General features: G+C 65.8%; 59 protein-coding genes (2 of these 59 only partly in view). 38 read left to right on the top strand and 21 right to left on the bottom strand.

Going from position 1 to position 55,186, the window contains the following annotated elements:
* Nucleotides 1-586: the 5' portion of an HpcH/HpaI aldolase/citrate lyase family protein gene (locus XI02_RS28540; RefSeq protein WP_172647687.1), read on the bottom strand. Its footprint begins 191 nt before the window's first position; 586 of the gene's 777 nt are visible here — the first part of the coding sequence; the start codon lies at nt 584-586; its stop codon lies off the left edge, out of view.
* 59 nt (nt 587-645) lie between these two features.
* Nucleotides 646-1,443: a glutamate racemase gene (gene murI / locus XI02_RS28535; protein WP_172647688.1), complete on the bottom strand. Its 798-nt coding sequence runs from the start codon at nt 1,441-1,443 to the stop codon at nt 646-648.
* Nucleotides 1,444-1,627: 184 nt separating this feature from the next.
* Between murI and XI02_RS28530 the strand changes: the two genes are divergently transcribed.
* Both XI02_RS28530 and XI02_RS28525 read left to right on the top strand, forming a co-directional pair.
* Entirely contained in the window at nt 1,628-2,191 is a 564-nt protein-coding gene (locus XI02_RS28530) for a cytochrome b (protein ID WP_172647689.1), read from the top strand.
* Nucleotides 2,192-2,292: 101 nt separating this feature from the next.
* On the top strand, nt 2,293-3,345 hold the full coding sequence (locus XI02_RS28525) for an agmatine/peptidylarginine deiminase (protein ID WP_172647690.1): 1,053 nt from the start codon (nt 2,293-2,295) through the stop codon (nt 3,343-3,345).
* Between the two features lie 54 nt (nt 3,346-3,399).
* On the opposite strand, the gene XI02_RS28520 is transcribed toward XI02_RS28525, so the two are convergent.
* The 3 genes from XI02_RS28520 to XI02_RS28510 form a co-directional block, all read right to left on the bottom strand.
* Entirely contained in the window at nt 3,400-4,572 is a 1,173-nt protein-coding gene (locus XI02_RS28520) for a M20 aminoacylase family protein (RefSeq protein WP_018272414.1), read from the bottom strand.
* 105 nt (nt 4,573-4,677) lie between these two features.
* The gene (locus XI02_RS28515) at nt 4,678-5,334 is read right to left on the bottom strand and encodes a response regulator transcription factor (RefSeq protein WP_141713610.1); all 657 of its coding nucleotides are present in this window, start codon (nt 5,332-5,334) and stop codon (nt 4,678-4,680) included.
* 13 nt (nt 5,335-5,347) lie between these two features.
* A complete protein-coding gene (locus XI02_RS28510) occupies nt 5,348-6,718 on the bottom strand; it encodes a histidine kinase (protein WP_069279690.1) in 1,371 nt (456 codons plus the stop codon).
* A gap of 244 nt (nt 6,719-6,962) precedes the next feature.
* Here XI02_RS28510 and XI02_RS28505 point away from each other — a divergent pair, with 244 nt between their 5' ends.
* From XI02_RS28505 to XI02_RS28480, 7 genes are all read left to right on the top strand, one after another.
* Nucleotides 6,963-7,745, top strand: coding sequence for a MotA/TolQ/ExbB proton channel family protein (locus tag XI02_RS28505; protein ID WP_172647691.1), 783 nt, complete (start codon nt 6,963-6,965; stop codon nt 7,743-7,745).
* Nucleotides 7,742-8,416: a hypothetical protein gene (locus tag XI02_RS28500; RefSeq protein WP_026192978.1), complete on the top strand. Its 675-nt coding sequence runs from the start codon at nt 7,742-7,744 to the stop codon at nt 8,414-8,416. The genes XI02_RS28505 and XI02_RS28500 overlap by 4 nt, the downstream gene beginning before the upstream one ends.
* Entirely contained in the window at nt 8,409-9,017 is a 609-nt protein-coding gene (locus XI02_RS28495) for a hypothetical protein (protein ID WP_016843143.1), read from the top strand. Before XI02_RS28500 ends, XI02_RS28495 begins: the two co-directional genes overlap by 8 nt.
* 627 nt (nt 9,018-9,644) lie before the next feature.
* A complete protein-coding gene (locus XI02_RS46065) occupies nt 9,645-9,779 on the top strand; it encodes a hypothetical protein (RefSeq protein ID WP_016843141.1) in 135 nt (44 codons plus the stop codon).
* Nucleotides 9,776-10,369 (top strand): TetR family transcriptional regulator, encoded by a 594-nt coding sequence (locus XI02_RS28490; protein WP_016843140.1) that lies wholly within the window; start codon nt 9,776-9,778, stop codon nt 10,367-10,369. Before XI02_RS46065 ends, XI02_RS28490 begins: the two co-directional genes overlap by 4 nt.
* Before the next feature lie 345 nt (nt 10,370-10,714).
* The gene (locus XI02_RS28485; protein ID WP_172647692.1) at nt 10,715-11,455 is read left to right on the top strand and encodes a metallophosphoesterase; all 741 of its coding nucleotides are present in this window, start codon (nt 10,715-10,717) and stop codon (nt 11,453-11,455) included.
* 5 nt (nt 11,456-11,460) lie between these two features.
* Complete coding sequence (locus XI02_RS28480) at nt 11,461-12,939, top strand: bifunctional serine/threonine-protein kinase/universal stress protein (RefSeq protein WP_194483236.1); 1,479 nt, start codon at nt 11,461-11,463, stop codon at nt 12,937-12,939.
* 13 nt (nt 12,940-12,952) lie between these two features.
* On the opposite strand, the gene rpe is transcribed toward XI02_RS28480, so the two are convergent.
* Nucleotides 12,953-13,654: a ribulose-phosphate 3-epimerase gene (gene rpe, locus XI02_RS28475; RefSeq protein WP_194483235.1), complete on the bottom strand. Its 702-nt coding sequence runs from the start codon at nt 13,652-13,654 to the stop codon at nt 12,953-12,955.
* A 252-nt stretch (nt 13,655-13,906) separates the two neighbouring features.
* Here rpe and XI02_RS28470 point away from each other — a divergent pair, with 252 nt between their 5' ends.
* A complete protein-coding gene (locus tag XI02_RS28470; protein WP_172647694.1) occupies nt 13,907-14,704 on the top strand; it encodes an EF-hand domain-containing protein in 798 nt (265 codons plus the stop codon).
* A gap of 126 nt (nt 14,705-14,830) precedes the next feature.
* On the opposite strand, the gene XI02_RS28465 is transcribed toward XI02_RS28470, so the two are convergent.
* From XI02_RS28465 to XI02_RS28435, 7 genes are all read right to left on the bottom strand, one after another.
* The gene (locus tag XI02_RS28465) at nt 14,831-15,826 is read right to left on the bottom strand and encodes a P1 family peptidase (RefSeq protein ID WP_172647695.1); all 996 of its coding nucleotides are present in this window, start codon (nt 15,824-15,826) and stop codon (nt 14,831-14,833) included.
* A gap of 178 nt (nt 15,827-16,004) precedes the next feature.
* Nucleotides 16,005-17,123 carry a branched-chain amino acid ABC transporter substrate-binding protein gene (locus XI02_RS28460; RefSeq protein ID WP_018272407.1) on the bottom strand — a complete coding sequence of 373 codons (1,119 nt, stop codon included), beginning with the start codon at nt 17,121-17,123 and terminating at the stop codon, nt 16,005-16,007.
* A gap of 166 nt (nt 17,124-17,289) precedes the next feature.
* Complete coding sequence (locus XI02_RS28455) at nt 17,290-18,024, bottom strand: ABC transporter ATP-binding protein (protein WP_028336790.1); 735 nt, start codon at nt 18,022-18,024, stop codon at nt 17,290-17,292.
* Nucleotides 18,021-18,413, bottom strand: a complete 393-nt coding sequence (locus XI02_RS28450; RefSeq protein WP_244981092.1) for an endonuclease domain-containing protein — start codon at nt 18,411-18,413, stop codon at nt 18,021-18,023. The genes XI02_RS28455 and XI02_RS28450 overlap by 4 nt, the downstream gene beginning before the upstream one ends.
* Nucleotides 18,414-18,541: 128 nt before the next feature.
* Complete coding sequence (locus XI02_RS28445; RefSeq protein WP_172647696.1) at nt 18,542-19,375, bottom strand: ABC transporter ATP-binding protein; 834 nt, start codon at nt 19,373-19,375, stop codon at nt 18,542-18,544.
* Complete coding sequence (livM, locus tag XI02_RS28440) at nt 19,372-20,697, bottom strand: high-affinity branched-chain amino acid ABC transporter permease LivM (RefSeq protein ID WP_026192977.1); 1,326 nt, start codon at nt 20,695-20,697, stop codon at nt 19,372-19,374. The genes XI02_RS28445 and livM overlap by 4 nt, the downstream gene beginning before the upstream one ends.
* Before the next feature lie 10 nt (nt 20,698-20,707).
* Nucleotides 20,708-21,625 carry a branched-chain amino acid ABC transporter permease gene (locus tag XI02_RS28435; protein ID WP_018272404.1) on the bottom strand — a complete coding sequence of 306 codons (918 nt, stop codon included), beginning with the start codon at nt 21,623-21,625 and terminating at the stop codon, nt 20,708-20,710.
* 369 nt (nt 21,626-21,994) lie between these two features.
* On the opposite strand from XI02_RS28435, the gene XI02_RS28430 reads away from it, so the two are divergent.
* Nucleotides 21,995-22,141 carry a hypothetical protein gene (locus XI02_RS28430; RefSeq protein WP_016840407.1) on the top strand — a complete coding sequence of 49 codons (147 nt, stop codon included), beginning with the start codon at nt 21,995-21,997 and terminating at the stop codon, nt 22,139-22,141.
* A 94-nt stretch (nt 22,142-22,235) separates the two neighbouring features.
* On the opposite strand, the gene XI02_RS28425 is transcribed toward XI02_RS28430, so the two are convergent.
* Nucleotides 22,236-22,994: a hypothetical protein gene (locus XI02_RS28425; RefSeq protein WP_016840408.1), complete on the bottom strand. Its 759-nt coding sequence runs from the start codon at nt 22,992-22,994 to the stop codon at nt 22,236-22,238.
* A gap of 170 nt (nt 22,995-23,164) precedes the next feature.
* Between XI02_RS28425 and XI02_RS28420 the strand changes: the two genes are divergently transcribed.
* Nucleotides 23,165-23,692 (top strand): hypothetical protein, encoded by a 528-nt coding sequence (locus tag XI02_RS28420; RefSeq protein ID WP_069279666.1) that lies wholly within the window; start codon nt 23,165-23,167, stop codon nt 23,690-23,692.
* Here the strand turns inward: XI02_RS28420 and XI02_RS28415 are convergent.
* The 3 genes from XI02_RS28415 to XI02_RS28405 all read right to left on the bottom strand — a co-directional run bounded on the left by XI02_RS28415 (nt 23,672) and on the right by XI02_RS28405 (nt 26,426).
* Nucleotides 23,672-24,064: a carboxymuconolactone decarboxylase family protein gene (locus XI02_RS28415; protein WP_069279667.1), complete on the bottom strand. Its 393-nt coding sequence runs from the start codon at nt 24,062-24,064 to the stop codon at nt 23,672-23,674. The genes XI02_RS28420 and XI02_RS28415 overlap by 21 nt on opposite strands.
* 140 nt (nt 24,065-24,204) lie before the next feature.
* The gene (pcaD, locus tag XI02_RS28410; protein ID WP_172649149.1) at nt 24,205-24,987 is read right to left on the bottom strand and encodes a 3-oxoadipate enol-lactonase; all 783 of its coding nucleotides are present in this window, start codon (nt 24,985-24,987) and stop codon (nt 24,205-24,207) included.
* An 83-nt stretch (nt 24,988-25,070) separates the two neighbouring features.
* On the bottom strand, nt 25,071-26,426 hold the full coding sequence (locus tag XI02_RS28405; protein WP_172647697.1) for a 3-carboxy-cis,cis-muconate cycloisomerase: 1,356 nt from the start codon (nt 26,424-26,426) through the stop codon (nt 25,071-25,073).
* 210 nt (nt 26,427-26,636) lie between these two features.
* Between XI02_RS28405 and XI02_RS28400 the strand changes: the two genes are divergently transcribed.
* The 9 genes from XI02_RS28400 (at nt 26,637) to XI02_RS28360 (ending at nt 34,175) form a co-directional block, all read left to right on the top strand.
* Entirely contained in the window at nt 26,637-27,083 is a 447-nt protein-coding gene (locus XI02_RS28400; protein WP_016840413.1) for a carbon monoxide dehydrogenase subunit G, read from the top strand.
* A gap of 168 nt (nt 27,084-27,251) precedes the next feature.
* Nucleotides 27,252-27,737 (top strand): (2Fe-2S)-binding protein, encoded by a 486-nt coding sequence (locus XI02_RS28395; RefSeq protein ID WP_016840414.1) that lies wholly within the window; start codon nt 27,252-27,254, stop codon nt 27,735-27,737.
* A gap of 55 nt (nt 27,738-27,792) precedes the next feature.
* On the top strand, nt 27,793-28,599 hold the full coding sequence (locus tag XI02_RS28390) for a xanthine dehydrogenase family protein subunit M (RefSeq protein ID WP_016840415.1): 807 nt from the start codon (nt 27,793-27,795) through the stop codon (nt 28,597-28,599).
* 48 nt (nt 28,600-28,647) lie between these two features.
* Complete coding sequence (locus XI02_RS28385; protein ID WP_016840416.1) at nt 28,648-29,556, top strand: MoxR family ATPase; 909 nt, start codon at nt 28,648-28,650, stop codon at nt 29,554-29,556.
* A gap of 118 nt (nt 29,557-29,674) precedes the next feature.
* Entirely contained in the window at nt 29,675-30,877 is a 1,203-nt protein-coding gene (locus tag XI02_RS28380; RefSeq protein ID WP_026192974.1) for a VWA domain-containing protein, read from the top strand.
* Nucleotides 30,878-30,905: 28 nt separating this feature from the next.
* Nucleotides 30,906-31,229, top strand: a complete 324-nt coding sequence (locus XI02_RS28375; RefSeq protein WP_018272401.1) for an XdhC family protein — start codon at nt 30,906-30,908, stop codon at nt 31,227-31,229.
* A 2-nt stretch (nt 31,230-31,231) separates the two neighbouring features.
* Nucleotides 31,232-31,945, top strand: coding sequence for an XdhC family protein (locus XI02_RS28370; protein ID WP_038380597.1), 714 nt, complete (start codon nt 31,232-31,234; stop codon nt 31,943-31,945).
* Nucleotides 31,942-33,546 carry an NTP transferase domain-containing protein gene (locus tag XI02_RS28365; protein WP_172647698.1) on the top strand — a complete coding sequence of 535 codons (1,605 nt, stop codon included), beginning with the start codon at nt 31,942-31,944 and terminating at the stop codon, nt 33,544-33,546. Before XI02_RS28370 ends, XI02_RS28365 begins: the two co-directional genes overlap by 4 nt.
* Before the next feature lie 272 nt (nt 33,547-33,818).
* Nucleotides 33,819-34,175, top strand: coding sequence for a DUF4189 domain-containing protein (locus tag XI02_RS28360; RefSeq protein WP_050999583.1), 357 nt, complete (start codon nt 33,819-33,821; stop codon nt 34,173-34,175).
* Nucleotides 34,176-34,220: 45 nt separating this feature from the next.
* On the opposite strand, the gene XI02_RS28355 is transcribed toward XI02_RS28360, so the two are convergent.
* Entirely contained in the window at nt 34,221-35,438 is a 1,218-nt protein-coding gene (locus XI02_RS28355) for an FAD-binding oxidoreductase (RefSeq protein WP_172647699.1), read from the bottom strand.
* Nucleotides 35,439-35,748: 310 nt separating this feature from the next.
* Between XI02_RS28355 and XI02_RS28350 the strand changes: the two genes are divergently transcribed.
* Complete coding sequence (locus tag XI02_RS28350) at nt 35,749-36,159, top strand: DUF2000 family protein (RefSeq protein ID WP_172647700.1); 411 nt, start codon at nt 35,749-35,751, stop codon at nt 36,157-36,159.
* A 29-nt stretch (nt 36,160-36,188) separates the two neighbouring features.
* Here the strand turns inward: XI02_RS28350 and XI02_RS28345 are convergent, their stop codons facing one another.
* Complete coding sequence (locus tag XI02_RS28345) at nt 36,189-37,199, bottom strand: DUF4239 domain-containing protein (RefSeq protein ID WP_244981093.1); 1,011 nt, start codon at nt 37,197-37,199, stop codon at nt 36,189-36,191.
* Nucleotides 37,200-37,331: 132 nt separating this feature from the next.
* On the opposite strand from XI02_RS28345, the gene XI02_RS28340 reads away from it, so the two are divergent.
* The 6 genes from XI02_RS28340 (at nt 37,332) to XI02_RS28315 (ending at nt 43,490) form a co-directional block, all read left to right on the top strand.
* Nucleotides 37,332-38,066: a TetR/AcrR family transcriptional regulator gene (locus XI02_RS28340; RefSeq protein WP_172647701.1), complete on the top strand. Its 735-nt coding sequence runs from the start codon at nt 37,332-37,334 to the stop codon at nt 38,064-38,066.
* On the top strand, nt 38,063-38,848 hold the full coding sequence (locus XI02_RS28335; protein ID WP_172647702.1) for an HlyD family secretion protein: 786 nt from the start codon (nt 38,063-38,065) through the stop codon (nt 38,846-38,848). Before XI02_RS28340 ends, XI02_RS28335 begins: the two co-directional genes overlap by 4 nt.
* Nucleotides 38,845-39,804, top strand: a complete 960-nt coding sequence (locus XI02_RS28330) for an ABC transporter ATP-binding protein (protein ID WP_018272395.1) — start codon at nt 38,845-38,847, stop codon at nt 39,802-39,804. Before XI02_RS28335 ends, XI02_RS28330 begins: the two co-directional genes overlap by 4 nt.
* A gap of 19 nt (nt 39,805-39,823) precedes the next feature.
* Nucleotides 39,824-40,987, top strand: coding sequence for an ABC transporter permease (locus XI02_RS28325; protein ID WP_172647703.1), 1,164 nt, complete (start codon nt 39,824-39,826; stop codon nt 40,985-40,987).
* Between the two features lie 211 nt (nt 40,988-41,198).
* Entirely contained in the window at nt 41,199-42,440 is a 1,242-nt protein-coding gene (locus XI02_RS28320) for an adenylate/guanylate cyclase domain-containing protein (RefSeq protein WP_244981144.1), read from the top strand.
* 132 nt (nt 42,441-42,572) lie between these two features.
* Nucleotides 42,573-43,490, top strand: a complete 918-nt coding sequence (locus XI02_RS28315; RefSeq protein ID WP_172647705.1) for a PhzF family phenazine biosynthesis protein — start codon at nt 42,573-42,575, stop codon at nt 43,488-43,490.
* On the opposite strand, the gene XI02_RS28310 is transcribed toward XI02_RS28315, so the two are convergent.
* Nucleotides 43,487-43,948, bottom strand: coding sequence for a DUF488 family protein (locus XI02_RS28310; protein ID WP_016840434.1), 462 nt, complete (start codon nt 43,946-43,948; stop codon nt 43,487-43,489). The genes XI02_RS28315 and XI02_RS28310 overlap by 4 nt on opposite strands.
* Nucleotides 43,949-43,958: 10 nt before the next feature.
* A complete protein-coding gene (locus XI02_RS28305) occupies nt 43,959-44,792 on the bottom strand; it encodes a DUF72 domain-containing protein (RefSeq protein WP_038373064.1) in 834 nt (277 codons plus the stop codon).
* Nucleotides 44,793-44,932: 140 nt separating this feature from the next.
* On the opposite strand from XI02_RS28305, the gene XI02_RS28300 reads away from it, so the two are divergent.
* The 10 genes from XI02_RS28300 to XI02_RS28255 all read left to right on the top strand — a co-directional run.
* The gene (locus XI02_RS28300; RefSeq protein WP_016840436.1) at nt 44,933-45,304 is read left to right on the top strand and encodes a hypothetical protein; all 372 of its coding nucleotides are present in this window, start codon (nt 44,933-44,935) and stop codon (nt 45,302-45,304) included.
* A 67-nt stretch (nt 45,305-45,371) separates the two neighbouring features.
* Complete coding sequence (locus tag XI02_RS28295; RefSeq protein ID WP_038373066.1) at nt 45,372-45,578, top strand: hypothetical protein; 207 nt, start codon at nt 45,372-45,374, stop codon at nt 45,576-45,578.
* Nucleotides 45,579-45,824: 246 nt separating this feature from the next.
* A complete protein-coding gene (locus tag XI02_RS28290) occupies nt 45,825-46,958 on the top strand; it encodes a glycosyltransferase family 2 protein (RefSeq protein ID WP_172647706.1) in 1,134 nt (377 codons plus the stop codon).
* 7 nt (nt 46,959-46,965) lie between these two features.
* Nucleotides 46,966-48,465, top strand: coding sequence for a glycosyltransferase family 39 protein (locus XI02_RS28285; protein ID WP_172647707.1), 1,500 nt, complete (start codon nt 46,966-46,968; stop codon nt 48,463-48,465).
* A gap of 78 nt (nt 48,466-48,543) precedes the next feature.
* Entirely contained in the window at nt 48,544-49,239 is a 696-nt protein-coding gene (locus XI02_RS28280; protein WP_172647708.1) for a DUF899 family protein, read from the top strand.
* A 426-nt stretch (nt 49,240-49,665) separates the two neighbouring features.
* Nucleotides 49,666-50,808, top strand: coding sequence for a DUF2778 domain-containing protein (locus XI02_RS28275; protein WP_244981094.1), 1,143 nt, complete (start codon nt 49,666-49,668; stop codon nt 50,806-50,808).
* A 216-nt stretch (nt 50,809-51,024) separates the two neighbouring features.
* A complete protein-coding gene (locus XI02_RS28270) occupies nt 51,025-51,981 on the top strand; it encodes a helix-turn-helix domain-containing protein (RefSeq protein WP_172647709.1) in 957 nt (318 codons plus the stop codon).
* 379 nt (nt 51,982-52,360) lie between these two features.
* Nucleotides 52,361-53,878, top strand: a complete 1,518-nt coding sequence (gene adh, locus XI02_RS28265) for an aldehyde dehydrogenase (RefSeq protein WP_172647710.1) — start codon at nt 52,361-52,363, stop codon at nt 53,876-53,878.
* Between the two features lie 80 nt (nt 53,879-53,958).
* A complete protein-coding gene (locus XI02_RS28260; protein ID WP_172647711.1) occupies nt 53,959-54,309 on the top strand; it encodes a DUF779 domain-containing protein in 351 nt (116 codons plus the stop codon).
* A 108-nt stretch (nt 54,310-54,417) separates the two neighbouring features.
* Nucleotides 54,418-55,186: the 5' portion of an AMP nucleosidase gene (locus XI02_RS28255; protein ID WP_018272381.1), read on the top strand. It continues 728 nt past the right edge of the window; only the first 769 of its 1,497 coding nucleotides appear in the window; it begins with the start codon at nt 54,418-54,420; its stop codon lies off the right edge, out of view.

Here is a 55,186-nt window from a genome sequence, read left to right as displayed (position 1 = left end):
CGGGATCGTCGGGCAGACCGCGCTTGTTGATCGAGGTGGCGAGATCGCCGGGGCCGATCACCGCGAGGTCAATGCCCGGTGTCGCCATGATCTCGTCGATGCGGTTCACCGCATCGACATGCTCGATCGTGATCATGCAGATCATGTCGTCGTCAGCGGTCGCCATGTAGTCGTTCATCGAGACGCCCCAGCGGAACGGCGCATGGAACGGTCCCCAGAGCCGGTCGCCTTGCGGCGGATAGCGCACGCTGCGCACCGCCTTCACCGCATCGCTTGCGTTGCAGATCATCGGAAAATTGATGCCGAGCGCGCCGATGTCCATCGGTGCCTTGGCGAGATGCGGCTCGTTGGCGGCGATCCGCACCATCGGCACGCAGGGCGTGCCCGAGGTCGCCACGATCATCGCATGGGCGGTGCCGAGATCGATCGGGCCGTGCTCGAGATCGACGATGATCCAGTCCAGCGACTGCGCCATGATCTGCACGGTCTGGATGCTCGGAATGGTCGCGATCGCGCCGAAGGTCGGGCGCTTGTCGCGCCACGCCTTGCGCAGGCGATTGAGCGGCGTCAGCGGGGCTGCGGTCAAATTCGGTCCTCCCTCGAAGGAGAGCAGAGGCTAGCAGCGCGTTGTGACGGCGAAAAGCATCAAGCCGGGACGCGGCCGCCGAAGAATGGCGTCAGCGCTTCCGTCAGCGCGTGCGGGCGCTTCGAGGTGAAGATCATCTCGGCGCCGGCCTGGTCGCTCTCGTGGCCGGCCGGTCCGAGCAGGTCGGCGACACGGCGTGCGATCGCCGGCGCCGGATCGATCCAGTCGACCGGCCAGGGCGCGAGCCTGGTGAGGCGTTCCAGCAGCAGCGGGTAATGCGTGCAGGCGAGCACGACGGTGTCGGTGCGGGCAGGGTCGTGGGCGCCATCGCCGACGAAGCAGGGCGCGAGCTCGGCCGCGATGTCCTCGTCGCGCACCCTCTCGCCGCTGAGGGCGGCCTCCGCCAGCGAGGCGAGCTCGCCGGAGCCGACCAGCGTCACCTCGCAGCCCTGCGCAAAGTCCGAGATCAGCTTGCGGGTATATTCGCGCTTCACGGTGCCCCTTGTGCCGAGCACCGACACCCGCTTCGTTTTCGACGAGGCGCAGGCCGGCTTGATCGCCGGCACGGTGCCGACGAAGGGCAAAGGATAGGCGTCGCGCAAATGCGACATGACCAACGTGGACGCTGTGTTGCAGGCGATCACGACCAGGTCGGGCGCGTGGGCCGTGATCAGCTCACCGATCAGCGGCACCACGCGGGCGATAATCTCGTCCTCGCCGTGGTGGCCATAGGGGAAGAAGGCGTCGTCGGCGACATAGACGTAATGCGCGTCGGGCCGGGCGCGGACGATCTCGCGCAGCACGGTGAGGCCGCCGAGGCCGGAATCGAACACAAGGATGGTCGGGGGAATGGACACGCGAAAATTCTATCCGAAGCAGGGTTACCATTCAGTTGTCTTTGGCCATCCGGCGGCTTCGGCCGACAAAAGGCGGTGAAGCCGGGAATTTCACATGGCCTTGACCGATAGCTGCAAGTATCACGGCAAACTATTGCTGCGACGTGTGAAATCCAAAAATGCGGCCGCAAGGGGGCAACGCGACATGATCCGCAATACCGCAGCGAGCTGGGGCTCGCTCGCCCGCGCGTTCCACTGGGGGCTCGGCATCGCCATCATCGGCACGCTGGCCTATGGCTGGTGGATGAACCACGTCCCGGCGCGGGCGGACAAGTTCTTCTACCGCTCGATCCACGCCGATATCGGCTACCTGGTGCTGCTGCTTACCGTGCTGCGGCTGGTCTGGCGCGGCCTTAATCCGACGCCTGCGCTGCCGGCCGACATGCCCTCCTGGCAGCGGATTGCCGCCCGCGTCAGCCACGGCGCGCTCTATGCCGTCACCATCCTGGTGGCGATGCTGGGCTGGGCGCATTCCGGCGCCCGCGCCCAGGATTATTCTGATTTCTTCGGCCTGTTTCACGTTCCCCAGATCACCTCGCCCGACAAGGCGGCGGCGGATGCCTTTGAGCATCGCCACATCTTCTTCGCCTATGTGCTGTTGGCGCTGATCGTGCTGCACCTCGCCGCGGTCGCCTTCCACCACTTCGTCAAGCGCGACCGTGTCGCCGCGCGCATGATGGGGACAAGCGAGGTCGACCCCGCCCGCTAGGCGTGGGCGGCCGGCTCGGTGCGTTCCAAAATGGTCGCCCGCTCGGGGACACCTGCGTTATCCTGTGACGAACGGGGGCGGCCATCGCGGCTCGAATGCTCATGAACGATTCTGCACGACATCAAACGAACTGGCGCATGCCGGACGAGGGCGCCCCGCATGCCGCCACCTGGATGGCCTTTGGCGCCGACGTGGAGCTCTGGGGCACGAAGCTCCTTCCCGTCATCAGAAATAATCTCGCCAGCGTTGCCAAGGCAATCGCGGTCCATGAGCCCGTGAAGATGCTCGTTCGCGAGGAGGACTACGACATCGCCGCGCGGCTGTGCGGTCCCTCGGTCAGCCTCGTCGTTCAACCGCTCGATGATGTGTGGCTGCGTGACACGGGACCGGTCTTTGTGACCAATCCTGCCGGGCAGCTCGGCGCCGTCGGTTTCAATTTCAACGGCTGGGGCAACAAGCCGCAACCGTACGCACGCAAGCAGCATCTATATGCACGCGATGCCGAGGTTGCAGAGCATCTGGCCGGAGCCGCGCAGGCAATCTTCTTGAAGGCCGATCTGGTGCTGGAAGGCGGCGGGATCGAGGTCGACGGTGAGGGGACGGCCATCATCACCGAGAGCTGCGTCCTCAACCCAAATCGCAATCCGGGCGTGTCGAAGGACAAATGCGAGGCCGAATTGTCTCGCCTGCTCGGGCTGGACAAGATCATCTGGCTGCCCGGCATCGCCGGCAAGGACATCACCGACGGACATACCGACTTCTACGCGCGATTTGCCAGTCCCGGCCTTGTCGTAGCCGGCTTGGAACCAGACCCGTCGTCGTTCGATCATGCGGTGACCAAACGACACCTGGATTTCCTGCGCGTCGCTGTTGATGCGAAGGGCCGGCGCCTGGATGTCGTGGAGTTGCAGGGCCCATCGACGGTGCGTCCGAAGCACAGCAGCAAGGACTTCGCCGCCGGCTACATCAATTTCTATGTCTGCAACGGTGCCGTGATCGCGCCGGAATTCGGTGACCCGGCGGCGGATCGCAACGCGCGCGACAAGCTGCGCGAACTTTACCCGGACCGGGAAATCATCCAGCTCAACATCGACGGCATCGCCGCCGGTGGCGGCGGCATCCACTGCACCACGCAACAGCAGCCGCGCTTGTGAAAGCTGGCGGCCCGGTCGCGAAGCGAGCGACCGGGCCGTGGCCGCATGAGCGCGCTAACCCGCCGGCATCTGCTTCTCGACGAGGCGCACCCAGTAGGAGGCGCCGTGGCCGAGGATGTTGTCGTTGAACTTGTAGGCGGGGTGGTGGCACATCGGGCCGTCGCCCATGCCGAGGAAGACGAACGCGCCGGGGCGCGCCTCCAGCATGAACGCAAAATCCTCGGCGCCCATCACCGGCACCAGGTTCTCGTTGACGCGGTCGGCGCCGACCACGTCACGGGCGACCTCGGCGGCGATGCCGGCCTCGCGCGTATGGTTCAGCGTCACCGGATACATGCGTCCATAATCCGTCTCGGCCGAGCCGCCATAGGCCTTGGCGATGCTGGAGGCGACCTCGCCGATCCGGCGCTCGACCAGATCGCGTACAGCGGGATCGAGCGTGCGCACGGTGCCGCCCAGCGTGACCGTCTCCGGGATCACATTGAACGCGGTGCCGGCCTCGAACATGGTGATCGAGATGACGGCCGATTTCAGCGGATCGAGATTGCGCGACACGATCGACTGCAGTGCATTGATGATCTGGGCGCCGATCAGGACGCTGTCGACCGCCTCGTGCGGAGCGGCGCCGGCGTGGCCGCCCTTGCCGTGGACGATGATCTTCAACGTGTCCGACGAAGCGAGCATCGCGCCCGGCGTGGTCGCAAAATAGCCCTCGGGCAGGCCGGGCATGTTGTGCAGGCCGTAGACCTCCTGGATGCCCCAGCGGGTCATCAGCCCGTCGTCGACCATCGCCTTGCCGCCGGCGCCGCCTTCCTCGGCGGGCTGGAAGATCACAACCGCGGTGCCGTCGAAATTGCGGGTCTCGGTGAGGTATTTGGCGGCGCCCAGCAGCATCGCGGTGTGGCCGTCATGGCCGCAGGCGTGCATCTTGCCGGGAATCTTCGAGGCGTAGGCGACGCCCGAAGCCTCCGCGATCGGCAGCGCGTCCATGTCGGCGCGCAGGCCGATGGTCTTTCCCGAAGTGGATTTGCGGCCGCGGATCACGCCGACCACGCCGGTGCGCCCGATCCCCGTCACCACCTCGTCGCAGCCGAACTCGCGCAGTCTGTCGGCGACGATGCCGGCGGTGCGGTGGACTTCATAAAGCAGTTCAGGATTCTCATGGAAGTCATGGCGCCAGGCGGCCATTTCATCCGAGAGGGCGGCAACGCGATTGACGATGGGCATGGGGGAGCGTCCGTTTCTTGTGAGCTTTGGTGGGGGGCGCAGCGTAGCGTAACCCGCCGACTTGTCACGCGGAATGGCGTCAGCCCGTAGCCCGGATGGAGCGGCCTACAAATTCGCCAGCCCGCATTCGACGGCGAGGCGGACCAGCTGGGCGTCGGTCCGCATGCCGGTCTTGGCCTTGATGAGGTAGTGATAGTTCTGCACGGTCTTGGTGCTGAGGTTGAGGTTGGCGGCGATCTGCTCCTTGGTGCTGCCGGCCGCCAGCTGCCGGAGGATTTCGATCTCCCGCTCGCCGAGCTGGTCGAGCGCCGATCGGGTCGGCACCAGGCTTTCCAGCGCCAGCACGCGCGCGACGTCGTCGCTCATCGCATGCTCGCCGCGCGCCACCGAGCGGATCGCCGCGATCAGCTCGGCCGGTTCGCTGCCCTTGGTGACGAAGCCGCTGGCGCCGGCGCCGAACGCCGCCTTCACCTGGGCCGCCTCGCTGTGCATGCTGAAGACGAGGATGCGCGCGTCGGCGTCGCGCGCGCGGATGTTGCGGATCGCTTCCAGTCCGCTCGCACCCGGCATCGAAATGTCCATCACCACCACATCGGGCCGGTGCGACTTGAACGCGCGATAGGCATTGGCGGCGTTGTCGGCTTCGGCGACCACGCGGAAATCGTCCTGGTGCTCGAGCACGCGCCGATAGCCCTGGCGGACGACGGGATGATCGTCCACCAGCAGGATCGAGATGCCGCGGATCTTCGCCGTCGTCGACATCACGATTGTCATCTCACGCGGCGAGCGGGATCGTGGCGGCGACCGACAGGCCGCGGCTGGCGCGCGCGATCGACAGCGAGCCGCCGAGGGCCGTGACGCGCTCGCTGACGCCGGTGAGGCCGAAGCCCGCGGATTGCGCCACCTTGGCCGCATCGCCGCCGCCATCGTCCTCGACCCGCACCAGCAGGGCGTTCTCGCTTCCGGTCCGCCGCTCGATCCGCAGCACGATCTCGCGCGCCGAGCTGTGGCGCAGCGCATTGGTCAGGCACTCCTGCGCGACACGATAGGCGGTGGCGGCGACCGTGCCGCTGATGTCGGCAAGGTCGCCCTGCAGATCGAGCTGGATCATCGGCTGCACCGTGCGCGACCGCCAGCTGTCGACGAGATCGACCAGGCTTGCCTCCAGCCCGAGCTCTTCGGCCGGCGGATGACGCAGCCGGTTCAGTGTATCGCGCAGGCACGCCATGATGCGGCGCGTCGCCTGCGAGATCATCCGTGCATCCTGCGCAATTTCGGTGCCGGCGGCGTACTTGTCCCCGGCGCTTGCCTCGATCGTGTTGGCGAAGGCGAGGATCGCGGTGAGGTTCTGGCCGAACTCATCGTGCAGCTCGCGCGCCAGCGTGCGGCGTTCGTCGTTGCGGATTTCGAGCAGCCGCCGGGTCAGCACCGTGCGTTCCTCCTCGGCAAGCGCGAGGCGGTCGCCGAGATCGCTGACGGCGCGCCCGATCATCGCGAGCTCCATCGAGCGGACGCGCGGCAGCGGCGTACGGTACTCGCCGTCGGCCATGCGCCGCAGCGCCGACACGATCGAGTGGGCGGGCGCCAGCGTGTGCGCGATCGCAAGCGAAGCGAGCAGCGCGATGGCGAGCGCCATCAACAGCGCGACGTGGATGTTGTCGAGAATGTGCTGCCAGGCGAGCGCGATCGCGGCGTCCGGATCGGCGATGACGCGGACGGTTCCCGCGGTCGCGGCGCGGGCGCTGATCGGCCGCTCCACGGTGGCGTGATCGCCGAGTATCATCTGCACGGTGGCCGCGAACCAGCGCGGCGGCGCCTTGCCGATCCCCTTGCTCTGGCCGCAGAGGGGCTTCTCGAAGGCGCCGGCCGGTTCGAACTGCACGCAGATCCCGGGCGCGATCAGGCCCATGGTTTCGATGGTGCGCCAGTCCGGTGCCGGCAGCAATTGCTCGCGCATCCGGTTGCTGCGCAGCAGCAATTCGCGCCAGTACAGCGCCTCGAGCGATTGCGAAACCCGCTCGGCGGACGCCTGCGTGGCGCGATCGACGCTGCGATAGGCGTCGATCGTGGCCCAGACGGTGGCTGCGCCGAGGCATAGCGCGACGATCACGAGCAGGCGGGCGACCAGTTGAAGCACGAGGCGCATGCGATCACTCCACGGCCAGAGCATGATCCGCAACGGAGAGAAGCGGGTGGTCATGCTCAAACGAGAGATGCGATGCTAACAGCAGCGCTGTTCCCCGCCAATCGCAAGCATGCGAAGCTGTGCAGGTCGGGAAATTTGCCCGACGAAATCTGGGCAGATGTCTTTGGACAGCGCAGGCCGGCTCTGCTCTAACGGAAAGTGAGGCCCGCGCGGAGCCTCATGGAACAGAGGGAGCTCACGCAGCATGGATGCCAAGGTCGACGTCGCGGCCGCATCGGCCGGCACGGACGCGGCGGAGCGCAGCGCCCTGCTGCTCTGGATGATCTTCACCGGCCTTTCGGTGTTCGCCGCCTTCCTGCTGTGGCGCTACGGGCTGATCGGCCTCATGATCAATTCCGACCGCACCTACATTTCCAGCGTCATCGCCGTCCTCTACATCGTCACCTGCATCCATTGCTTCTGGCGGACGCGGGCGATCGCGCGGGAGGGGGAGGTCGCGCGCTCCTGCCGCACCATCCTCGCCGCGCCCGATGGCGCCAGGATCCTTGCATCAGGGGCGCTTGCATCAGATGCGCGCGGCCTGCCCGGCGGGCTCGTCACCGATCACATCAAAAGCCTGGTGCAGAAGGCCGAGGCGCAGGCCAAGGGACGCATCGACCAGACCCTGCTGCTGCGGACGCTGGCGGACCGGCTGCGCGGGTCCAACGGCTTCGGCGCCTTCGTCTCCGATACGCTGATGAAGCTCGGCCTGCTCGGCACCATCATCGGCTTCATCATCATGCTGGCGCCGATCGCTTCGCTGGATGCCGCCGACAAGGTCGCGATGAAATCGTCGATGGGCCTGATGAGCGACGGCATGGCGGTCGCGATGTACACGACGCTGGCCGGACTGATCGGATCGATCCTGGTCCGGATCCAGTACTACATGCTCGATTCCGCGACCCAGCGGGTGTTTTCCGACGCCGTCGTGCTGACCGAGACGCACGTCACGCCGGTCCTGGAACGTCGCCTTGGTACGCCGTCATGATGGATGAGTTCGGGCTCTATCCACGCGAGGAGCCGTTCGATCCGCTCGGCGTCATGCTGTTCAAGGCGTTGCAGGTCATCGCCTTCCTGTTCTTCCTGGCGCTGCTTGCGGTGTCGCCGGATTCCAAGGAAGGCAAGATCGAATCCAAGGCGGAGTTCATCATCACGATGGACTGGCCGGACAACCATCCTGACGATCTCGACCTGTTCGTGCAGGATCCGGCCGGCAACATCGCCTGGTACCGGCATCGCGAGGCCGGCTTCCTGACGCTCGATCGCGACGACCGCGGCGGCGCCAACGACTTCATCATCGTCAACGGCAAGAAGATCGCCTCGCCAATCCGCGAGGAGATCGTCACCTTGCGCGGCATCGTCGCCGGCGAATACACCGTCAACGTCTCGCATTTCCAGGCGACGACCGGCGAGCCGGTGCAGGCCAATGTGAAGGTGCAGAAGCTCAATCCGACGGCGCAGGTGATCTTCGACGACAAGCTGACCGTCGATCACACCGGCGACGAGAAGACCGCGGTCAGGTTTCGTCTCGACGCCGAGGGCAAGGTGATCAACGTGGACCGGCGGCCGAAATCGCTGCTCGAGACCTTCCGCAGCAGCTGGCGCAACGGCGCCGACATGGATCCGAAAACCGGCGTCAGGGTGCTCCGCCGTGATTAGTCTGCAGTCGGTCATTCTCACGCTTGCGGTCGCATACGCGGTGGTCGGTGCGCTGCTCTTGATCGTGCTGGTCTATGCGCGGCTGCACTGGTCGCTGAAGGCCGTCGTCATCGTCGTGACCAGCGCCTTTTACTTCGTCAGCTTCGGCGGCATGCGCGGTCTGCTCGGCTGGGCGTCCGCGGAAAAACTGCCGGCGAATTTCAAGCTGCTGTCGACGCGGATCGTGGAGCCGCATTCGCTGGAGGGCGATCCGGGCTCGATCTATCTCTGGGTCGAGGAGCTTGACGAGGACAACCGGCCGAGCGCGATCCCGCGCGCTTTCCGCATTCCCTATAGCGAGGCGTTGGCGGAGCAGACCCACACCGCCGAGAACGAGATCAAGGCCGGGCATCCGCAAGGCGGGCGGGCGGCGGATTTCGGCGGTGGCGACGGCACCATCATGGACTTCGTCAGGGAGTACATCACGCCGAAGACGATCGTGGAGACGACCGGCGGCGATTCCACCACGGGGACGTTCGTGGCTCCGCCGGCCGGCGCGCAAGGGTCGGTGTTCACGCCGCTGCCGCCGCCCCGGATGCCGCCCAAGGACGAGCAGCAATAGCAGGATGCCTATCCAGGAGGGTGGCACAAAAATAGGGATCGGCAATAATCAGTCAGCGGGATGGACAGTAATCATCCGGAATTCCTCAATTCCCTGAAGTGTGTAGTCTTGGGATTAACCGGGGCTAGATTTTATCCCCAAGCCATTTTTCCCGGCAAAGGGGCCGCTGCGTGAAGCGGCCCCTTTCGATTCCGGCGGCAAGGCCCGGTGAGAGGCCGGCGCGGCGGGGCGGGCTTACAGCACCGTCAGAAATGCGATCGCGAGAACCATCAGCCACCCGACAATGACGAGCGAGACCACCGCGCCCGCGGTGATCTTGGCGATCTCCTTCAAGGTCATTGGCCGGTCCATGCAAACCTCTCCTGGGTAGCCCTGAGCGAGACATAGGCGCGGACTGGCAGATCGCCCTGGCTGCTCACGGAACGTTGTAGCGCCCATAAGCCAGGGGTGGGCCCTTCCCGGGGGCCACGGCTGTCATTTCACAAAATATTGTCTGACAGATATTGAAATCTGTCAGCGAGATGGTGTATATACTGATCAGCCCCAAGGGAGGAGGGCGCCCAGTGGCTGTTCCGGCGTTTGGCCGGGGAGCCGGACTTAATTTGACTACCTCGAAGGACTACCTCCATGACCATAGAAATCTTTCAATTGACCGCCCAGATTCAACAGTGGCTCAATCTTCGCGTCGCCCGCCACCTGGCCGCCCAGGCCGCCAAGTTCACCCGCGGGCAGGACAGCGATAACCAGACGGTAAACGCATGAACGAGGCGGTGGTTTTGACACCCGAGCGGATCCTCGAGGCAACTGAGGATGTCTTGAGGCGCTTTGGGCTGAGCAAGGCCACCGTTGTCGACGTTGCCCGTGCGCTGGATGTCAGCCACGGCAGCGTCTACCGTCACTTCCCCAGCAAGGCCTCGTTGCGCGATGCTGTCGCCAAGCGCTGGCTCGACCGCGCCAACGAGCCGCTGTGCAAGATCGCAGCCGGCTCAGGCCCGGCGCCGGAACGGCTGGAGACATGGCTGCGCACTGCCTTTTCGATCAAGCAGAAGAAAGTCTGCGACGATCCCGAGATGTTCGCGACCTACCTTGCGCTGGCGCAGGACGCGCGCGAAGTGGTGGAAGCCTACAAGGACAAGCAGGTCGATCTGATCGCGAAAATCCTGGCCGACGGTGTCGCGCAGGGCGTGTTCGAGATCGACAATGTGAAGGCGACCGCGCGTGCCGTGTTCGACGCCACCGTCCGCTACCATCACCCGGCGCATGCCGAGGAATGGGCCAAGCCCGAATGCCCGTCGCGGATCGACGCGCTGCTGGCCCTGCTGCTGAAGGGCCTGCGGGTCTGCAAGCAGTAGCTCGGCGCTCGCGCTTCTTCACACAACGGAGCAAGCGGCACCCCTCTCCCTAACCCTCCCCGCAAGGGGGGAGGGAACCCATCCGCTAATGCTCCCCTCACATCCGTTACCGACGTTTTGAATCCGCGACGCCGTGCCCAGACTGTAACTCAGTCAGGTGAGCACGCCGGTCGGGCTCCCTCCCCCCTTGCGGGGGAGGGTTGGGGAGAGGGGTAAGCCGCGGGCTGTGACCGTGGAGATTGCGCGGTCGCGTGCCAACTGGCTTTCGCTGCCACCCTCGGCCCGATTGCGAGCCCGGGGCCGCGTGTGCTTGATATCGGACAGGGATCAGCAACGCGGACCACGATGCGGCTTGCACTGTTCGCCGATATTCACGCCAACCGGCAGGCCTTCGCCGCCTGCCTCGACGCTGCGCATGCGCGCGGCGCCGAGCGTCTGATCTGTCTCGGCGATATCGTCGGCTATGGCGCCGATCCCGAATGGGCCGTCGATACGGTGATCGACCTCGTCGCCAAGGGTGCGATCGCGGTGCGCGGCAATCATGACAATGCGATCGGCGTGCCGAGCGACAGCATGAATGCCGAGGCGAAGGCCGCGATCGACTGGACCCGCGGCCGGCTCAGCGGCGAGCAGAAGGAGTTCCTCGCCGGGCTTCCGATGTCGCGAGAGGAGGACAACAGGCTCTACGTGCACTCCGAAGCTTCGGAGCCCACGAAATGGCGCTATGTTCGCGACACCGCCGACGCCGCGCGCAGCATGATGGCAACCGAGCTGCAGATCACGTTCTGCGGCCACATCCATCGTCCCGGCCTCTATTCGATGTCCTCGACCGCCAAGATGACGAGCTTCGTTCCAACTTCGGGCATCGCTGTTCAGTTGCTGCCGGGGCGGCGCTGGCTTGCGGTGCTCGGCTCGGTCGGCCAGCCGCGCGACGGCGATCCCGCAGCGTCGTTTGCGATGTTCGACACCATAAGCCGCGAGATCACCTATCATCGCGTGCCCTACGACGTCGCGACCGCGGCGGCGCTGATCAAGGCGAACGGCCTGCCGCACTGGCTCGCCGACCGTCTGCCGCTCGGCCGGTGATGCCGATGGCGGCGCTGGCGATGCAGGCGGGTGCCGACATCGATGGCTTCACCGTCGGCGAACGCGTGCACCGCGGCGGCATGGCAACGCTGTGGACCGTCACCCATCCCGGCATCACCGTGCCGCTGCTGATGAAGGTGCCGCTGACCTCGGAGGGTGAGGATCCGGCCGCGATCGTCAGCTTCGAGATGGAGCAGATGATCCTGCCGCGGCTGTCGGGGCCGCATGTGCCGGCCTGTTTTGGCACCGGCGACTTCGAGCGCCAGGCCTACGTGGTGATGGAGCGCATCCCCGGGCAGACGCTCTACAAGCGGCTCGGCGAGCTGCCGATGCCGTATGAGGAAGTGAGGGTGATCGGCGGCAAGGTCGCGACTGCGCTCGCCAGCCTGCATCGGCAGAACGTCATCCATCACGACATCAAGCCGAGCAGCATCATGTTCCGCGAGCGCGGCGAGGCGGTGCTGATCGATTTCGGCCTCTCGCATCACCGGCATCTGCCCGACCTGCTGCAGGAGGAGTTTCGCCTGCCCTACGGCACCGCGCCCTACATGGCGCCGGAGCGCCTGCTCGGCGTACGCGACGATCCGCGCAGCGATCTGTTTTCGCTCGGCGTGCTGCTCTATTTCTTCACCACCGGCGTCCGCCCGTTCGGCGAGACCGAAAGCCTGCGTGGCATGCGCCGGCGGCTGTGGCGTGACCCCTATCCGCCGCGCCAGCTGAAGCCCGACTATCCGCCATGGCTGCAGGAGATCGTGCTGCGCTGCCTGGAGATCGATCCCGTGGCGCGCTATCCGACCGCGGCGCAGCTTGCCTTCGATCTCGGCCATCCCGATCAGGTGAAGCTGACGGCGCGGGCGCAGCGGCTGAGCCGCGATCCGCTCGGCACGGTCTGGCGCCGCCGTTTCAATCTCGGTGCGGTGCCGCCGCGGCCGAAGTCTGATGTCGCGGCCCAGCTCGCCGCGAGCCCGATCGTTGCCGTCGCGCTCGATGTCGGCGAGGGGGCCGAGGCGCTGAACGACACCATCCGTGTCACCGCCGAGCGGGTGCTGTCGACCTCGCCGTCGGCGCGGCTCGCTTGCGTCAACGTGCTGAAGCTCAATCGCCTGGCGATCGACCGCAGCCATGACGAGCAGGGCCAGAACAAGCATGTCGACCGCCTGGTGACGCTGCAGCACTGGGCGCGGCCGTTCGGGCTCGAGGAAGGGCGGCTGACCGTGCATGTGCTGGAGGCGATCGATCCCGCCGCCGCGATCCTGGAATTCGCCGCGGTCAATCTGGTCGACCACATCATCATCGGCGCGCGGCAGAACTCGCTGCGGCGTGCGCTGCTCGGCAGCGTGTCCGCCAGGGTCGCGGGGGAAGCGTCGTGCACGGTGACCGTGGTGCGGCCGTCGCGGCTGGCCTCGCAAGCGGACGACGGCGAGGGCGGCGAAGCGGCGGACCAGGCGGCCAATGCCGCGGTCACGCCGCCCGCGTTGTTCTAGTTTCTCCGGATCATCAGATTGCTTCGCCGCGCGCCTCGGCCGCCGCATGGCGGATCGCGGCGATGTTGGCCTTGTAGGCCTCGACGGTGCCGCCCTTGAACACGGCGGACCCCGCGACGAAGGCGTTGGCGCCGGCGGCCGCAAGCTGGCCCGCGACGTCGGGCGCAACGCCGCCGTCGACCTCGATGTCGATCGGGCGGCCCGCGACCATCGCCCTGACGTCGCTGATCTTGCCGATCGCCGAGCGGATGAAGGCCTGGCCGCCGAAGCCGGGATTGACCGACATGACCAGCACGAGGTCGATCAGGTCGAGCACATATTCGATCGCGCTCGTCGGCGTTGCCGGATTGAGCGAGACGCCGGCCTTCTTGCCGAGCGCGCGGATCGCCTGCAACGAGCGGTGCAAATGCGGGCCGGCCTCGGCATGCACCGTGATGTGGTCGCAGCCCGCCTTGGCGAACCCCTCCAGGTAGGGATCGCAGGGTGAGATCATCAGATGGGCGTCGAAGATCTTCTTGGTGTGCGGCCGCATCGCCTTGATGACGTCGGGGCCGTAGGAGATGTTCGGCACAAAATGTCCGTCCATCACGTCGAGATGGATCCAGTCGGCGCCGGCCTGGTCGACGGCGCGGACCTCCTCGCCGAGCTTTGAGAAATCCGACGCCAGGATCGACGGAGCGATAATGAGGGGACGCGGGGTGAATGACTGAGTCATGTCAGCTGTTCCGGAAGACTTCAGGGGGCGACGGGTGAGTCCGCCTAACATGCGGACGCGTGGCGGGCAATGCGAGCGGACGGCGCTCCGCGACCGGAAAATTCTTCCGCCGGCGGCAGCTCTTGCCGGGTGCGCGGAACCCGCTTCGACGCGGGAAGCCTGGTTTTACTGGGTTTTTGCCATGGCACGCCCCTTGCTCAGCCACTGACCAGCGTTTGAGCCGCCAAGGCGCGGCCCGGTTGGAGTATTGCCATGCTGTTCGCCCTTGGCGCTGCGTCGTCGGCCATTGACCTCTTGAGCTCGCTGATGTCGTCGAAGTCGACGACCCAGACCGGCAGCTCCAGTAAGGGAGGGCAGACCGCCGGCCTGTTCGCCCCTTCGACCGGTACCTCGACGTCGACCGGCAGCAGCACCGGCACCGGCTCGGGCAGCGGCTCCGCGCAGATTTCGCCGCTGACCATGGGCGCGCTGATTTCCGCGCAAAGCCAGTCGCAGACCGCGGTTTCAAACAGCGCGACGGCAGCCAGCCGCTCGGATGCGCTCAAGGACCTGTTCTCGCAGATCGATGCCGACGGCAACGGCAAGATCACCCAGTCCGAATTCGAGAACGCGCTCGGCGCCGGCGGCACCAACACCGCGCAGGCCGACGACGTGTTCTCCAAGCTCGACAGCAATGGCGACGGCAGCGTCAGCCTCGACGAGATGTCCCAGGCATTGCAGGGCCACAAGAGCGGCGGCCATCATCGCCATCACATGACCAGTGGCTCGACCGATGGATCCGGCTCCGGCAGCGGCGCGGGCGGATCGAGCTCCGATCCCTTGATGCAGGCGCTGGACGGCGCGACCGCGACGTCGGTGACCAACAGCGACGGCTCGACCACCACGACGACGACCTACGCCGACGGCTCGAAGGTGTCGATGACGACGCCGGCCGCGTCCTCCGTGACCCTCAACGCGGCCTCGTCCTACAATATCGTCGAACAGCTGATCCAGCGCCAGGCGAAGGCGATCTCCGCGCAGGACTTCGCCGCGATTTCCGTCAGCGCCTAAGACGAGACTGGTAATTTCCGTCATTGCGAGGAGCGGAGCGACGAAGCAATCCATCTGTCCACGTGTGCGGACAGATGGATTGCTTCGCTTCGCTCGCAATGACGGCAGAGCCAGAAGCGCGATGATCTAGCCGAATTTGTCCCGCCAGCTCGGCAGCGCGCCGGCGAATGGCAGCGCGGTCGCTGAATGGACGCCGCGGGCGATGGCGCGCGCCACCGTGTTGGCGGCGAGCGCACCGAGCCTCGTGAGGCCGAACAGCGGATCGATCGGCTTGGCGCCGGTCGCGGCGGCAAACACCACGTCGCCGTCGAGCGGGGCGTGCACGGGATAGATCGCGCGCGCCATGCCGGTCTGCGCGATCATCGCTAGCCGCCGCGCCTGCGGCTTCGTCAACTGCGCATCAGTCACCACGACGACGAGGGTGGTGTTCTCGGCGGCGCTGGCGTCGGCGCCGCCCTTCAGCCGCGCCTTCAGCATGTCCGGCGTGAACGCGGGCGGCAGGCCGCGCCCGCCGAACTCGCCGCCGACCTCGAACGGCGCCGCCCAGAACCAGGGGCCGCTGCCGACCGTGACGCTGCCGACCGCGTTGACCACCGCGAGCGCCGCGACCGTCACGCCGTCGTCGGTCACGTCGGACGCCGAGCCGAGGCCGCCCTTCAGATTGGCCGTGGTCGCGCCCAGGCCGGCACCGACGCTGCCGAGTTCGAAGGCATCAGAGCCGGCATTGGCCGCCGCGTAGCCGAGATCGCGATAGGGCGGAAAGCGTCCCCACGCCTTGTTGCCGCCGTTGAGCAGGTCGAAGCAGATCGCGCCCGGCACGATCGGGATCACCGCGTCGCGGATGCGGAAGCCGCGGCCGCGTTCGGCGAGCCAGGCCTGCACGCCGCCGGCGGCATCGAGCCCGTGCGCCGAGCCGCCGGACAGCGCGATGGCGTCGATTGCCTCGACGACGTTGTGCGGCGAAAGCAGCGCTTCCTCGCGGGTGCCGGGACCGCCGCCGCGGACATCGATCGAGGCGACCGCCGGCCGCTCGAACAGGATGGCGGTGACACCGGAGGCGACCGTTGGATCGTCGGCATGGCCGACGGCAACGCCGGCAATATCGGTGAGAAGGTTTTTCACGATAGGTCCATCCGCCTGCTGTCCGATCGATCCGGTATAGCAGCCGCGACGGAAGCATCAACCGTCGGGCGCGGGCGGACGGAGACGTGCGGTAAGACTTGCAGGCATCCGGTCGAAAAAACGCCCCGGCGGACCGGGGCGTTCTCGTATCTCTGATTGGATCAGACGCGCGAGAGGCTCAGGAGCCCTTCGGATTGATCTCGGTGTAGTTGCCCTTGGCGTCCCACTTGTAGACGACGTAATCGATCGCCTTGATGTCGCCCTTGGCGTCGAAGGCCATCTTGCCGAGCACGGTATCCCATTCGCCGGCCTTGATGGTGTCCATAACCTTCTTGGCGTCGGTCGAGCCGGCCTTGGCGACGGCCTGCGTCCAGACCTGCATCGCGGCGTAGGTGTAGAGCGTGTAGCCCTCGGGGTCGATGTTCTTGGCCTTGAACTTCTCGACGATCGCCTTCGCGGTCGGCTTGTTGCGCGGGTCGGGGCCGAAGGTGAACAGCGTGCCTTCGGCGGCGGGGCCGGTGATCGAGGCGAACTCCTTGTCGTTCATGGCGTCGCCCGCCATCAGCACGGTCTGCAGGCCCTGGTCGCGCATCTGGCGCAGGATCAGGCCGGCTTCCTGATGGTAGCCGCCGACATAGACCAGATCGATGTTGTCGCGCTTCAGGCGCGAGACGATCGAGTTGAAGTCCTTGTCGCCCTTGTTGTAGGACTCGAACATCTTCTCCTGGAAGCCAGCCTTGTTCAGCGCCTTCTTGGTCTCGTCGGCGAGGCCTTTGCCGTAGGTGGTCTTGTCGTTCAGGATCGCGACGTTCTTGCCCTTGTAGTTCTTCATGATGTAGTCGGCGGCGACCAGGCCCTGCTGGTCGTCACGGCCGCAGACGCGCGCCACGTTCCAGAGCTTGCGCTCGGTGAACAGCGGGTTGGTCGAGGCCGGGGTAATCTGCAGCACGTTGGCGTCGGCATAGGCCTCGGAGGCCGGGATCGAGGACGACGAGCAGAAATGGCCGGCCACGAACGGGATCTTCGAAGAGCCGATCTTTTCCGCGATCGAGCGCGCCTGCTTCGGATCGCAGGCATCGTCGTCGGCTTCCAGCGCGAGCTTCTTGCCGAGCACGCCGCCGGCGGCGTTGATGTCGGCGACCGCCTGCTCGGCGCCATTCTTCATCTGCCGGCCGAAGGCGGATTCGGAGCCCGTCATCGGGCCCGCGACTGCGATGGTGATGTCTTGCGCGAACGCGCTCGCCGAGAATGCGAACGAAGCGCCCAATGCCAGGCCGATCAGCTTCAGTGATTTCATGAGACGTCCCTCGTGGTCGTTGCCTCTTGCGGAAGGGCCCGGCGCGCCGGGCCCCAAAACCGCGGGCATTCTCAGCTGATTTCGCGGCGAAGTCACCGGCAATTTTCAGGCAAATCGACGCTGCATCCGCCACGTCTTGCTTGCGGTGGCGGCACGGAACGCGCAGCTAGCCGCGGCGGCCGCCTTCCAGATAGGCGGCGCGGATTTCCGGGCGCTGCAGCAATTCGGCGCCGGTTCCGGCCAGCGTGATCAGCCCGTTGACCATGACATAGCCGCGATGGGCGAGCTTCAGCGCATGGTTGGCGTTCTGCTCCACGATCAGGACGGTGAGGCCGTCCTGCCGGTTCAGCGTGCGGATGGCGTCGAAGATCTGGCGCGCGATCAGCGGCGCGAGCCCAAGCGAGGGCTCGTCCAGCATCAACAGCCGCGGCCGGCTCATCAGGGCGCGGCCGATCGCCAGCATCTGCTGCTCGCCGCCCGACAGCGTGCCGCCGCGTTGTGCGACGCGTTCCTTCAGGCGCGGGAACAGCGCGAACACCCGCTCCAGCCCGGCTGCGCGCTCGGCCTCGCTGCATTCGGTGGCATCGGCGCCCATCTGCAGGTTTTCCGCGACGCTCATGCGCGGAAAGATCCGCCGGCCCTCCGGCGATTGCGCGATGCGCAGCCGCGCGATCTCGTGGGTCGGCACGCCGGTGATGTCGCGGCCGTCGAACTCGATCGCGCCGGCGCGGGCGCGCGGCCGGCCGAAGATCGTCATCATCAGCGTCGACTTGCCGGCGCCGTTGGCGCCGATCAGGGCGACGATCTCGCCGCGATTGATCTCGATATCGACGCCCTTCAGCGCCTCGATCTTGCCATACGCCGCGCGCACGCCGCGCACCGCGAGCAGGGGCTGAGTCATGACTCGTTCCCCTTCTTGGCCGACACGGCGGTGTCGGTTCTCCCTCCCCCTGAAAGGGGGAGGGTTGGGGTGGGGGTTGTCGCCGCTTGCGCCAATCTCTCCATGTGCGTCACCAGGTCGCTCAGCACGCCGTCCATATTCGACAGCACGTCGTTGTTCCAGTAGCGAACCACGGTGACGCCTTTTTCCGCGAGCCATGCGGTTCGGCGATCGTCGGCCTGCTTCCGCTGCTCGGCATGCTGACCACCGTCCATCTCAACAGCCAGACCAAGGCGCGAGCAGTAGAAGTCGACGGTGTACGGGCCGATCGGGTGCTGCTTGCGGAAGGAGAAGCCGTTGAGTTGATCGCGACGCAACGCACGCCAGAGGCAGGCTTCCGCATCGGTCATGCTTGCGCGGAGAGACCGCGCCCGTGCCGTCATATCTTTTGTGCGGGAAAAGCGTGACCCCCACCCGCCCGCTTCGCGGTCGACCTCCCCCTTGCAGGGGGAGGTGGGGGGCTTGCTGGCTGCGCTCGTCACGTGCCGCTCTCCATCACGGCGATCGCCTCTTCCTCGTCGGCGCCGAGATAGGCGGCGATCACCTTGGGATCGTCGCGCACCGTCTGCGGCGTGCCCTCGGCGATCTTGACGCCGTAATCCATGACCACGACGTGATCGGAGATCTCCATCACGACCGACATGTCGTGCTCGATCAGGAGGATCGAGGTGCCCTGTTCGTTGCGGATCGACAGCAGCAGCTCGTTCAGCCCGCCGCTCTCGCGCGCGTTCAGTCCCGCTGCCGGCTCGTCGAGACAGAGCAGCACAGGTTCAGTGCACATCGCGCGCGCGATCTCGAGCCTGCGCTGGTCGCCATAGGGCAGGTTGCCCGCTGCATCGTCGGCGCGGTCGAGCAGGCCGACGCGCGCGAGCCAGGTCCGCGCCAGATCGATGGCGCGCTGCTCGGCCTCGCGCCAGGACGGCAGGCCGAGCAGCCCGAGCAGGGTCAGGCCCGAGGCGCGCATCAGCGCGTTGTGCTGGGCGACCATCAGATTTTCCAGCGCGGTCATGCCGGGAAACAGCCGGATGTTCTGGAAGGTGCGCGCCACCTTGGCCTGCTTGGAGATGCGGAAATCGTTCAGCCGCTCGAGCTCGATGGTGCGGCCGTCGTCATGGGCGAGGCGGATCGCGCCCCCGCTCGGCCGGTAGAACCCGGTGATGCAGTTGAATACGGTGGTCTTGCCGGCGCCGTTCGGCCCGATCAGCGCGGTGATCTTGCGTCGCTCGGCCGCAAAGGACAGCTCGTTGACCGCGACGATGCCGCCGAAGCGCATCATCAGGCGGTCGACGGTGAGGATGTGGTCGCCGCTCATCCGTGGCCCTCCTTGACGAGGTCGGACGAGATCGCCTGGTTGCGTTCCAGGAACACGGTCGGTGCGCGATGGCCGATCAGCCCGCGCGGCCGCCAGATCATCAGCAGCACCATCGCCATGCCGAACACCAGCATGCGGTATTGATCGAGGCCGCGGAACAGCTCGAAGCCGCCGATCATGGTCAGCGCGGCGAGCGCCACGCCGAGCTGCGAGCCCATGCCGCCGAGCACGACGATCGCCAGCACCAGCGCCGATTCCTGGAAGGTGAAGGATTCCGGGCTGATGAAGCCCTGCCGCGTGGCGAAGAACGCGCCGGCGAGGCCGCCGAACATCGCGCCGGTCGCGAACGCCGTCAGCTTGGTGGTCGTGGTGTTGATGCCGAGCGCGCGGCAGGCGACCTCGTCCTCGCGCAGCGCCTCCCAGGCGCGGCCGATCGGCAGCCGCCGCAGCCGGATCGTCACCCAGTTGGTGATCAGCGCCATCGCCAGGATCAGGTAGAACAGGAAGACGAGGCGGTGGGTCGGTGAGAATTCGATGCCGAGCTTGGCGGCGAGCCCGTCATCACCCGCCGTCAGCGGAATGCCGAACATGGTCGGGCGGGGAATTCCCGACACGCCGTTGGGGCCGCCGGTCAGGCTCTGCCAGTTGATGATGACGAGGCGGATGATCTCGCCGAAGGCGAGCGTCACGATCGCGAGATAGTCGCCGCGCAGCCGCAGCACCGGGAAGCCGAGCAGCACGCCCCAGAACGCCGCCAGGATGCCGGCAAGCGGCAGGCAGACCCAGAACGACAATCCGAAATTGGTGGCAAGCAACGCGTAGGAATAGGCACCGACCGCGTAGAACGCGACATAGCCGAGGTCGAGCAGGCCGGCGAGGCCGACCACGACGTTCAATCCCCATCCCAGCATCACATAGGTCAGGACCAGGATCGACAGGTCGAGAATGTAGCGCTGGTTGTAGAAGATGACAGGCACGAGGAAGGTGAACACCAGGAGCGCCGGCGCCAGCCAGCGGCCGGCGAACGACATCGCTGATTGCACCGGCTTCGGCACGATGCGGTCCTTGTCGACCGGTCCCCACCATTGCCGCAGCAGCTCGACGACGATGCTGCCGCCGAACACCGCGCCGACGAGGGCTGCGAGGTCGCCGAACCGCGTCCAGTAGATCAAGCCGCCCTGCGGCCCGGCCTCGGTCCGAACGCCGATCATCAGCGAGAACAGCACCAGCGCAACAAGGGCGCTGATCAGGGCTTTCTTGAGAATGAAGGCGCTGCCCGAGGGCTGCGCGGCGTGCGAGGGGCGGGCTGAGGTCGCGCTCACGAAGTGCCTGTCAGACTTTTTCGACTTCGGGACGGCCAAGCAGGCCGGTCGGCATGAAGATCAGCACCACGATCAGGATCGAGAACGCGGCGACGTCCTTGTACTCCACCGAGAAATAGGCCGACCAGAACGTCTCGATCAGGCCGATCGCGAGCCCGCCGAGCATCGCGCCCGGCAGCGAGCCGATGCCGCCGAGCACCGCGGCGGTGAACGCCTTGATGCCGGCGACGAAGCCCATGAAGAAATCGACCAGGCCGTAATACAAGAGATACATCATGCCTGCGACCGCGGCGAGCGCGGCGCCGATCACGAAGGTCATCGAGATGGTGCGGTCGACGTCGACGCCGAGCAGCGCGGCCATGGTCTGGTCCTGCTCGCAGGCGCGCATGTCGCGTCCGAGCCGGGTGCGCGAGACCAGCCAGGTGAACAGCGCCAGCACGACGATGGTGGCCAGCACGACCATGATCTGGATGTTGGAGAGCTGCACGGCAAAGCCCTGGGAGCCTTCATGCAGCGTGTAGCCGCCGGTGATGATCGGCGGCACCGGCTTCACCCGCGCGCCCTGCGACACCTGCGAGAAGTTGGTCAGCACGAACGACATGCCGATCGCCGACAGCATCGGCGCGAGGCGGAACGAATGCCTCAAGGGCCGGTAGGCGATGCGCTCGATGGTCCAGCCATAGAGCGCGGTGATCGCCATCGAGACCAGCAGCACGATCAGGAGGATCAGGGGGATCGCGGTGAGGCCGAGCGACACCAGCACCAGGAACGAGATCAGCGCGATGAAGCCGCCGATCATGAAGATGTCGCCATGCGCGAAATTGATCATGCCGACGATGCCGTAGACCATCGTGTAGCCGATGGCGATCAGGCCGTAGATCGAACCGAGCACGAGGCCGTTGATCAATTGCTGGGCGAAATAATCCATACGCTGCCGTCAGAGCCTGTTCGGTTGAGAACCGACCAGGCTCTCGTGTTGATCTGGACGCGCTTGCTTCACGCGAACCGGTTCCCACTTCGCTCGAAAACGCCACGTCGAGGGTGACGCGGCGAGGGCCCCGGCAGCCTGATCCGTCGCGTCGTGTCGTTTTCTAACAGTGGAACCCCGGCCGCGGCAACAGCGTGGCAGCAGCAGAAAGGGCTTGTACATAACTAGTTTGGCGGATGCGGTTCCGATGTCACAGGGCCGACATGGCCTTGCCTTGCAATGATCACGCCGGAACCCGTGTTCCCCGAGCAACCGCGCTTGCGACGCGCGCGTTGTCCCCAGCTTGATGAAAGCAAAGGGAGTAGCTGAATGAGCAACCCAAATCAGAATCCGGGCCAGCCCAACCAGAACCCCAGTCAGAAGCCCGGCCAGCAGCAGCAGGGCGGCGGCCAGAAGCCCGGCCAGCAACAGCAGGATCCGGGCCGGCAGGGCCAGAAGCCCAATCCGGAGCGCTAATTCGGACAATTGAGCCGAACTAGCAGGGAGGCCTCGCCGAAAGGCGAGGCCTCCCTTGTTTAGGCTTGAATCCTTTTCGCTTGGCCTGTCTGGTTCAGGCCAACTGGTCGGCGAAGCGGCCGCGGAAGGCGTATGAACCGAAATGCGTGAGCTCGCTTCGAAGGTCGAGCCAGATTTCGCCGCCGAGGTCGATCCAGCGCCGGCAGAACGCGTAATCTTCGGACAAATACTCGCCGGTCGTCTTGTCGATCATGCATTCGAACAGCGAGACGCGGTCGAGGTCGGCGCGAACCAGGTCGCCGGTGTTCAAGTCGTTGCTCTTGTGGTTCGCTCGATATTTGAGTTCGGGGTGGGCGTCGCACAGCCTGACGAGGGCGGATCGCTTCATCATGAGAAAGCCGGTTCCGGCATATCGGACCTTGGCGAAGCCATCGCCGCGCGCCGTGATCTGGTCGCCCTCCCATGTGACGACATAGTCCAGCGAGGATGACGCGAGGTTCCTTCGCTTGGCCTCCGCAGCCCGCTGCACCTTGGCCCAATCGATGTGCTTGAGCGGATAGGCCGCGGCCGAAACATCGGTGCCGCAATCCAGCAGCCGGAAGACGGACTCGGGTTCGAATCCGATATCGGCGTCGATGAACAGGAGATGGCTGGCGCCGGATGCAAGGAATTGGTGGGCCAGTTCGTTCCGGGCGCGCACGATCAGCGATTCGTTTCCGATCAGATGGAACTGGATGTCGATGCCCCGGGCGGTGGCCGCAGCCTGAAGCTTCAGGGCGGACAGCACATAGGCCATCTTCAGATCGCCGCCGTAGCAGGGCGTTGCGACGAAAACGCGCGTTCTTTCGGTCATTTTACCCCCAATTTTCGGTCGGCACGGGAGCCGATCGCATCGATCCGGAACCATCGCATCGCGCTTAACCTTAACAAAGGGTTTAAATTGCTGGCGGCAATTGATCGGCGTTAGCTCACGCCCTGAATCGTCGCCAATCGGATAAGGCGCGGGAAGCACGGGAAGCGGCAATGTCGAACAACTGGCGGATCAGCTCCTTCAACGGCGCGCTGCTTGCGGCCTATTTCATTCCGGTCTGGAGCATCATTGCCTTCAGCATCATGGTGTCGCCGATCCACGGCCTCTATGAGCGGCCGAGCGTGTCGATCGCGTTCTATGCCAGCGACTATCTGCACCTCGGCAAGATGGCGACGGTGCGGCTCGCATGGCTGCTCGCGCTGGCGCGGATCACCGTGGTGGCGTTCTTCGCGGTCTTCCTCGCGATGACAGCGTTCTCGCCGCTGCGCAAGAGCAGCAGCGGCGCCGACGAGGCGCTCGCGGTGGCGCTCTGCCTCGGCAGCGTGCTGAGCTTCGCCAGCATGATGATGGCTTCCAAGGTCGGCGAGGTCGAAGCGTTGCGCATGCATGCGGCCGAGCTCCTGATGCTGCTCGGCACCGCGATCGTGATGCTGTTCGAGACCGCGCCGAAGCGAGCCGTCGAGGCGCCCGTAAACGAGGCGGGCGCGCCTGCGAGCGAGCTATCCCTTCAGCAGCCCTAGCTCGGCAATGATCGCGCCGGCTTCCTTGACCGCGTGATTGGCCGCGGGCACGCCGCAATAGATCGCCTGCTGCAGCAGGATCTCCTTGATGTCGTCGGGCGTGAAGCCGCCCTCGGCGAGCGCCGCGCGCACATGCAGGCGGAATTCGTCCCACTGGCCGAGCGCCACCATGGTGCCGATCACCAGCACGCGCCGGGTGCGGTGATCGAAATGCGGCCGGGCCCAGATGTCGCCCCACGCATAGCGCGTGATCAGGTCCTGGAAGTCGGTGTTGAACGCGTTGCGGTTCTTGATCGACTTGTCGACCCATTCATTGCCGAGCACTTTGCGGCGCTGCGTCATGCCGTCGTCGCGGCGCTGATTGTCGTCCATGGATGTCTCCTCATGAAATCGTAGCCCGGATGGAGCGCAGCGCAATCCGGGGCTTCAGCGTCGGCCGAAGACTTGTCCCGGATTTCGCTTCGCTGCATCCGGGCTACGCAGTCCCTGCGTTGCCACAACGCTCTTCGTTGTTACCGTTGCGTCAGGAAGCCGACCACGGCCTCGGTGAAGGCGTGCGACTGCTCGACGTTGGAAATGTGCGCGGCATCGAGCAGCGTCATGCTGGCGCCGGGAATGCCGCTGCGGATCATTTCGCCTGCCGACACCGGCGTTGCCATGTCCTGCTTTCCTGCGATCACCAGGGTCGGGCTCTTGATCCTGGGCAGCAACGCCCGCTGGTCGAGTGTCGACAGCGCCTCGCAGCAGGCGAGATAGCCTTCGACCGGCGAGGCAACCAGCATTGCTTTCATGCGCGCCGCGGTCTCCGGCTCGCGCTCGCGGAAATCGGCGGTCAGCCAGCCGGCAATCACGGTGTCGGCGACGGCGGCGATGCCGCCTTCCTTCACCGCCTTGATGCGGTTCAGCCAGTTGGTCGGATCGGGATAGTAGCAGGCGGTGTTGGCCAGGATGATCTTGCCGAATCGTTCCGGGGCATTCGCTCCCAGCCACTGTCCGACCATGCCGCCCATCGACAGGCCGCACCAGTGCACGTTCTCGATGTTGAGGTCGTCAAGGATCGCCAGCACGTCGCGGCCGAAGCGCTCCATGGAGTAGGGGCCCGCCGGCACGCCCGATTTGCCGTGACCCCGGCGGTCGTAGCGGATGACGCGGAACAGCTGCGTCAGCGCCCGCATCTGCGGCTCCCACATCTGCAAGGTGCAGCCGAGCGAGTTCGACAGCATCAAGGTCGGTCCGCCGTCGCGGCCGTCCACCTGGACGTTGAGCAGGCACCCGTCGGCGTTGATCATCGGCATCGTCTTGTCCCTCTCGTCATGCGCTTGCCGGGTCATCTGCGCGAAGACGCGCTTTGCGCTTTTGTCCGGCAACGACATCGTCGCTATTTGTCATCCAGTGAAGCCAGCAGGCGGTCGATCAGCGCTTGCGAGGCGCCCTGATAGGCCATCGGCTCGAACAATTCCGCGATTCGTTTCGCGTTGAGATGTGCGGTGACCTTGGCGTCCGCCGACAGCACCTCGCGCAGATGCTTCTTCTCCGCGACCGCGCGCTTGCTGGCCGCCTCGATCAGGTGATGGGCGTCGCTCTTGCCGATCTTGTCGGCGAGCGCAAAGGTGACGGCTTCCGCCATGATCAGCCCATGAGTCGCATCGAGATTGCTGCGCATCCGCGCCGCATCGACCTCGAGCCCTTCGGCGAGATCGACGATGGCGGCAAGCGCGCCCGAGGTCACCAGCATCAGGCCCGGCAAGGTCGGCCATTCCGCGTGCCACGGGCCGGCGCTGCGCTCATGGTCCTGCACCTGCGCGGCGAAGATCGTGGCGGCAAGGTTCGGCGCCATGGTCGCAGCCCCCAGCGCGCTCGCGGCAGCGACCGGATTGCGCTTGTGCGGCATGGTGGAGGAGCCGCCGCGGCCGGCGCCCGCGGGCTCGAAGGCTTCGCCGACATCGGTCTGCATCATCAGCGACACGTCGCGCGCGATCTTGCCGCAACTGCCCGCGAGGATCGCGAACATCGACGCGGCCTCGGCGATGCGGTCGCGATGGGTATGCCAGGGCGCATCCGGCATCGGCAGATCGAGCTCTTGCGCAAGCTCCGCGGCGACCGCTAAGCCCTTGTCGCCAAGCGCGGCGAGCGTCCCGGCGGCGCCGCCGAATTGCAGCGCCAGCGTCTCGCGGCGCAGGCGCAGCAGCCGCTTGCGGGAGCGATGCAGCGCCGCGGCATATTCGGCGAGCTTCAGCCCAAATGGCATCGGCAATGCGTGCTGCAGCCAGGTCCGCGCCACCACGGCGGTGTCGCGATGGGCGCGCGCAAGCCCGGCGAAGCCGGCAACGGCGCGGTCGAGATCGACCAGCAGCGCGTCGATCGCCGCGCGCAGCGACAGCATCGTCGCGGTGTCGATGACGTCCTGGCTGGTCGCACCCCAATGCACGTAGCGCGCCGCCTCGGCATCCGCCTTGGCGACGTTGGCGGTCAGGGTCTTCACCAGCGGGATCGCCAGATTGCCGGACCGCGTCGCGGCGTCGGCCAGCGCGGCGAGGTCGAACGATTCGGCCTTGCAGGCGCTGCCGATCGGTCCAGCGCCAGCTGCGGGAATCACCCCGCAGGCCGCCTCGGCGCGGGCCAGTGCGGCCTCGAAATCCAGCATGTTCTGCAGCGTGGCGGCGTCGTCGCACACCGCGCGCATCGCGGCGCTCGACAGCATCGGCGCAAGCAGGGGAGAAAGGGCTGTGCTCATGGCCGGCGACCTAACCACTGTCGCACGTCGCTGCCAATGCCCCGGGGCTGCCTGCATTTTCAACAGCGGGGATTGCGCGATTTCGTGAACGGTGGGCTTGGTTTGCTGCGGTTGCGAATATGCATCGCTCATCCTCCGAAGGTGCCCTTTCCTTTGTGTCCCGGCTGCTTTACTTGGGGGAAAAGGTTCTAGCGATCGAGGAGGTCCCCCATGGCCATGACAATGACCGGCGAAGTCCAGCTTGCAGCGCCGCGCCAGGCTGTGTGGGACAAGCTCAACGATCCCGAAGTTTTGAAGGCCTGCATTCCCGGCTGCGAAGAGCTGGAGAAGACCGACGAGGGCGGCTTCCGCGCCACCGCCAAGATGAAGGTCGGCCCGGTCTCCGCCCGCTTCAAGGGCAAGGTCACATTGAGCGATCTCGACCCGCCGAACGGCTACAAGATCTCAGGCGAAGGCGAGGGCGGGGTCGCCGGCTTTGCCAAGGGCGGCGCCACCGTTGGCCTTGCCGACAAGGATGGCGGCACGCTTCTGAGCTACAATGTGGAGGCGCAGATCGGCGGCAAGCTCGCCCAGCTCGGCCAGCGCCTGATCAACGGCGCCGCCAAGAAGCTGGCCGATGAATTCTTTGCAAATTTCGCCAAGGCGGTGCAGGGTTAGCCCCGCCTTTCGGCTGGATTATTCAGGTCCGGCCATGTCTTGCCGTTATGTCCTGGATGGGTGGCTCGAAAGGTTGCCCATCGCGGGGCGCGCCCATATTATGCCGTCTGGAATGATTTAAAACCGCCTGCTTCGCCGATATGCGGTGGCGCAGATAAGAGAGTGCTGATGGCCAAGATTTCAATGATCGTGAACGGCAACCCCGTGAACGCGAATGTCGACCCCCGTACCCTTCTGGTCCAGTTTCTGCGCGAAAACCTGCGGCTGACCGGCACCCATGTCGGCTGCGACACCTCGCAGTGCGGCGCCTGCGTCGTGCATCTGGACGGCAAGGCGGTGAAGTCCTGCACGACGCTTGCGGTGATGGCCGACGGTCATGAGGTCAAGACCATCGAGGGGCTGGCGGCCGATGGCGCGCCGCTGCATCCGATGCAGGAGGCCTTCCGCGAGCATCACGGCCTGCAGTGCGGCTTCTGCACGCCGGGAATGATCATGACCGCGGTCGACCTGGTCCATCGCAAGGGCCACGAGCTCTCCGACGAGGTGATCCGCGAGGAGCTGGAAGGCAATCTGTGCCGCTGCACCGGCTACCAGAATATCGTCGCTTCGATCGCCGCCGGCGCCAAGGCGATGGCGAAGTCGGACTTGGCCTAACAAGTCGGGCCTCGCGTAATCAGCAATTCATCGCGACCGCGATCAGGACATTCCAATGTACGAATTCAAATATCACCGTCCCGGCACCGTGCGGCAGGCCGCCAACCTCCTGGTGAAGAACGAGGACGCCAAGCTGATCGCCGGCGGTCACACGCTGGTGCCGGTCATGAAGCAGCGGCTCGCCAGCCCGCCGCATCTGGTCGACCTCTCCCATATCGAAGGTCTCGACACCATCGAGATGAAGGGCCGCTCGCTGGTCATCGGCGCCACCGCCAAGCACGCCGAGGTCGCGAACTCCGCGGTCGTGGGCGAGGCGATCCCGGCGCTGGCCGAACTGGCCGGCCTGATCGGCGATCCCGCCGTGCGCCACCGCGGCACCATCGGCGGCTCGCTCGCCAACAACGACCCGACCGCCGACTATCCGGCCGCGGTGCTGGCGCTGGGCGCGACCATCGTCACCAACAAGCGCCGCCTCAAGGCCGAGGAGTATTTCCAGGGCCTGTTCTCGACCGCGCTGGAAGCCGACGAAATCATCACCAAGGTGATGTTCCCGCTGCCGAAGAAGGCGGCCTACGTCAAGTTCCGTAACCAGGCCTCGCGTTATGCGTTGGTCGGCGTGTTCGTGGCCAAGCGTCCGTCCGACGTGCGCGTCGCGGTCACCGGTGCGGGCTCCGACGGCGTATTCCGCGTCACCGCGTTCGAGGACGCTCTTAAGAAGCGCTTCTCGCACAAGGTGCTCGACGGCATCGCGGTTTCGGCCGACGGGCTGAACAGCGACCTGCACGGCAGTGCGGAATACCGCGCGCATCTGATCGGCGTTTTGACGCGCCGGGCGGTGGAAACCGCGAACGCCAAGGACTAAGTACCAAGGCGTGACCTTGCTCACTCTCGTTCGAAGACTGGCTGTTCCATGAGTGCATCGGCGTTACCCACTTCCGTCGATGCGCTCGAGGATCTCCTGACCTCGCGCGGCTATCTCGCCGAACGGTCGCTTGCGACCGTGACCTATCTCGCGCTGCGGATGGGCCGGCCGCTGTTCCTCGAAGGCGAGGCCGGCGTCGGCAAGACCGAGATCGCAAAGGTGTTGTCGGCCGCGCTCGGGCGCAAGCTGATCCGCCTGCAATGCTATGAAGGCCTCGACGTCGCCTCCGCCGTCTACGAGTGGAGCAGTGCGGCGCAGATGATCGCGATCCGCCTTGCGGAGGCTTCCGGCGACACCGATCGCGACCAGCTCGCGAGCGACATTTTCGCCGAACGCTTCCTGATCAAGCGGCCGCTGCTGCAGGCGCTCGAGCCCGACGTCGCAGGTCCTCCGGTACTGTTGATCGACGAGCTCGACCGCGCCGACGAGGCGTTCGAGGCGTATCTGCTGGAAATCCTCAGCGACTTCCAGGTCACGATCCCCGAGCTCGGCACCGTGAAGGCGCCGGCGCCGCCGATCGTGATCATCACCTCGAACCGCACGCGCGAGATTCACGACGCGCTGAAGCGGCGCTGCCTCTATCACTGGGTGGATTATCCTTCCGCCGAGCGCGAGCTCGCGATCGTCAAGTCGCGGGTGCCGAACATTTCCGCAAAGCTGTCGCAGCAGGTCGTCCGCTTCGTGCAGGCGCTGCGCAACCAGGATTTCTACAAGTCGCCGGGCGTCGCCGAGACCATCGACTGGGCCACCGCGCTGTCCGAGCTCGACGCCCGCTCGCTGACGCCGCAGGTGGTCGGCGACACGCTGGGCGCACTCTTGAAGTATCAGGACGACATCGCGCGCATGCAGGGCGATGCGCTGCAGAAGACATTGAAGGAAGCGACGAGCGAGACGTAAGTCGCGCGTCATAACAACGTCCGTCATTCCGGGGCGATGCGTCAGCATCGAACCCGGGATCTCGAGGTTCCGGGTTCGCTCGCTTCGCGCGCCCCGGAACGACGGGAAATGGATCACGATGGCGATCAACCACCTCGCGCCTCCGACCGGCCACATGGCCGACAACGTGATCGGCTTTGCCCGCGCGCTGCGGGCGGCCGGGCTCCCGGTCGGACCGGGCTCGGTGATCGATGCGCTCGACGCGCTGCAGCTGATCGAGGTCGGGCATCGCGGCGACTTCTACGCCACGCTGGAAGCGATCTTCGTCAAGCGCCATGAGCACGCGCTGATCTTCCGCCAGGCCTTCGAACTGTTCTTCCGCGCCGCCGAGGAGTGGAAGAGCATGCTGGATTCGGTGCCGCTGCCCGACCACGCCAGGAAGAAGCCGCCGCCGGCCTCGCGCCGCGTCCAGGAGGCGATGGCCCAGCCGGCGCGGAGCGAGGAGCGGCCGCAGGCCCAGGAGCAGGAGCTCAAGCTCTCGGTCTCCGACAAGGAGGTGCTGCAGAAGAAGGATTTTGCGCAGATGACCGCGGCGGAGATCGCCGAGGTGACGCGCGAGATCGCCAAGATGCGGCTGCCGCAGGCCGAGCTCGTGACCCGTCGCTACCAGCCGGATGCGCGGGGCCTCCGGCTCGACATGCGCCGCACCGTGCGCAACTCGCTGCGCACCGGCGGCGAGATCATCGATATCCGAAAGCTCGGCCGGATCGAGAAGCCGGCGCCGATCGTGGCGCTGCTCGATATCTCGGGCTCGATGAGCGAGTACACCCGCCTGTTCCTGCACTTCCTGCATGCCATCACCGACGCCCGCAAGCGGGTCTCGGTGTTCCTGTTCGGCACCCGCCTGACCAATGTGACGCGGGCGTTGCGGGCCCGTGACCCCGACGAGGCGCTGGCGAGCTGCTCGTCCTCGGTCGAGGACTGGGCCGGCGGGACCCGGATCGCGACTTCGCTGCACAGCTTCAACCAGCTCTGGGCCCGCCGGGTGCTCGGGCAGGGCGCCATCGTCCTCCTTATATCCGATGGACTAGAACGGGAGGCTGATGCCAAACTGGCCTTCGAGATGGACCGATTGCACCGTTCCTGCCGCCGCCTGATCTGGCTCAATCCGCTGCTGCGCTACTCCGGCTTCGAGGCCAAGGCGCAGGGCATCAAAATGATGTTGCCCCACGTTGACGAATTTCGCCCGGTGCATAACTTGACGTCCATCAAGGGCTTGATCGGGGCTCTGTCGTCCCCGCCGCCGGCGCACCACCGCAGCCTGATCCGCTCTGTAGCCTAAGAAGCATCCGATTTCACAGGAGGCCGCCATGCTGAACCGCGACGAAGACATCCTGCAGGCCGCCGAGACCTGGCAGAAAGAGGGCCATGGCGTGGCGCTTGCCACCGTGGTCGAGACCTGGGGCTCGGCGCCGCGCCCGGCCGGCTCTAGCCTCGTCATCAATGACGACGGCACGTTTCTCGGCTCGGTCTCCGGCGGCTGCGTCGAGGGCGCTGTCGTGACGGAAGCGCTCGACGTGATCGCGAGCGGCCAGCCAAAAATGCTCGAATTCGGCGTCGCCGACGAGACGGCCTGGAATGTCGGCCTGTCGTGCGGCGGTACCATCCGCGTGTTCGTCGAGAAGGTCGGTTAGCCGTGAAGCTCGAGATCCTCAAAGCGTTGAACGCCGAGCGCGCCGCCCGCCGCCCGGTCATCATCGTCACCGACACCGCCAATGGCGATCAGCGCCTGGTCAAGGCCGCGGACATCGCCGCCGATCCGCTGCGCGCCGAGCTCGCAAAGCAGCTGCGGATGGGCAAGAGCGGCAATGTCGAGGTATCAGGCAAAAAGCTGTTCCTCAACGTCTACGCGCCGACCGCAAAGCTCGTGATCATCGGCGCGGTCCATATCAGCCAGGCGCTGGCGCCGCTGGCGCGCTCGCTCGACTATGACGTCACGGTGGTCGATCCGCGCACCGCGTTTGCGAGCCCGGAGCGCTTCCCCGACGTGCCGCTGGTCGCCGAATGGCCCGACGTCGCGCTGCCGCCGCTCAATGTCGATCACTACACCGCCTTCGTTGCGGTGACGCATGATCCGAAGATCGACGATCCGGCGCTGCTGCACGCCTTCGACCGCGACTGCTTCTATATCGGCGCGCTCGGTTCGCGGAAGACCCACGCCAAGCGCGCCGAGCGGCTGCGCGCGCAGGGCGCCAGGGACAGCGACATCGCGCGCATCCACGCGCCGATCGGCCTCGATATCGGCGCGGTGTCGCCGTCGGAGATCGCGGTCGCGATCATGGCCGAGATCACCGCGCAGCTGCGCCTGCCTCCGAAAGAAAACTCCAAGCAAAAAGAAGAAGCGGCATGAAATTCGGTCCCGCCAGTCCGGCCGACGCGATTGGCGGCGTCACCGTTCACACCCTCCGCCAGGGCGCGCTGGTGCTCAAAAAGGGCACCACGATCGGCCCCGCCGAGGTCGAGGCGCTGACCAAGGCCGGCGTCGACGAGATCGTCGTGGTGCGGCTCGACGAGGGCGACGTCTCCGAGGACGCCGCGGCCGCCAGCATCGCGCAGGCGGTGGCGGGCGAGGGCGTCAATGTCGAGCGCGCCTTCACCGGCCGCGCCAACCTGTTCGCGGCGCGCCCCGGCGTGCTGGTGATCGATCGCGCCGCGGTCGACCGCATCAACGACGTCGACGAGGCCATCACCTTCGCAACCCTTGCCGCGTTCAAGCCGGTGGTCGAAGGCGAGATGATCGCGACCGTCAAGCTGATCCCGTTCGGCGTCGAGGGGCGCTTACGCGATGCCGCCGTTGCGGTCGCCGGCAAGGATACGCTGCGGATCGCGCCCTATGTGATCCGGAAGGTCGGCGTGGTCTCGACGCTGCTGCCGGGCCTCGCGCCGAAGGTGATCGACAAGACGCTGCGCGTCACCGCCGAGCGGCTCGCGCCGGCCGGCGCCACCATCATCGCCGAGCGCCGCGTGCCGCATGACGAAACCGTGCTCGCCGCCTCGATCAAGGAATTGCTCGGGCTGGGCGCCGAGCTCGTCATCGTGTTCGGGGCATCCGCGATCGCCGACCGTCGTGATGTCATTCCGGCTGCGATCACCGAGATCGGCGGCGCGGTCGAGCATTTCGGCATGCCGGTCGATCCGGGCAATCTGCTGCTGATCGGCAGCGCCGGCGGCGTGCCGGTGCTGGGCGCGCCGGGCTGCGCGCGCTCGCCGGTCGAGAACGGCTTCGACTGGGTCTTGATGCGGCTGCTCGCCGGCATCAAGGTGACGCGGTCGGATCTCACCGGCATGGGCGTCGGCGGCCTGCTGATGGAGATCGTGACGCGGCCGCAGCCGCGCACCGTGCCGGGCACCGAAGGCAACCGCAACGTCGCCGCGATCGTGCTTGCCGCCGGCCGTTCGACCCGGATGGGCGGCCCGAACAAGCTGCTCGCCGAGCTCGACGGCAAGAAGCTCGCGCGCATCGTCGCCGAGCAGGCGCTGGCGTCGAAGGCCTCCGAGGTGATCGTCGTCACCGGGCATCAGGCCGAGCTGGTCGAGCAGGCGCTCGATGGCCTCAAGGTCAAGTTCGTCCGCAACCCGGATTTCGCCGGCGGCCTCGCCAGCTCGGTGAAGGCGGGCATTGCGGCGGTGTCTGACAGCGCCGATGGCGCGATCGTCTGCCTCGGCGACATGCCGTTGATCGATGCGAAGCTGATCGACCGCCTGATCGAGACCTTCGCGCCGGACCGCGGCCATCTGATCGCGGTCCCGGTCAGCGAAGGCCGCCGCGGCAATCCGGTGCTGTGGTCGCGGCGCTTCTTCAAGGAGCTGATGACGCTCGACGGCGACATCGGCGCCCGTCACTTGATCACCAAGCATGCCGAAGTGGTCGCCGAGGTCCCGGTCGAAGGCGACAGCGCCTTCCTCGACATCGACACGCCGCAGGCGCTGGAAGCTGCGCGGCGGGGCTAAACACTATCCGCGTCGTCCCGGCGAAGGCCGGGACCCATTACCACCAATCGTTGTTGTTGGTGGGACAGCGGCCAGAGCCTCGCGCAATCATCACCATCGGTGGCTATGGGTCCCGGCCTTCGCCGGGACGACGAGTGGATAGAACTCGCCCTCAACCCGTCATTCACCATCTGGAAACGACCCCTGCGTACAGTCCGCGCCGGGCTTTGGGGGATTTCCGCTTGATCATTTCGACCGCCGCCGCGCAGCGTCGCGCGTTGACGATTCTCGTCCTGACATTGCTGCTCGGCGCCACGCGTTTCTCCGTGGAAACCTTCGTGCCCAAGGCGCGCGCGGCCGGCGCGTTCGCGGTCGGCAAGTGCGGAGCCTACGGCCAGGCCTATGACTATCCGGCGGAAGGCGCGGCGCGTGCCGCCGCGCTGAAGCAGTGCAAGGGCGATTGCACCACCGTGACCATGAAGCGGGCCTGCGCCGCGCTCTCGATCGACATGAAGAATCCGTGCGGCGCCCACGGCTATGCGGTGGCGCCGAAGATCTCGAGCTCGCTCAATGCCGCGACCAAGAAGTGCTACGACTACGGCGGCAAGGAATGCGTGATCCGCGCCTGGGCCTGCGACGCCAAGGGGTAGGGCGGCCGCCGCAATCCGCCTGGTGGGCAAAGCGCGCTGCCGCGCTCAGACGGCGCCATAGAAGTGCCGGTATTGCCAGGCGGCGTCGCGCTCCAATTGATCTTCAGACCACGATTGGTCTTTGAACCGCATGACCGACATCGGCGATAGATCAACGGGCGGCTTGCCGTCCACGATCCAGGCCGCAAGCGCCTCGCCGACGGTCGGCGAGATCGACAGACCGGCGACGTTGCACCCGCTTGCAAAATAGAAGCCGGCCACGCCAATGGCTGGGCCGAGAATATGATGGCCGTCGGCGGTCATTGTCGGAATGCCGCCGCGAAACTCCCGCACCTTGGCGGTTTGCAGGAACGGGAGCTGGTCCTTGACCTCATCGGCGGCGGCATGAAGCACTCCGATGTCGAGCGGCATGTCCTTGACGTCGAAGCCGGCGCCAAGCGACTGCATATCGAAGAAGCGCGGCGTTTCCTCGTAGACACCCCACAGGAAGCCGCCCTGACACGGGCGGGCATACACCGCAGCATCCATGATGCGGATCATCGGCAGGTCGGCACGGACGCCATCCAAAGGCTCGGTGACGATCAATTGCTGCCGGGTCGGCACCAGCGGCACGCGAATCCCGCTCGCCTCCGCGACCTGCCGCGTCCACGCACCGGCCGCATCGACGACAACCGGACTTTCAATGACGCCGTTCGCGGTGGTCAAGCCGATCACGGTGCCGCCGACGATGTTGACGGCGCGCACGTCGGTCTTCGGCAGCAAGGTTGCACCGTTGGCCGCGGCGGCTGTGGCGAAACCGACGGCAACCTGCGCCGGGTCGAAATACCGGTCGTCGCCGATCCGCATCGCCGCAACAACGCCCGTCGGCTGCAAGAACGGATTGAGACGGCTCGCCTGTTCCGGAGAGATCAGCTCGACATCGAGGCCGGTGCGGCGTCCGCGCGCGAAGTCATCCTCGATCACTTCGGCGTCCTGCGGCCGGCGCGCAATCTTGAGGCTGCCCGAATGCACCCAGTCGAGCGGCTGGCCGGTTTCTTCCGTGAACGCCTCGATCTTGCGGCATGCGTCCTTGATGAGGCCAATCATCAGGTCGCTCTTGCGCGCGCAACTCACCATGCCTGCAGCGCGGGGCGAGGTTTGCGATCCAATCTCATGCTTGTCGACAAGGGCGACGTTGAGACCTCCACGCTTGCTCAGGTAATAGGCTGTGGCCGCGCCCAATCCGCCCGAACCAATAACAACAACATCGGCCTTGCTGATCATGATGCAATGCCCTGAAATATGCTGATGGTCATCGAACGCCCGAAGCCTACTACGCGGCGCAGGAGCTGACTATCGCTTTCCGTCCCGGCACGGATCGGGCCTTTGCGACGTCGCACGGCTAGCGGTCGACGTGTGGGTTGAGCTTCTTCGCCGTAGCGATATCAGCTTCGCCAGCCGCGACGTCGCCGTTCAGGCGGGCAGGGTCCGCCCGTGGGTTGCTCAAGAAACTAACGTCAGCGCCTGGCGGGCAGATGAGGGATGCGCGGTCAGAACTGGCGTTTGTCGTCAACCTGCGGATAGATTTATCGCCATGCAGTTCGACACCAAGATCGCGGTCGTGATCCGCACCGACCTGGAAGTCTGGCAGAAGCTCAACGTGGCGTCGTTTCTTGCCGGCGGCATCGCGGCTTCCTTTCCCGAATGTATCGGCGAGAATTACGAGGACGGCTCGGGGACCAGATATCTCTCCCTGATCGGCCAGCCGATCCTGATCTACGGCGCCGACGGGCCTGCGCTGTCGCGGGCGCTGGAGCGCGCGCTGGCGCGCAACGTGCAGCCGGCGCTTTACACCGAGGACATGTTCAGGACCACGCATGACGCCGCCAACCGCAAGGTGGTGAAGGCGGTCGTGCGCAGCGAGCTCAACCTGGTCGGCCTCGCCATTCGCGCCGAGCGCAAGGTGGTCGACAAGATCCTCGATGGGCTGAAGTTTCACACGTAGCGGACGGCGCGCGTAGTGCGGTCCGGCGCTTATCGGCTCGCCTCCTTGTCCGGCATGATCTGCAGCAACGGCGTCGGCGCAATCGATATCTGGCCGGTGAATGGTCGATCATGCGCGGCAATCAGCAGAACCGATGTGGCCACGCCGGTCGCGAACAGTCCCATCGCGATGGCGGACCCCAACCGGTTGTCACAGTGAACAAGGGCAATGACCAATAGCTCGCAGATGGCCTGAAGGTAGAGGCACCACCATTTGATCGAGTCGACTTCGGTCTGACTGACGATGATCCGTTGTCGTCGCGCATCGAGTGCCGAATTCAGATTGGTGATGATCTCGTGCTGCGTCGTCTGCTGGCCCGGGTTTTGCGCGGGCGTTGATACGACAAGCCGCAACGCCGCGGTCAGCGCGGCAGGCGCTGCCTTGAGCGATGCAGCCTGACGCGCCATCATCGGCCATTCCACGGCGACCGTTTCCTCGACGTAGTCGCGAACGAGGCCGCGCAGGCGCGCCTCCTGATCCGGCGGCAGGCCGCCGGCGAGCAAGATGACCGCCCGCAACGAACTGGCTTCGCGGCTCACCGCCGCGGTGGCGCGATCACTGTCACTCCAGACCTGTGCCGCGGTGAACGCGACAAACAGGCCGAAAAGGATGCCGAGCACCGGCAACATGCCGGGCGAGATCGATTTGAAGGACGTTGCGCGCTCCTTGGTCGACAGGATCGCAACGCCTGCGAAAATGAGAATGGCAACAAGATAGGTGAAGCCGAAGACAATGAAGGCCATCCACGGCACAGAAAGGTTGTGTAACCAATCGCTCATAGGTGTTTCCCCCAGCCGATCGCTTGTATCAAAATCCCCCCGATCTTGCCGGGGAGAGCACGAAGTGAGCCGCAGCGCATCGCGCAGGGAAAGCCGGATTGCTCCGGTTACACCTGTGGTGCCACCCCCGCGCCTTCTTGTTGCACAGGGCCCGTGGGTACGATCGGCACCCCGGCTCTCCCTGCGCCCTCTGTTCCCCAAGGGACGGAAATAAAGCAGCAAACTCGGGCATTTGCGCCGCGAGATCGCGAACCCCTGCACACCCTAAGGAGCCGCGAAAGCCGACAGGAACGCTTCCGGCCGGCAGACGTTTTCCTTGAACGCATTGACAATGACTGACTGGTCAGTCATATTATGGCCATGACAAAGCGCATCGAAGAAACGAACCGCTCCCAGCCTGCTAGGCGCCGGACCACCACGATCCGGGCTGCCGCGGCGAGGGTCCCGAAGGTGGCCTCGGCAAAGCTGCCTGAGCCGAAGCCCGCCGCGAACCGCGCCGAGAAATCGGCGGAGCGGCGCGCTGCGATCGTCGCGGCGGCGATGGACGAGTTCATCGCGCGCGGCTTTGCCGCGACGCGGCTCGACGATGTCGCCAAGCGGGCGGGCGTCGCCAAGGGCACGCTCTATCTGTACTTCAAGGACAAGGAATCGATGTTCGAGGAGCTGATCCGCACCGCCGTCGTGCCTTTGGTCAATCGCATGGCCGCGCCGCCCACCATCACCGGCCCGGTGCGCGATGCGGTGGAGAGGTTTGCCGAGACCTTCATCCGCGAGATCGTGTCGACCCGGCGCGGCGACATCGTCCGCCTGATCGTCTCCGAAGGGCCGCGCTTCCCGGCGATCGCCGACTTCTATTTCCGCGAGGTGGTGTCGAAGGGGATGGCCGCGATGCAGGCGCTGATCCAGCTCGCGATTACGCGCGGCGAGATCAGGCAGCGCCAGCTCGCGCAGTTTCCCCAGCTCGTCGTGGCGCCCGCGATCGTCGCGGTGATCTGGCAGAGCCTGTTTGCCCGGCACGCGCCGCTCGATGCCCTCGCGATGTTCAAGGTTCATCTCGATCTGATCTTCGGCGAACGGAGCAAGACATGACCGGCTCGCGCATCATGAAGCTCGTGACCGCAGTGGCCCTGGCGGCGGCGCTGGCCGGCTGCCAGGAGAAGCGCGATCCCGGCTTCCAGGGCTGGGTCGAGGCCGACATGATCTTCGTCAGCCCCGATGAATCCGGCCGCGTCATCAAGCTCAATGTGCGCGAGGGCGACGAGGTCAAGCCCGGCGATCTGCTCTATTCGGTCGACGATGATTTGCAGCGCGCCGATCTCAACCAGAACAACGCGACCCTCGCCAACGCGCGGCAGAGCTATGACCGCGCCGCCTCGCTGCGCGGCACCGGCGCCGGCACCCAGGCCAACCTGGATTCCGCGGTCTCGGCGCTGCGCGTTGCGGAGGCGCGGGTCAACACCTCGCAGACCCGGCTCGACCGCCGCAAGGGCTTTGCGCCGATCGCGGGCTCGATCCAGCAGATCTATTTCCGCGAGGGCGAGATGGTGCAGGCGCAGCGCCCGGTGCTGTCGATCATGCCGCCCGGCAACATGAAGCTGCGCTTCTTCGTGCCGGAGACCGAGCTGCCGAAGCTCGCGCTCGGCGACGAGGTGAGGGTGACCTGCGACAATTGCGCCGCCGACCTCACGGCAAAGATCTACTTCATCGCCACCACCGCGGAATACACGCCGCCGGTCATCTACAGCCTCGATGAGCGCAACAAGCTGGTCTATCTGATCCAGGCGCGGCCGAGCCGGCCCGATGTGCTGCGCGTCGGTCAGCCGATCAGCATCTACCTCAATCCCAAGACGCCGATGGCGGACCGCAGATGAACGGCGGCTCCACCAGCGCGCGGTCCGACGCACCCTCCATCGCCATCGATGTGAAGGGCCTGACCAAGTCGTTCGGCGGACGCGAGGTCGTCCATGATCTGTCGATGCAGGTCAAGCGCGGCTCGATCTACGGCTTCCTCGGTCCCAACGGCAGCGGCAAGACCACCACCATCCGCATCCTGTGCGGCCTGCTGACGCCCGACAGCGGCGAGGGCACCTGCCTCGGCTACGACATCCGGCGCGATGCCGACAAGATCAAGCGCAAGGTCGGCTACATGACGCAGCGCTTCAGCCTGTACCAGGATCTGTCGGTGCGCGAGAATCTCGAATTCGTGGCGCGGCTCTATGGCATGCCGGACGCGCGCGGCGCCGCGGCCGACATGATCGCGCGCATCGGCCTGAAGGGGCGCGAGGAGCAACTCGCCGGCGAACTGTCCGGCGGCTGGAAGCAGCGGCTGGCGCTCGGCGCCTGCACGCTGCCCAATCCGCAACTGCTGCTGCTGGACGAGCCGACAGCCGGCGTCGATCCCAAAGCGCGGCGCGATTTCTGGAACGAGATCCACGCGCTTGCCGCCGAAGGCCTCACCGTGCTGGTCTCGACCCACTACATGGACGAAGCCGAGCGCTGTCACGAGATCGCCTACATCGCCTACGGCCATCTGCTGGCGCATGGCACCGTGGACGAGGTGATCGCGAAGTCCAAGCTGTCGACCTGGACGGTGACCGGCGAGGATTTCAACGGGCTGATGGCCGAGCTGGCGGGCAAGCCGGGCGTCGACATGGCGGCGCCGTTCGGCACCAGCCTGCACGTCTCGGGTCGCGACAAGGCGGCGCTCGAGGCCGCGATCGCGCCCTATCGGGACAATTCGAAATGGCATTGGCAGGCCAGCGAGCCGTCGCTCGAAGACGTCTTCATCGACCTGATGGGGCGCTCCAAGGATAATTTCCAAGGATAACTTTCAAGGATAGGTTCCGATGAGCGCAACGGATACGATCCAGGCCGGAAAGACAAGGGAGCCGGCATTCGGCTTCTGGCGGCGCAGCTACGCGATGCTGGTCAAGGAATTCATCCAGCTGCGCCGTGACCGCGTGTCCTTCGCCATGATCATCATCATCCCGGTGATGCAGCTCTTGTTGTTCGGCTTCGCCATCAACACCACGCCGCGTCATCTTCCGACCGTAGTGCTGCTGCAGGAGGATTCGGACCTCGGACGTTCGATCCTGAAGGCGATGGAGAATACCGCCTATTTCCGCTTCACGCGCGAGGTGCATAACGTCGAGCAGTTCGATGAGCTGCTGCAATCCGGCAAGGTGCTGTTCGGCGTCGAGATCCCGCGCGGCTTCGAGCGCGCGGTGCGCCGTGGCGACAAGCCGGCGCTGCTGGTCGCGGCCGATGCCACCGATCCGGTCGCGGCGGGCTCGGCGCTCGGCGCGCTCGGGCCGCTGGTGCAATCGGCGCTGGCGCATGATCTGCACATCGGCGATCCCCCGGACATGCCCTTCGAGATCCGTGCCCATGCCCGGTACAACCCGGCGGCGGAATCCCGGCTCAACATCGTGCCCGGGCTGGTTGGGACCATCCTGACCATGACCATGCTGATCTTCACCGCGCTGTCGGTGACGCGCGAGATCGAGCGCGGCACCATGGAAAGCCTGCTGTCGATGCCGATCAGGCCGGTCGAAGTGATGTTCGGCAAGATCATCCCCTACGTGATGGTCGGCTTCATCCAGGCCGGGCTGATCATCGGCATCGGCGTGTTGCTGTTCGGCGTGCCGGTGCTCGGGAGCCTCACGCTGCTGGGGCTGCTGACCACGCTGTTCATCACCACCAACCTGTCGATCGGCTATACTTTCTCGACCATCGTGCAGAACCAGCTGCAGGCGATGCAGCTCTCGATGATGTTCTTCCTGCCGAGCATCCTGCTCTCCGGCTTCATGTTTCCGTTCGCTGGCATGCCGGTCTGGGCGCAATATATCGGCGAAGGCCTGCCGCTGACCCACTTCATCCGCATCGTGCGCGCCATCATGCTGAAGGGGGCGGCGATGCCGAACCTGCAATACGACACCGTCGCATTGGTCGCCCTGATGCTGTTCGCCATGACGATCGCGGTGACGCGCTTCCGCCGCACGCTCGATTGAGGCTAGTATGGCTGTCACTGAGCGTCATTCCGGGACGCCTCGAGAAGGCGAACTATGGTACGCAATTGCGTACCATAGAATCTCGAGCTTCCACAATTCGCAAGTGTGAATTGGGGTTCGCTTCGTGCCCTGGAATGACGGGAGTAAGGGATTGACGGAATTTCCAGACAAGGCAAGCGCGGCGGTCGCGACGGACTTCCATCACGCCCTGATGCACGAGGTGATGACCACCGAGCTGCTCCGCATCAAGGTGCTGATCGGCACCGCCGCTACCCTCGCTGCGATCAGCCTGCTGGTGTATTTCCTTGCGCCCGACGTGGTCAGCCGCGTCTGGCACGGCAACCTCAGCCCCGTCTACGTCTTCTACGTCACCATTCCGCTGATCCTGTTCGAGTTCTGGGTGCACGGGGCGATCAGCTGGCACATGCGCAAGGGGCGCGACCTGCCGGTGGTCCGGCGCTACATCGGCGTGCTGGTCGAGACGTCGCTGCCGACCGTCGTGCTGGCGCTGCACATCAACAGCATGGGGCCGCAGGAGGCGCTCGGCTTCGTGGCGCCGCTGATCTATTTCGTCTTCATCATCCTGTCGACGCTGCGGCTCGACTTCTGGCTCTCGACCTTCACCGGCTTCGTCGCGGCGACCGAGCTGTTCTACATGGCGGTGTTCTTCCATCCCTCGGGCGGCGGCGAGGCCGAGACCAGCATCTATTATCACGCCGCGCGCAGCGCGATCATCCTGATCTGCGGCGTGCTGGCCGGTGCGGTCGGCATGCAGCTGCGCCGGCAGTTCGCGGCCAGCATCGCGGCCGCCACCGCGCGCGATCGCATCACCAATCTGTTCGGCCAGCACGTCTCGCCGCAGGTGGTCGAACGTCTGATGACGGAGGGCGCCGGCACCGGGAGCGACATTCGGCGCGTCGCCGTGATGTTCGTGGATTTCCGCAGCTTCACGGCCGGCGCGCGCACCCGCTCGCCGCAGGAGGTGGTGGACAGGCTCGACGGCGCTTTTGCAGTGCTGGTCGATATCCTCGATCGCCATGGCGGCATCGTGAACAAGTTTCTGGGCGACGGCTTTCTCGCGCTGTTCGGTGCGCCGTTCGAGACCGGCGACGCCGCGCATCAGGCGGTCGCCGCCGCGCGCGAAATGCTCGCGGCGAACGAGCGCACCAACGCGGCGTCAAGCTGGCCGCTGCGCATCGGCATCGGCATCCACATCGGCGAGGTCGTCGCCGGCAATATCGGCTCGCCCCGGCGCAAGGAGTACACCGTGATCGGCGACACCGTGAATTTTGCCGCGCGGCTCGAGGCGCTGAACAAGGAGCTCGGCTCGCAATTCCTGATTTCCTCCGCGGTGCGCGAGGCACTCGGCGACGATTGCAAGGACGCGGTGTCGCGCGGCGAGATCCCGGTGCGCGGCTACGAGCACCCGGTGCACGTCTGGCAGCTGGGGTAGGCGTTCACTCGCAAACCGCGCGAGCTGTCTGCTTCTGACTTGCCCGCGATTGTACCGAGTGCTCTGAAGGGCGTCGTTGCGACCGTGTTACGATAACGCCGTTGGAATGACCGGAGCACAAGGACAAGCAAGATGCAGCGGCGCTATATCACCGTCGACGTTTTCACCGACCGCGCCTTCGGCGGCAACCCGCTCGGCGTGGTGCTCGACGCCGAAGGGCTGTCGACCGAAGAGATGCAGGCGATCGCGACCGAGTTCAACTATTCCGAAACGACCTTCGTGCTGCCGCCGCAGGACAAGGCGAACGACGCCCAGGTTCGCATCTTCACGGTGCGCTCGGAAATTCCGTTCGCCGGCCATCCCAATGTCGGCACCGCCTTCGTGCTGGCGAGCCGGGCCGCGAAGGCGCCGGCGCGCTTGAGGTTCGAGGAGAAGGCGGGCCTCGTGCCGGTCGAGATCCTGTCCGATGGCGGCAATGTGATCGGGGCCGAGCTGACGGCGCCGCAGGCGTTGCAGCGGACCAATGAGGTGAGCGCGGCCGCGGCCGCCGCGTGCCTGTCGCTGACGGCGGCTGACGTGAAGACCGATCGGCACGCCCCGCAGGTCGTCTCGGTCGGGCTGCCGTTCCTGGTGGTGGAGATCGCCTCGCGCGAGGCGCTGAAGCGCGCCCGGCCGGATGCGACGGCGTTCGCCAGGACGCTGGCCGAGATCGGCCGCGACGTCGTCTATTTCTACACCCGTGACGTGCCGGCGAGCGAGCAGCCGCTCGACCTGCAAGCGCGCATGTTCCATCCGGGCGCCAGCGGCCTGTCCGAGGATCCCGCGACCGGCAGCGCGACCGCGGCCTGCGCGGCGCTGCTCGCCGATATCGATCCTATCAGCGACGGCGAATTGCGGCTGCGGATCGGGCAGGGTGTCGACATGGGGCGGCCGAGCCTGTTGCTGACGCGCGTGCGCAAGCAGGCCGGCGCGATCACATCAGTGCATGTCGGCGGCGGCTGCGTGAAGATGATGGAGGGGACGCTGAATGTGCCGGGCGAGGCAGGCTAGACCTGCGGCGCCGCCAGGTTCTCGATCCTGACGCCGTCGCGCTCCTCGATGATCTCGGCGATCCAGCGACGGTGGCAATGCTCATGGTCGCGCTCGTAGCAGAGGATGCAGACCGGGCCGGACTGCTTGACCAGCGCCGACAGCTCGTCGAGTTCTTCCTTGGCCTGCGCCGTCTTCAGATGCGCCGAATAGATCTTGTGCAGCAGCGCATATTGCCCGCTGCGCGCCGCCTCCCGTCCGCTCTTCGGCGTGCCGAGGCCGCGCAGGTGGACGTAGCCGATGCCGCGCTCGTCGAGGCCTGCGGCGAGCTGGCTCTTGGAGAAGCCGGGCCGGCGCGAGGACGCGACCGCGCGGACGTCGACCAGCAGCTTGACGCCGGCCTGCTGGAGCTCGTCGAGCACCGCCTTGGACGGCGTCTGCTCGTAGCCGATGGTGAACAGCCTTTTCGCCTTCGCCATCGGTTCTCGCTCACTTCACCCGTTCGATCAATTCCATCGCGCCCGCCGGCGCGCGGACCTTGCCTTCGTGGATCACATAGGCGAACACGTCGCGCGGCGCCTTCTTGGGCGCGGCCTTGTCGACCTTCGGCAGGTCGTCGGGCTCGCTGCCGGCGGCCCAGTCCTGAAACCGCTTGGCCCAGGCGTCGAGCTGCTTCGGCGGATAGCAGGTCTTCAATTCGTCATTGCCCTTCTGCAGCCGGGCATAGACGAAGTCGCTCGCGACGTCGGCAATCGCCGGATATTTGCCGTGCTCGGCGAACACCACCGGCACCTCGTGCTCGCGAATGAGGGCGACGAATTCGGGCACGCAAAAACTGTCGTGGCGGACCTCGACGACGTGGCGCAGCGCGCGGCCGTCGAGCTTGCGCGGCAGCAGCTCGAGGAACTTGCCGAAATCGGCGCCGTCGAACTTCTTGGTCGGCGCAAACTGCCAGAGCACCGGCCCGAGCCGGTCCTTCAGCTCCAACACGCCCGAATCATAGAACCGCTTCACCGAATCGCCGGCCTCGGCGAGCACGCGGCGGTTGGTGGCGAAGCGCGGTCCCTTCAGCGAGAAGATGAAGCCGTCGGGCACTTCGCTGGCCCATTTGCGAAAGCTCTCCGGCTTCTGCGAGCCGTAATAGGTGCCGTTGATCTCGATCGAGGTCAGCTTGGAGGCGGCATAGGACAGCTCCTTCGATTGTGCGAGCTTCTCCGGATAGAACACACCGCGCCACGGCTCGAAGGTCCAGCCGCCGATGCCGATATAGATGTTGCCTGCGTCTGTCTTGGTCTTGGTCGCCTTGGTGGGAGCTTTGGCCACGACTGCACTCATCGTGAGGGAGGGAACAGGAAAGAAGACTAGTCAAAATAATCGTGATTGGCCAGTTTGCCAGATCGGCGCGGCAGTGCTTATCGTCGCCGTCGCTCTTCGCTACGATGCGCCAAAATGGAGAACAACAAATGCGCATGCTGGTTGCGGCCGCCCTCCTGGTCATGTCCTCCGCCGCCATATCGTCCGCTGCAATGGCCGACGAGGTCGACGATGCGCACAAGCTCGCGATCACCGGCCGCGACGCCTACTGGAATTGTCTCGCCCGCGAATATCCCCGTGACAGCAACAAGGCGATGTCCGACCAGGAATTCACCTCGCTGATCGCCAATGTATGTCCCTCGGAGCGGCAGAACTTCCGGGTGTCGCTGATCGACTTCCTGTCGCTGCAATTTCCGAAACAGGATGCCGACGCGAACCTGACCACCGCCAACCGCGCGATCGAGCTCGCGCAGAAGGACATCGTGACCGCCTTCACCCGGCGCAGGGCCGCGGCCAAATAGGTTCCCAAATCCTGTTGCGGCCGGCCGATTTTTGATATCAATCCGCGCAGGCGAGGGGATGATCGGCATGAGCTCACAATCGACGGCAGGTTTTTTGGGCGCACTGGTTGCAGCCGTCGCGCTGGCCGCGGCGTTCATCTACGGGCCGTCGCCGAGCCAGCTCCGCAACCCGACCCGGTCCGCCGCGCAGCCGCAGGCGGCTCCTGCCGCCGAGGCGGCGCCGGCGGCCCCGGCGCCGCGCGGCCCGGTGATCCGGGAAGTCCCCAACAACTAGCGCCTCCGCGCCCCTTGCGGATCGCATGGGGCTACCTAACTACGTCATAACGGCGACGTTGCAGCTTCAGGGCTCCGGCGCTGGGACGACCACGACATTGATGGCTGCGCCGGATGTACGCGCGCCCCTTGTTCGTGGTCGTTGGCATTTTGTGGGGTGTTTTGCCCCGTTTTCCCGCTTTCCGAGCGTGCGTTTGGGCCGGCCTGCCTTGGCAGCGGGTGAGGCTGCGGCTATACGCTGGCGCTCATGAACGAAGCCATCAAGCCGGGCCCCGAAACCTCATCGCAGGCGGCAAGTTTGCCGCAGCTTTCGGTGGTCGTCCCGACCTTCAACGAACGTGACAATGTCACGGTGCTGTATCGCCGGCTCGACGCGACGCTGAAGAACGTGTCCTGGGAAGTCATCTTCGTCGACGACAATTCGCCCGACGGAACCTGGGACGTGGTGCGCGCGCTGGCGCGGAAGGATTCCCGCGTGCGCTGCATCCGCCGAATCGGCCGGCGCGGCCTGTCCGGCGCCTGCATCGAGGGCATCCTGGCATCGAGCGCGCCCTATGCCGCGGTGATGGACGCCGACCTGCAGCATGACGAGAGCCAGCTGCCGAGGATGGTGGCGCTGCTGCAGAGCGGCGAGGCCGAGCTCGTGGTCGGCAGCCGCTATATCGAGGGCTACAAGGCCGACGGCTTCAACAAGCAGCGCGCCGGCGCCAGCGCGTTTGCCACCGAGATCGCCCGACGCGCGCTGAAGGTCGAGATCGCTGATCCCATGAGCGGCTTCTTCATGATCCGCCGCGACCGGTTCGAGCAGCTCGCGCCGCAGCTGTCCACTCAAGGCTTCAAGATCCTGCTCGACGTGGTGGCGACGGCGGAGGGCAAGCTGCGCGCGGTCGAAATTCCCTATACCTTCGGTGCGCGCCAGCATGGCGAGAGCAAGCTCGACTCAATGGTCGCGCTCGACTTCCTCGGCCTGGTGCTGGCGAAGCTGACCAATGATCTGATCTCGCTGCGCTTCATTCTGTTCGCAGCCGTCGGCGGGCTCGGCCTGGTGGTGCACCTCACCGTGCTGTTCATCGCGCTCGAACTGTTCAAGGCGCCATTCCCGGAGGCCCAGGCCACTGGTGCGATCGTCGCCATGACCAGCAATTTCATCCTCAACAATTTCCTGACCTACCGCGACCAGCGGCTGAAGGGCTTTGGCATCCTGCGCGGCCTGCTGCTGTTCTATCTGGTCTGCAGCGTCGGCCTGCTCGCCAATGTCGGCGTCGCGTTCTCGGTCTACGACCAGGAGCCGATCTGGTGGCTGGCGGGCGCAGCCGGCGCGCTGATGGGCGTGGTGTGGAACTACGCGATGTCCGGGCTGTTCGTCTGGCGCAAGCGATGACGACGGCATGAACGCGAACGAGGCGCGGCTTGCCCGAAACACCGCGCTTGCGGTGTGCGCGCTGGTCGTGTTGCGACTGGCCGCCGCGGCATGGACGCCGCTGACCTTCGACGAAGCCTATTACTGGATGTGGTCGAAGTCGCTCGCCGGCGGCTATTACGACCATCCGCCGATGGTGGCGATCGTGATCCGGCTCGGCACCATGATCGCGGGCGATACGCCGCTCGGCGTGCGGCTGGTGTCGATCCTGCTCGCACTGCCGATGAGCTGGGCGATCTACCGGTCGGCCGAGATCCTGTTCGGCGGCCGGCGTATCGCGGCGAGCGCAACGATCCTGCTCAATGTCACGCTGATGGCCGCCGTCGGCACGCTGATCGTGACGCCGGATGCGCCGCTGCTGGTCGCTGCCAGCCTCCTGCTGTACGCGCTCGCAAAGGTACTGGAGAGCGGTCGCGGCGCCTGGTGGCTTGCGGTCGGCGCCGGCGCCGGCGCGGCGCTGCTGTCGAAATACACCGCGCTGTTCTTTGGTCCGGCGATCCTGATCTGGCTTGCGATGGTGCCGAAGCTGCGGCGCTGGTTTCTCTCGCCCTGGCTCTATCTCGGCGGCCTGGTTGCGGCCGGCCTGTTCAGCCCGGTCATCCTGTGGAATGCCGATCATCACTGGGTGTCCTTCATCAAGCAGATGGGTCGCGCGCGGATCGAGGATTTCCGGCCGACCTACATCGCCGAGCTGATCCCGACCCAGTTTGCGTTCGCAACGCCATTGGTGTTCATCCTCGGCGTGATGGGCCTCTACGCGCTCTATCGGCGCCGCGCCGGCGCGATGGAAGCCCGCGTGCTGGTCAACACGATGTTCTGGACCATCGTGGTCTACTTCACCTGGCACGCATTGCATGCGCGGGTCGAGGCCAACTGGTTCGCGCCGGTCTATCCCGCCTTTGCGGTGGCGGCCGCGGTCGCGGCAGTCCAGGTGCAGTGGGCGCCGCGCGAGCAGCGCACGATCGACTTCTGCCGGCGCTGGGCCGCGCCCACAGGCGTCGTGCTGTTCGCGCTGCTGATCGTGCAGGCCAACACCGGTTTGCTCTCGGGCTACCGCCGCGACGCCACCGTGCGCAGCGTCGGTGTCGGCTGGCAGGAGCTCGCGGACGAGATCGAGGCGGCGCGCGTGCGGACCGGCGCGAGCTGCGTACTGGCTGCGGACTACGGCACCACGGGCTGGCTCGCCTTCTATCTCCCCAAGGGCACCTGCGTCGCCCAGCAGGGCCAGCGCATTCGCTGGGTCAACATGCCGGAGCCGAGCCCTGCGCAGCTGTCCGGCAAGCTGCTCTATGTGCATGAGGTCGAGCAGGCAATGCCGGCCTTGCGCGACAATTTCGCCCGCGTCGAAACGGTGGCCGAGGCCAAGCGCATGCGGGGGCCGTTGACCATCGAGACCTACGCGCTCGATCTGCTGGAGGGCGCAAAGGGCGAGGTCCTCGACCGTTCCCCGCCGCCGGAACTGCAGTAAAACTCTCGCCGTTAAGTGTCGGATCGTCCGGGTCCGGGTCGTCTTCCAGACAGCCCGTCAACCACGCGAGGTTCCAATATGACCAGTTCCGTTCTCAAGCCTGCCGCCGAACTCGCCAAGACCAATGTCAGGCGCTTTCCCAATGAGAGCGCCGAGTATCGCCGCGCCCGCCAGGCGCTGCTTGTCGAAGAGATCGAGCTGCGCCGGCATATCGAGCGCGTCGCCGAGCTGCGCCGTGCATTGCCGCCGGGCGGCGAGGTGACCAAGCCGTATGAGTTCACCGGCGAGTCCGGTGCGGCCTCGCTCGCCGATCTGTTCGGCAGCAAGCCGACGCTGATCGTCTACAGCTACATGTACGGCCCGCAGCGCGAGAAGCCGTGTCCGATGTGCACATCGTTCATGGGCACGTGGGAGGAGAAGCTGCCCGATATCGAGCAGCGCGTGTCGTTCGTGTTCGTGGCGCGCTCGCCGATCGCACGGCTGATCGAGGCGAAGAAGGCGCGCGGCTGGACGCGTCACAGGATCTACTCGGACGCGTCGGGCGATTACACGCGCGACTATGTCAGCAAGGATGACAGCGACCTGCCGGGCTACAATGTCTTCACGCGCCACAACGGCACGATCCGTCATTTCTGGGCCGGCGAAATGGGGGCGGGCACGATGGACCCCGGCCAGGACCCGCGCGGCGCGCCGGACATGGATCCGCTCTGGACGGTGCTCGACACCACGCCAGAGGGACGCGGCACGGACTGGTATCCGAAGCTCTCCTATTGAGGAGATGGTTTTTGCGCGATCCCCGCGCGATTACGGGGCGATCGGCAAGGAAATTCTCCCCTGAATATATTCCGGCATGCTGCGTTGGAGCAGCATGCCGGAATGTCCCATGATGGGACAGAAAAGCCGCTTCGGCGGTCCAATGTCATCTTAAAAAAGCCCTACGCCACAGGCACTTCCCGCGCTGCAGGGGATCGCATCCGGTTAAGTCGCATTTAACTAAAAGTCGCCTTAATGGCCGTCTGTGCCCCCGCGCGACGTTGAGCCGAACACCGTTCGACCCCGCGTCGAGTGAGGGACAAAGGTGGACCTGTTTTGAGCGCCGGGCGTATGGGTACGAGTGCGAGTGCGTATGTTCTTGGGGCGCCAAGCCGCAAGAAATCTTCCCGAAAAATCCTCCCACAGCATTTCCTCGGCAGCGCCGCGGTGGCGGGGCTGGTGCTTGGCTGCGCCTGGACCGTCTACGCCAACATCTTTGCGGCGAGCGTCTATCCGTCGGTGGGCAATGCGTCGTTCGATGCGCCGGTGGTGAAGCGGCCTGTCGCGGTCGCTGCGCGGCCGACGCCTGCCTTCAACGAGGTGTTCGCATCCCTGACGCCGGCACCGGCGGCGCCCGCGAAAACCGAGGTCGCGAAGTCGGAAGCCGCGGCATCGTCGCTTATGTTTAACGATCGGTTTGCGGCCGCCTCGCCCGATGGCGTGGCGTCCAGCGTCGTGGCTGACGCCGCATCACAGATCGACCCGATCAAGCAGGCCGCTGCGCCCAAGCTCGCTGAAGCGGCGAGGGCGGTCGCCTCTGCAGAGCTCGCCGAGACATCGAAGCCATTGCCGGCGCCGAAGTCGGTCGAAGCCGCCAAGAAGCAGGCCGCCGCCAATCTGAAGGTGGCGCTCAACGATCCCGCTGCGGACGTTCAGCCCAAGGGTGCCGATAAGGCGTCCGAGGCGAAGCCTGCCGAAGCCAAGCAGGCGACCAAGTCCGGCGGCGTCCGTGACATGGCCGCGCGCGCCAAGGCCGCGGTGATGTCGATTGCATCGAACGAGCGGCAGACCATGGTCGAAAAACTGTGGGGCAAGCGGGAGGCGAGCGGCGGATTGCTGTCCTTCGCCTCGGCCGACGCGAACGTGACCGGCAGCATTCCCTCGACGCTGGACCAGAACCCGATGCTCGGCGGCTCGCCGCCCTATGACCGCCAGACCGCGGTGTACGACATCTCGGCCAGGACCGTGTACCTGCCCGACGGAACGCGCCTCGAGGCGCATTCGGGCCTCGGCTCCCGGCTCGACGATCCCAGATCCTCGCATCTGAAAATGGTCGGCGTGACGCCGCCGCACATTTACGAGCTCAAGCCGCGCGAGGCGCTGTTCCACGGCGTGCCGGCGCTGCGGCTCAACCCGATCGGCGGCGAGGGCAAGATCTTCAACCGCGTCGGCCTGCTCGCGCACACCTTCATGCTCGGTCCGAACGGCGACTCCAACGGCTGCGTCTCGTTCAAGGACTACTACGCGTTCCTCGACGCCTACCGTAACAAGGGCATCCGCCGTCTCGCGGTGCTCGCGCGGGTTCAGTAAGCGCATTCTGCTGGAGGGGACGCTTGTTCCCTTGGCCTGTCCCGCGGTCAACTCCTGGAACGGCCACCGCTCCATCGTCAGTTCCTGTCCGAAGGTCCCGGTTGCCGTCCCTTGAAAGGCCGTGGGGCGCGCTATATCCTGCTGCATACAAGGGTGCCAGGGTCAACAGCGCCGCGCTCCCGAGGGTCATAGAACCCCGGTGGCAGGGAGGGAAGCATGAGCCGATCGCTGGGCGTCATGCATACGGACAAGGTTCTCGACGTGCTGGCAGGGCGCGGAGCGCCATCCGACCTGTCGGCGTCGTGGCGTCGTTCCGGCCATCTGCACGCGCTCGATCCGGCGAGCCGCCTGCCGTCGCATCGTCTCAGCCAGGCCGACATCGCCGCTGCGCAGCAGCGGCTCGGCGGATTCCTGAAAGTCGCCCAGAGCACGCTCGATCGGCTGTTTCTTGCCGTGGGCGGGGTCGGCTGCTCGGTGCTGCTCGCGGACCGCGACGGCGTCGTCGTCGACCGGCGCGGCGCGGGTGCCGATGATGCGACCTTCGACGCCTGGGGGCTCTGGACCGGCGCGGTCTGGAGCGAGAAATACGAGGGGACCAACGGCATCGGCACCTGCATCGTCGAGAAGCGCCCGCTGTCGATCGACCGCGAGCAGCACTTCTTCACCCGCAATTCCGGGCTGTTCTGCACCACCGCGCCGATCTTTGATGAGCATGGCGAGCTTGCCGCCGCGCTCGACGTTTCCTCCTGCCGGGCGGATTTGACCGGCGGATTTTCCCGATTGATCGCGACCACGGTCACCGACGCCGCCCGCACGATCGAGGCCGAGAATTTTCGCCGCGCGTTTCCCGACGCGCGGATTCTGCTGACGCCCAAAAGCGAGCGCGCCGTCAACTCGTTGCTGGCGGTCGATCGCGACGATCTCGTGATCGGTGCGACGCGGGCTGCGCGGCGCGCGCTCGGCCTCAACGCGGCGTCGCTGGCGCGGCCATTGCCGGCGGCCGACCTGATCGGCGAGACTCGCGACGCGGGTGACCTGGCTGCCGCGGAACGTGCAGCGTTGCAGCGTGCGCTGGCGCGCGCCGGCGGCAATGTGTCGAAGGCCGCCAGGGACCTCGACATGTCCCGGGCGACCTTGCACCGCAAGCTCAAGCAGCTTGGCTTGCACCGTTAGCGCGCAATGACCTTTGGTTGAATCGGCTCGCCGCGGCTTCGATTCACCTCTCCCCACCGGGGAGAGGTCGGATTGCTCCTGGCGATGCGAAGCATCGTCCAGTGCAATCCGGGTGAGGGCTCTTGCTCTCTCGATAGACCGGAACCCCTCACCCGATTTGCTGTGCAAATCGACCTCTCCCAAGGGAGAGGTGATCCTTCGACGCTATTCCAGCTCAACCTGATCTCATCGATGCGCCCGCGCCGATTTGCGGCGCACTCTGTCTCAGATTTGCGACACTTCCCTCGTGGCCCTTGGGGCGAGCCCCTGTTCTGTCTGCCTGATTTGACCGAGCGTTCCGGCCAACGCCGTGTGCATCGGCGTGCCAACGGAGGAACACATGAACAAGGTGGACATGCAGTCCGTGCTCAAGGCGCCGTTCGCCAAGCGCTACGGCAATTTCATTGGCGGCGAATGGCGCGAGCCCCATTCCGGGAAGTATTTCGACAACGTCTCGCCGGTGACGGGACTTCCGATCTGCGAAATCCCGCGCTCGGATGCTGCGGATATCGAGGCCGCGCTCGACGCGGCGCATGCAGCCAAGGGCGCCTGGGGCAAGACCAGCGTCGCCGAGCGCTCGCTGATCCTCAACAAGATCGCCGACCGGATGGAGGCCAATCTCGAGAAGCTCGCGACCGCCGAGACCTGGGACAACGGCAAGCCGATCCGGGAGACCATGGCGGCCGACATACCGCTCGCGATCGACCACTTCCGCTATTTCGCCAGCGCGATCCGCGGCCAGGAGGGTTCGATCTCCGAGATCGATCACGACACCGTCGCCTATCACTTCCATGAGCCGCTCGGCGTCGTCGGGCAGATCATTCCCTGGAATTTCCCGATCCTGATGGCGACCTGGAAGCTGGCGCCGGCGCTCGCCGCCGGCAATTGCGTCGTGATCAAGCCCGCCGAGCAGACCCCGGCGTCGATCATGACCTGGCTCGAACTGGTCGGCGATCTCCTGCCCAAGGGCGTCCTCAATGTCGTCAACGGTTTCGGCCTCGAGGCCGGCAAGCCCCTGGCCTCATCGAACCGGATCGCCAAGATCGCCTTCACCGGCGAGACCACGACCGGCAGGCTGATCATGCAATACGCCTCGCAGAACCTGATCCCGGTGACGCTCGAGCTCGGCGGCAAGTCGCCCAACATCTTCTTCAAGGACGTCTGCGCCGAGGACGACGACTTCTTCGACAAGGCGGTCGAGGGCTTCGTGATGTTCGCGCTCAACCAGGGCGAGGTCTGCACCTGTCCGAGCCGTGCGCTGATCCAGGAATCGATCTACGACAAATTCATGGAGCGCGCGCTGAAGCGCGTCGAGGCGATCACGCAAGGCAGCCCGCTCGATCCGACCACGATGATCGGCGCCCAGGCCTCCTCCGAGCAGCTGGAGAAGATCCTCTCCTACATCGACATCGGCAAGAAGGAGGGCGCGCAGGTCCTGACCGGCGGCGAGCGCAACAATCTCGGCGGCGGGCTGTCGGGCGGCTATTACGTCAAGCCGACCGTCTTCAAGGGCACCAACAAGATGCGCATCTTCCAGGAGGAGATCTTCGGGCCGGTCGTGTCCGTGACCACCTTCAAGGACGACGAAGAGGCGCTCTCGATCGCCAACGACACGCTCTACGGCCTCGGCGCCGGCGTGTGGAGCCGCGATGCCAATCGCTGCTACCGGTTCGGCCGCGCCATCCAGGCCGGCCGGGTCTGGACCAACTGCTATCACGCCTATCCGGCGCATGCGGCGTTCGGCGGCTACAAGCAATCGGGCATCGGCCGCGAAACGCACAAGATGATGCTCGACCACTATCAGCAGACCAAGAACATTCTGGTGAGCTACAGCCCGAAGAAGCTCGGCTTCTTCTGATATCCGGACCACACGCTGTAGACGAACGTGACGAGCTCCGGCGGAATATGCCCGCCGGAGTTTGCATCGCGGAGGTCGAGATGGCTGACAAGGTGACTGCGACGCCGGCCGCGCTGGAGCTCATTGCCGAGATCGTCGCCGATCACGGCCCGGTGCTGTTTCACCAGTCCGGCGGCTGCTGCGACGGTTCGTCGCCGATGTGCTATCCGCAAGGCGAATTCCTGATCGGCGACCACGACGTCAAGCTCGGCGAGATCGGCGGCGCGCCGTTCTACATCAGCGGCGCGCAATATGGCGCCTGGAAGCACACCGATCTGATCATCGACGTCGTTCCCGGCCGCGGCGGCATGTTCTCGCTCGACAACGGGCGCGAGCGCCGGTTCCTGACCCGGTCCGAAATCTGCGCGTTGCCGCCCCGCGAGGCGGAGTAGGGCAACTTGGCGCGATCGGCGTCGAACTGGAACTGAGGGCTATTGTCGCTATATTGTGCTGATCCAGGGCGAGTCCAAGCTCGGCAACGGATCTGGTGCAAAGCGAACATGTCTCCCACACCCTCCATCGAAACCCCGCCGCCGATCACGACCGAAGCGTTCGTCGATGCCGCAGCCGCGGTTGTCCGTCTCGAAGAGATCTACGAGCGCAACACCGGCTTCCTGCGCAATCGTTTCGAGGCCTATGTCAACGGCGTGCCGTTCACGACGCGGGTGCGGGCGCATTATCCGTTCGTCCGCATCACGACCTCGTCGCACGCGCGGCTCGACTCGCGGCTTGCCTACGGCTTCGTCGCGGGGCCCGGCATCCACGAGACCAGCATCACGCGGCCCGATATCTTCCGGACCTATCTGACCGAGCAGATCGGGCTCCTGATCAAGAACCATGGCGTGGCGGTCGAGATCGGCGAGTCGCACGAGCCGATCCCGATCCATTTCGCTTACCGCCGCGACATCAATATCGAGGCGGCGCTGACCATCGCCGACAGTTCGGCGTTCACCCGGTCGCTGCGCGACATCTTCGATACGCCCGATCTCGCCGCGATGGACGATGCGATCGCCGACGGCACGTTTGAGCTGACGCCGGGCGCGCCGGAGCCGCTGGCGCTGTTCCGCGCCGCGCGGGTCGATTACTCTTTGCGCCGGCTCTACCACTACACCGGCACCGATCCTGAGCACTTCCAGAATTTCGTGATCTTCACGAACTACCAGTTCTATGTCGATGCCTTCGTGCAGCTCTCCCAGCAGCGGCTTGCGTCGGGCGAGGCCGGTCTCGAGGCCTTCGTCGCGCCCGGCAATGTGATGACGCATAATGCGC

Source organism: Bradyrhizobium sp. CCBAU 21365, from assembly GCF_015291305.1.
GTDB classification, from domain to species: domain Bacteria; phylum Pseudomonadota; class Alphaproteobacteria; order Rhizobiales; family Xanthobacteraceae; genus Bradyrhizobium; species Bradyrhizobium elkanii.
This window is presented reverse-complemented; position numbering and strand designations above follow the sequence as displayed.

Excerpts from the sequence above, each read along its gene's own strand:
- XI02_RS46065 (WP_016843141.1), top strand. The coding sequence starts at position 9,645 with ATGACCATAGAAATCTTTCAATTGACCGCCCAGATTCAACAGTGGCTC.
- XI02_RS28315 (WP_172647705.1), top strand. The coding sequence starts at position 42,573 with ATGCAGCGGCGCTATATCACCGTCGACGTTTTCACCGACCGCGCCTTC.
- XI02_RS28285 (WP_172647707.1), top strand. The coding sequence starts at position 46,966 with ATGAACGCGAACGAGGCGCGGCTTGCCCGAAACACCGCGCTTGCGGTG.
- XI02_RS28280 (WP_172647708.1), top strand. The coding sequence starts at position 48,544 with ATGACCAGTTCCGTTCTCAAGCCTGCCGCCGAACTCGCCAAGACCAAT.
- XI02_RS28480 (WP_194483236.1), top strand. The coding sequence starts at position 11,461 with ATGGCGGCGCTGGCGATGCAGGCGGGTGCCGACATCGATGGCTTCACC.
- XI02_RS28470 (WP_172647694.1), top strand. The coding sequence starts at position 13,907 with ATGCTGTTCGCCCTTGGCGCTGCGTCGTCGGCCATTGACCTCTTGAGC.
- XI02_RS28445 (WP_172647696.1), bottom strand. The coding sequence starts at position 19,375 with ATGAGCGGCGACCACATCCTCACCGTCGACCGCCTGATGATGCGCTTC.
- XI02_RS28390 (WP_016840415.1), top strand. The coding sequence starts at position 27,793 with ATGTACGAATTCAAATATCACCGTCCCGGCACCGTGCGGCAGGCCGCC.
- XI02_RS28335 (WP_172647702.1), top strand. The coding sequence starts at position 38,063 with ATGACCGGCTCGCGCATCATGAAGCTCGTGACCGCAGTGGCCCTGGCG.
- XI02_RS28290 (WP_172647706.1), top strand. The coding sequence starts at position 45,825 with ATGAACGAAGCCATCAAGCCGGGCCCCGAAACCTCATCGCAGGCGGCA.
- XI02_RS28300 (WP_016840436.1), top strand. The coding sequence starts at position 44,933 with ATGCGCATGCTGGTTGCGGCCGCCCTCCTGGTCATGTCCTCCGCCGCC.
- XI02_RS28490 (WP_016843140.1), top strand. The coding sequence starts at position 9,776 with ATGAACGAGGCGGTGGTTTTGACACCCGAGCGGATCCTCGAGGCAACT.
- XI02_RS28420 (WP_069279666.1), top strand. The coding sequence starts at position 23,165 with ATGTCGAACAACTGGCGGATCAGCTCCTTCAACGGCGCGCTGCTTGCG.
- XI02_RS28450 (WP_244981092.1), bottom strand. The coding sequence starts at position 18,413 with ATGACCGATGCGGAAGCCTGCCTCTGGCGTGCGTTGCGTCGCGATCAA.
- XI02_RS28380 (WP_026192974.1), top strand. The coding sequence starts at position 29,675 with ATGGCGATCAACCACCTCGCGCCTCCGACCGGCCACATGGCCGACAAC.
- XI02_RS28310 (WP_016840434.1), bottom strand. The coding sequence starts at position 43,948 with ATGGCGAAGGCGAAAAGGCTGTTCACCATCGGCTACGAGCAGACGCCG.
- XI02_RS28295 (WP_038373066.1), top strand. The coding sequence starts at position 45,372 with ATGAGCTCACAATCGACGGCAGGTTTTTTGGGCGCACTGGTTGCAGCC.
- XI02_RS28260 (WP_172647711.1), top strand. The coding sequence starts at position 53,959 with ATGGCTGACAAGGTGACTGCGACGCCGGCCGCGCTGGAGCTCATTGCC.
- XI02_RS28515 (WP_141713610.1), bottom strand. The coding sequence starts at position 5,334 with ATGTCGACGACGGCGAAGATCCGCGGCATCTCGATCCTGCTGGTGGAC.
- XI02_RS28375 (WP_018272401.1), top strand. The coding sequence starts at position 30,906 with ATGCTGAACCGCGACGAAGACATCCTGCAGGCCGCCGAGACCTGGCAG.
- XI02_RS28405 (WP_172647697.1), bottom strand. The coding sequence starts at position 26,426 with ATGAGCACAGCCCTTTCTCCCCTGCTTGCGCCGATGCTGTCGAGCGCC.
- XI02_RS28415 (WP_069279667.1), bottom strand. The coding sequence starts at position 24,064 with ATGGACGACAATCAGCGCCGCGACGACGGCATGACGCAGCGCCGCAAA.
- pcaD (WP_172649149.1), bottom strand. The coding sequence starts at position 24,987 with ATGCCGATGATCAACGCCGACGGGTGCCTGCTCAACGTCCAGGTGGAC.
- XI02_RS28485 (WP_172647692.1), top strand. The coding sequence starts at position 10,715 with ATGCGGCTTGCACTGTTCGCCGATATTCACGCCAACCGGCAGGCCTTC.
- XI02_RS28385 (WP_016840416.1), top strand. The coding sequence starts at position 28,648 with ATGAGTGCATCGGCGTTACCCACTTCCGTCGATGCGCTCGAGGATCTC.
- adh (WP_172647710.1), top strand. The coding sequence starts at position 52,361 with ATGAACAAGGTGGACATGCAGTCCGTGCTCAAGGCGCCGTTCGCCAAG.
- XI02_RS28530 (WP_172647689.1), top strand. The coding sequence starts at position 1,628 with ATGATCCGCAATACCGCAGCGAGCTGGGGCTCGCTCGCCCGCGCGTTC.
- XI02_RS28455 (WP_028336790.1), bottom strand. The coding sequence starts at position 18,024 with ATGACTCAGCCCCTGCTCGCGGTGCGCGGCGTGCGCGCGGCGTATGGC.
- XI02_RS28325 (WP_172647703.1), top strand. The coding sequence starts at position 39,824 with ATGAGCGCAACGGATACGATCCAGGCCGGAAAGACAAGGGAGCCGGCA.
- XI02_RS28505 (WP_172647691.1), top strand. The coding sequence starts at position 6,963 with ATGGATGCCAAGGTCGACGTCGCGGCCGCATCGGCCGGCACGGACGCG.
- XI02_RS28510 (WP_069279690.1), bottom strand. The coding sequence starts at position 6,718 with ATGCGCCTCGTGCTTCAACTGGTCGCCCGCCTGCTCGTGATCGTCGCG.
- XI02_RS28425 (WP_016840408.1), bottom strand. The coding sequence starts at position 22,994 with ATGACCGAAAGAACGCGCGTTTTCGTCGCAACGCCCTGCTACGGCGGC.
- XI02_RS28400 (WP_016840413.1), top strand. The coding sequence starts at position 26,637 with ATGGCCATGACAATGACCGGCGAAGTCCAGCTTGCAGCGCCGCGCCAG.
- XI02_RS28340 (WP_172647701.1), top strand. The coding sequence starts at position 37,332 with ATGGCCATGACAAAGCGCATCGAAGAAACGAACCGCTCCCAGCCTGCT.
- XI02_RS28320 (WP_244981144.1), top strand. The coding sequence starts at position 41,199 with ATGCACGAGGTGATGACCACCGAGCTGCTCCGCATCAAGGTGCTGATC.
- XI02_RS28435 (WP_018272404.1), bottom strand. The coding sequence starts at position 21,625 with ATGGATTATTTCGCCCAGCAATTGATCAACGGCCTCGTGCTCGGTTCG.
- XI02_RS28460 (WP_018272407.1), bottom strand. The coding sequence starts at position 17,123 with ATGAAATCACTGAAGCTGATCGGCCTGGCATTGGGCGCTTCGTTCGCA.
- XI02_RS28330 (WP_018272395.1), top strand. The coding sequence starts at position 38,845 with ATGAACGGCGGCTCCACCAGCGCGCGGTCCGACGCACCCTCCATCGCC.
- XI02_RS28395 (WP_016840414.1), top strand. The coding sequence starts at position 27,252 with ATGGCCAAGATTTCAATGATCGTGAACGGCAACCCCGTGAACGCGAAT.
- XI02_RS28500 (WP_026192978.1), top strand. The coding sequence starts at position 7,742 with ATGATGGATGAGTTCGGGCTCTATCCACGCGAGGAGCCGTTCGATCCG.
- rpe (WP_194483235.1), bottom strand. The coding sequence starts at position 13,654 with ATGACTCAGTCATTCACCCCGCGTCCCCTCATTATCGCTCCGTCGATC.
- XI02_RS28350 (WP_172647700.1), top strand. The coding sequence starts at position 35,749 with ATGCAGTTCGACACCAAGATCGCGGTCGTGATCCGCACCGACCTGGAA.
- XI02_RS28520 (WP_018272414.1), bottom strand. The coding sequence starts at position 4,572 with ATGCCCATCGTCAATCGCGTTGCCGCCCTCTCGGATGAAATGGCCGCC.
- XI02_RS28430 (WP_016840407.1), top strand. The coding sequence starts at position 21,995 with ATGAGCAACCCAAATCAGAATCCGGGCCAGCCCAACCAGAACCCCAGT.
- XI02_RS28355 (WP_172647699.1), bottom strand. The coding sequence starts at position 35,438 with ATGATCAGCAAGGCCGATGTTGTTGTTATTGGTTCGGGCGGATTGGGC.
- XI02_RS28365 (WP_172647698.1), top strand. The coding sequence starts at position 31,942 with ATGAAATTCGGTCCCGCCAGTCCGGCCGACGCGATTGGCGGCGTCACC.
- XI02_RS28270 (WP_172647709.1), top strand. The coding sequence starts at position 51,025 with ATGAGCCGATCGCTGGGCGTCATGCATACGGACAAGGTTCTCGACGTG.
- XI02_RS28525 (WP_172647690.1), top strand. The coding sequence starts at position 2,293 with ATGAACGATTCTGCACGACATCAAACGAACTGGCGCATGCCGGACGAG.